This window comes from Pseudomonas sp. BNK-30 (assembly GCF_047456185.1).
GTDB classification, from domain to species: Bacteria; Pseudomonadota; Gammaproteobacteria; order Pseudomonadales; family Pseudomonadaceae; genus Aquipseudomonas; species Aquipseudomonas putida_E.
The window spans coordinates 395,343-453,013 of sequence record NZ_CP179904.1 but is presented as its reverse complement, the minus strand read 5'-3'; the positions used below and the strand labels follow the sequence as shown (position 1 = coordinate 453,013).

The window sequence follows — 57,671 nt, the reverse complement described above, 5'->3', positions numbered from 1 at the left end:
GGTTTTCTTGCGCCGGGCCTTTACCGCCGCGAGCGGCGCATCGCCCTGCCCTTGCTGGTGTCGAGCATCGTGCTGTTCTACGCCGGCATGGCGTTCGCCTTCTACCTGGTATTCCCGATGATGTTCGGCTTTTTTGCCAGCGTGACGCCGGACGGCGTGGCGATGATGACCGACATCAGCCAGTACCTGGACTTCATCATGGCGCTGTTCCTGGCGTTCGGCCTGGCCTTCGAGATCCCGGTGGCAACGTTCATCGTGGTCTGGGTGGGGCTGGCCGACGTGGCCACATTACGGCGCAGCAGGCCCTACGTAGTTGTCGGCTGCTTTGTGGTAGGGATGGTCCTGACGCCGCCGGATGTGTTCTCACAGACCATGCTGGCGGTGCCGATGTGGGTGCTGTTCGAGGTGGGGTTGCTGGCGTGTGCCGGGTTGCGGCGGGAGGGGCAAGCGCCGCAGAGCGTCGCTGAATGAACCGGGTTCATCGCCGGCAAGCCGGCGATGAACTCAGCTCGGCCTAGAAATCGGCGAGGCGCCAGACTTCGTAGGCCGGTGTTTCGTAAGGATGGCTCTGCCTGAGCGCAGCGACGACCTGGGCAATCAGGTCGTCGGCCACCACCAGCTCCACCTTCCACTCCTCCACCACCTCGACCTGGCCGGCTTGCCCAAGGAACGGCTGGCTGCCGTCCAAGGGGCGAAACTGGCCGTGGCCCAGGGTTTGCCAGGCGCAGTGGTCGTAGTCGCCGATACGCCCGCCACCGGCGGCGAACACGGCGGCCTTGACCACGTCGACGTGGCTGGCCGGGACGAAGAAGGCGAGCTTGTACACGCCTTAGTTCACCCAGACGCGCGCGTTACGGAACATACGCATCAGCGCGGCGTCTTCCTGCCACTCATCAGGGCGCCAGGAGTTCTGCACGGCGCGGAACACGCGCTCCGGGTGCGGCATCATGATGGTCACGCGGCCGTCGCGGCTGGTCAGGCCGGTGATACCACGCGGCGAGCCGTTCGGGTTGGCCGGGTAGGCTTCGGTGACCTTGCCGTGGTTGTCGACGTAGCGCAGGGCCACGCAACCGGACAGGTCGGCTTCCAGCAGTGCCTCTTCGCTGGCGAATTCGGCATGGCCTTCGCCGTGGGCGATGGCGATCGGCATGCGCGAACCGGCCATGCCCTGCAGGAAGATCGAGTTGGACTTCTGCACCTCGACCATGGCCACACGGGCTTCGAACTGCTCCGAGCGGTTGCGCACGAAGTGCGGCCAGTACTCGGTGCCCGGGATCAGCTCGTGAAGGTTGGACATCATCTGGCAACCGTTGCACACGCCCAGGGCGAAGCTGTCGGTACGCTCGAAGAAGGCCTGGAAGGCATCACGGGCACGGGCGTTGAACAAGGCCGACTTGGCCCAGCCTTCACCGGCACCGAGCACGTCACCGTAAGAGAAACCACCGCAGGCCACCAGGCCCTTGAAGGCTTCGAAGTCGACGCGGCCAGCGAGGATGTCGCTCATGTGCACGTCGATGGCGGCGAAGCCGGCGCGGTCGAAGGCGGCAGCCATCTCGACCTGGCCGTTGACGCCCTGCTCACGCAGGATCGCCACTTGCGGGCGCACGCCCTTCTTGATGTACGGCGCAGCGATGTCCTCGTTGACGTCGTAACCAACCTTGACCGACAGGCCCGGGTTGTCTTCTTCGAGCAGCGCGTCGAACTCCTGGTCGGCGCAGTCGGCGTTGTCACGCAGGCGCTGAACCTGGTAGCTGGTCTCGGCCCACTGGCGCTGCAGCATGCGACGGTCGTCGTCGAACAGCACCTGGCCGTTCAGGCTGATGGACACCTCGGCGTTGTTGACCGGTTTGCCGATCACCGCCACGCAACCTTCACCCAGGCCTGCGGCGCTGAACTGCGCCAGCACGTCCGGGGTAGCATCCTGGCGAACCTGGATGACTGCGCCCAGCTCTTCGTTGAAGAGGATGGCCGGCACGTCATTGCTGTTGTCGGTCAGCGGGTCCAGTTGCAGGTCGAGGCCGCAGTGGCCGGCGAAGGCCATTTCCAGCACGGTAGTCAGCAGGCCGCCGTCGGAACGGTCGTGGTAGGCCAGCAGGTGGCCGTCGGCGTTCAGGCCCTGGATCACGGCGAAGAATGCCTTGAGGTCTTCGGCGTCGTCGACGTCCGGAGCCTGGGCTGCGATCTTGCCGTAGGTCTGCGCCAGGATCGAAGCGCCCATGCGGTTCTTGCCGCGGCCCAGGTCGATCAGGATCAGGTCCGTCTCACCCTTGTCCATGCGCAGTTGCGGGGTCAGGGTCTTGCGGATGTCGGTGACCGGGGCGAAGCCGGTGATGATCAGCGACATTGGCGAAGTGACGCTCTTCTCGACGCCCTCTTCACTCCACTTGGTCTTCATCGACATGGAGTCCTTGCCGACCGGAATGGTCAGGCCCAGCTCCGGGCACAACTCCATACCGACAGCCTTGACGGTGTCGTACAGACGGGCGTCTTCGCCTGGGTGGCCGGCAGCGGACATCCAGTTGGCCGACAGTTTGATGTCGGACAGCTTTTCAATCTGCGCGGCAGCCAGGTTGGTCAGGGTTTCACCGATCGCCATGCGGCCGGACGCTGGCGCGTCGAGCACTGCCAGCGGCGTGCGCTCACCCATGGCCATGGCTTCACCGGTGTACACGTCGAAGCTGGTGGCCGTGACGGCGCAGTCGGCTACCGGTACCTGCCACGGGCCGACCATCTGGTCGCGGGCCACCAGGCCGGTGATGGTGCGGTCGCCGATGGTGATCAGGAAGCTCTTGCTGGCAACCGCCGGGTGGTTCAGGACACGCTGCACGGCGCTGTCCAGGTCTACCTTGCTCGGGTCGAAATCATCGCCCAGTTCGGCTTCGCGGGTTACCGAACGGTGCATGCGCGGCGGCTTGCCCAGCAGCACGTCAAGCGGCATGTCCACCGGCGTATTGCCGAAGTGGCTGTCGGTCACGGTCAGGTGCGGCTCTTCGGTCGCCTCGCCAACGACGGCGAACGGGCAGCGCTCGCGCTCACAGATGGCCTGGAAGCGTTCGAAGTCGACAGCGCTGACGGCCAGCACATAACGCTCCTGCGATTCGTTGCTCCAGATTTCGTGCGGGGCCATGCCCGGCTCGTCGTTGGGCACATTGCGCAGTTCGAAGCGGCCACCGCGGCCACCGTCGTTCACCAGTTCAGGGAAGGCGTTGGAAATGCCGCCGGCGCCAACGTCATGGATGAAGGCGATCGGGTTCTTGTCGCCCAGCTGCCAGCAACGGTCGATGACCTCCTGGCAACGGCGCTCCATTTCCGGGTTTTCGCGCTGCACCGAGGCGAAGTCCAGGTCCGCCGAGCTGGCACCGGTGGCGACCGACGAAGCGGCGCCGCCGCCCAGGCCGATCAGCATGGCCGGGCCACCGAGCACGATCAGCTTGGCGCCGACGGTGATTTCGGCCTTCTGTACGTGGTCTTCACGGATGTTGCCCATGCCGCCGGCCAGCATGATCGGCTTGTGGTAGCCGCGCACTTCTTCACCGTGCGGGGTGTTGATGGCCTGCTCGAAGGTACGGAAGTAGCCGGTCAGAGCCGGGCGACCGAATTCGTTGTTGAACGCTGCGCCACCCAGCGGGCCTTCGATCATGATGTCGAGGGCGTCAACGATACGCTCAGGTTTACCGTAGGCCTGCTCCCATGGCTGTTCGAAGCCCGGGATGCGCAGGTTGGACACGGTGAAGCCGGTCAGGCCGGCTTTTGGCTTGGCGCCACGGCCGGTAGCACCTTCGTCACGGATTTCGCCGCCCGAGCCGGTGGAGGCACCGGAGAACGGAGCGATGGCGGTCGGGTGGTTGTGCGTCTCGACCTTCATCAGGATGTGCACCGGCTCCTGCACCGCGCCGTACTGGCGGGTCTCAGGGTTCGGGAAGAAACGCCCGGCAACGTTGCCGACGATCACCGAGGCGTTGTCCTTGTACGCAGACAGCACGCCTTCGCTGTGCATCTGGTAGGTGTTCTTGATCATGCCGAACAGGCTCTTTTCCTGAGCCTGGCCGTCGATGTCCCAACTGGCGTTGAAGATCTTGTGGCGGCAGTGTTCGGAGTTGGCCTGGGCGAACATCATCAGCTCGATGTCGTTCGGGTTGCGTTTGAGCCCCTGGAAGGCGTTGACCAGGTAGTCGATCTCGTCTTCGGCCAGGGCCAGGCCCAGCTCGATGTTGGCCTTGGCCAGCGCGTCGCGGCCACCGGCCAGGATATCGACCGACGTCATCGGCTTGGGCTGGGCATGGCTGAACAGGTCGCTCGCCTGCTCCAGCTGGGCCAGCACGCGCTGGGTCATGCGGTCGTGCAGTTCAGCGGCGACAACGGCGGCGTCGGCGTCGCTCAGGTCACCGGCAACGTAGTAGGCGATGCCGCGCTCCAGGCGCTGGATCGACTGCAGGCCGCAGTTGTGGGCGATGTCGCTGGCCTTGCTGGCCCAGGGCGAGATGGTGCCCAGGCGCGGCACGACCAGGAACAGGCGGCCAGTCGGCTCCTGCACCGGCACGCTCGGGCCGTACTTGAGCAGACGGCCCAGCACCTGCTGCTGGTCGGCGGTCAGCTCGCCGTCGACATCGGCGAAGTGGGCAAATTCGGCATACAAACCAGTAACAGCGGGGACTTTCTGGCTCAGTTGCTCGAGTAATTTACCGTGGCGAAAGGCAGAAAGGGCAGGAGCGCCGCGCAGGATCAACATCGTCGGGACAGCCTCAGGAAGGGGTGTGCTTAGAGGCCGTGCATTCTAGCCTAATTCCGCGGCTTGCGGCACCCGCCAGAGGGCAATGCTGCCGGGCGGCGGAACCGGACTTCGGGGTCAAAAAAAGCGACAAGCCGCAAGCTGCATCACAGAACGCGCTACCAGACAACCTGGCAGTTGTCGAGATATGGCGCCCCCCGTCCTTTGCGTATACTGCAAGCTATGTTCGCCCATACTGCTTTGCGCCAGCGTTGCGCCAAATGGCTTTTCGCAACCGGTCTCTTTCTGTTGCTCGGTGCCTGCGTTGAAAAACCCAGCACCCTCGAGCGCGTGAAGGAGGACGGCGTGCTGCGCGTGATCACCCGCAACAGCCCGGCCACTTATTTCCAGGACCGCAACGGCGAAACCGGCTTCGAGTACGAGCTGGTCAAGCGTTTCGCCGACGATCTTGGCGTCAAGCTGGAGATCGAGACCGCCGACAACCTCGACGAACTGTTCGACGACCTGGGTAAACCGTCCGGTCCGGTGCTGGCAGCGGCCGGCCTGGTCAGCAGCGAGCGGCGCAAGACCCAGGCCAGGTTCTCCCATCCATACCTGGAAGTGACCCCTCAGGTCATCTATCGCAACGGCCGCTCGCGCCCAACAAACCCCAAGGGCCTGGTCGGCAAGAAGATCATGGTGCTAAAAGGCAGCAGCCACGCCGACCAGCTGGCCGAACTGAAAAGGCGCTACCCGGGCCTGGAATACGAAGAGTCCGACGCGGTGGAGGTGGTCGACCTGTTGCGCATGGTCGATGAAGGGCAGGTCGACCTGACGCTGGTCGACTCCAACGAACTGGCGATGAACCAGGTGTACTTCCCCAACGTGCGGGTGGCCTTCGACCTTGGCGAAACCCGCAACCAACGCTGGGCGGTCGCCCCGGGCGAAGACAACAGCCTGCTGAACGAAGTCAACGAATTCCTCGACAAATCGCAGAAAAACGGCACCCTGCAGCGTTTGAAAGACCGCTATTACGGCCACGTCGACGTGCTCGGTTACGTGGGCGCCTACACATTTGCGCAGCATTTGCAGCAGCGCCTGCCCAAATACGAAAAATACTTCAAGAGCTACGCCAAGGTCGAACAGGTGGACTGGCGCCTGCTGGCCGCGATCGGTTATCAGGAATCCTTGTGGCAACCGGAAGTCACCTCCAAGACCGGCGTACGCGGCTTGATGATGCTGACCCAGCGTACCGCCCAGGCAATGGGCGTGTCCAACCGCCTGGACCCGAGGCAGAGCATCAAAGGTGGTGCCAAATACTTCATGCTGGTCAAGCAGCAGCTCGACGACAGCATCAAGGAGCCAGACCGTACCTGGTTCGCCCTGGCGGCCTACAACGTCGGCAGCGGCCACCTTGAAGACGCGCGCACGCTGGCCAAACGAGAAAAGCTCAACCCGAACAAGTGGCTGGACGTGAAGAAGATGTTGCCGCGCCTGTCGCAGAAACAGTGGTACCGCCAGACCAAGTACGGTTACGCCCGTGGTGGCGAGCCGGTGCATTTCGTGGCCAACATCCGCCGCTACTACGACATCCTCACCTGGGTGACCCAGCCGCAGCTCGAGGGCCAGGTGGCCGAGGGCAACCTGCACGTGCCGGGGGTCAACAAGGACAAACCGGCGGAACAGTCGCCGCCGATGTAGGCGCTGCCTTGTGTTGCGAAAGGCCCGCACAGCTGTCCAGGGTTCAGTATTGAGGCATTAAAGGCGGGGCTGCCTTGCAGCCCTTTCGCGACACGAGGCCGCTCCTACACCTTGGCGCGCCGCGCCTTGAAGAATTCGCTCAAGATTGCGCCACATTCCTCGGCCAGCACCCCACCTTCGTACATTACCCGATGGTTCAAGAAGCCCTGGCTGAAAAATTGCCCCTGGCTCTGCACGATGCCGGCCTTGGGCTCCAGCGCGCCATACACCACCCGGGCCACCCGCGAATGCACGATCAGCCCCGCGCACATGCTGCAAGGCTCCAGGGTCACATAAAGGGTGCTGCCCGGTAGACGGTAATTGCTCGCAGACTTTGCCGCCGCGCGGATGGCGACCATCTCGGCATGGGCACTGGGGTCGCTGTCGATGATCGGCCGGTTGAAGCCCTGCCCGATCACCTGGCCGTGCTGCACCAGCACCGCGCCCACCGGCACCTCGCCCAGCGCGGCACCTTGTGCCGCCAGGTCCAGGGCCATGCGCATGAATTCCTGATCACGGCTGCGATCGATGATCTGTGGGCGCATCAGACCACCGCAATCGCGGCCATCAGGCCGGTTTCCATGTGGTCGATTACATGGCAGTGGAACATCCAGGTGCCTGGATTATCAGCCACCAGCGCCACCTGGGCCCGCTCGTTCTTGCCCAGCAGGTAGGTATCGGTGAACCACGGTTCGACGATCTTGTGCCTGTTGGAGGCAATGACCTTGAAGCTCATGCCATGCAGGTGGATCGGGTGCTGGTACTGGGTCATGTTCTTCAACTCGAAGATGTAGCTCTTGCCTTTTTGCAGCGTGGCGATCGGCCGGTCGGCGCAGGTCTTGTCGGTGATGTCCCAGGCTTGACCATTGATCTGCCAAAGGCTCGGCGGCCTGCCATTTTCGGTGTTGACCGAAACCTTGCCCACCCATTCGAAATTGAAGTTCAGCTTCTCGGCATTCTCCAGGTCCGGCTCGGCCACAGGGTTCGGCGGCAAGGCAGGCGGCCAGTCGCTGGGCGCATCGTTGCTGGCTACCGAGCGCAAGGTGCCCAAGCGCACGAAGCCGTCGCGCAGGGAAATCTCTTCACCTGCCTCGGGGATGCGGATCGCCAGGCAGATACGCATGCCTGGCCCCAGCCAGTACTCGTCATCGAGCACACGCGGGGTGACCGGGTTGCCATCGAGGGCGTAGATTCTGGCCTCGTGATTGCCACCTTTGAGGTTCAGGCGATAGGTCCAGGTGTTGTCCAGGTTGAGCAGACGCAGGCGCACCACCTGCCCGGCCGGTAATTCGGTGACCGAGTCAGCCTGGCCATTGATGGTGATCAGCCGACCGGCGGTACCATTGCGCGCCGCTTCGCGGGGGATACTGAATGGCAGCCAGGCACCCTGCTCGTCCACGTGCCAGTTCTTCAGGCTCAGCGTGCGCTCATGCAAAAACCCGGTTGGCTCACGCTCCTCGACGATCAGCGGGCCTACCAGGCCGCGGCCGAGTTCTTCAGAGCTGCTGACGTGCGGGTGGTACCAGTAGCTGCCGGCGTCAGGCACACGGAACTTGTAGTCGAAATACTCGCCCGGCTTGACCGGCAACTGCGACACATACGGCACACCGTCCATTTCCAGCGGCAGGCGGATGCCATGCCAGTGAATGGTGGTTTCCACCGGCAGATGGTTGATGAACCGTACCCGCAGCCAGGTGCCCTGGCGAACCCGCAACTCGGTACCTGGCGCCGACGGGCCGAACGCCCAGGCCTCGGTCTTGAAGCCGGGCACAAGCTCGACCTCCAGGGGCGCCGCGATCAGCTCGTAGTCGTGCCCGGCATTCTCGTCCTCGACCTTGCCCAGCCAGTACCGCGCTGCGCCTCCGGCGCCCAGGCCTACTACAACCAGGCCGGTCAGGCCCTTGAGCATTTGTCGACGGGTGAAGGACATCGGTGCGGGTACCTCGTTTAAGCACAATCAAGCTGCCAGCACGGCTGGCGATGAAGGGCGAATACGATACACCTGCAAATGGGAAAGATTAAGTGAAGTGTTGCATAGCGCTGCCCTGAGCACACCTGGCAGGCACTATATACCGCCACCACGGCACCGTTTCTGCCACTTTCCGGCCCTCACCCTCGACCCTTGAGAGCCCTTATGTTACTTGGCAAAACGCAACCAGATACCCTTGATTCGCTGACCAAGCTGGCCAGGCAAGTGAGTGAAACGTGCCCGGACATGCGCCAGATGGCGCGAGAGGTCGCGCAGCAGATCCTTGACCGGCATGGCTTGCAGGCACATGACCCCGACAGCGTCTATCTGCACCGGTTTCACACCGCCGTCAGCAGCCCCAGAACCTTCAACGGATGGCAACATCTGGACCCACCGTACGAGTCCCTGACATTGCCCCAGCTGGTCATGCACCGCTTCGATGCCAATGATCAGGACAATGCCGACTTGCTCGGCTACCTCGTCGGTTTCTACAGCGATGGCCCTGGCAAAGATGCCTACGACGAGCTCAACGAAGTGCGACTCGACGCGAGGAATGTCCTGGAGTACTTCTGGAGCATCGATTTCGCCAGTCACTTCAAAAGCCGGTTGAAGTCATTCTGGTCAACGCATTCCGAGAACTTTCGTACATTGGCCAAGGCCAACTTCCTGAGCAAAGTGCTAGAAGCCTGTGCACAGGACCCCACGTCAGGGCTTGCAAAGTGTTGCCGGGAAGTCACCCAAGCCTTGGTGGGAGACATCTCCTGGCCGCCTTCGATAGAAGCACTGCAACATCAGTCTGCAACGGGCAAGGGTATTCGTGCATGCACATTCGATATCGGCGGACATGTGGCTACGGATATCCTGCGCGTACAAATGCAAGATGGCAGGCAACTTGTCTACTTGCCCGGCGATGTCGATGCATTGCAGGTGTTCGACAATGATCAGGCGCTGTTCTGGTGGGTGCTCAACCACTGCAATCAGGCCGAAAACCGGGCCCGCTTCATGGCGCACTTCTCCCTCCAAGATCGTGACGAGGGCAATACCAGCATCGGGCTCAACCACCTTGTCGACCTGCTGTATCAAGGCTGGGGAAAAGATGATTACTCCGGCCTTAACACGCTCGATCAGCGAATCGATGGCGATGTTTTTAGCTGGCTGCGCGACAAAGCCCATCAGCGAATGCTCGATGATGCGCACGTTTCCCTGCGCTCGAATGACGATTTGCGCAAACAACTGTGGATCGGCTACCTGAGGGCGTCGCTGAGAGTCTTCGGCCCCATGGCTGCGGTGGACTGGCCCGTTGCGTTGGCCCTGGTGGGTGCCGGCATGGCAGAAACTGGCCTCAATATCGATCAAGCGATCAGTGGCCATACAACCTGCGAACGCAAGGCAGGCGTAACAGGCGCAATTCTTTCGGCCATCGAAACCCTGTTCAACGCCACGTTTCTCCTGAGTGCGCCGGGGCAACCCATTGCAGAACTGGCCGAGGTCACTGAAGCAGGCACAGGGAAAAACCTAGGTTCGGCAGAAGATCCAGCCACGGCCGGCGAAGTGGTCCAGGGCGAGGAGGAGGATGCCAGCGTGACGGATGCGGTGAAAGCCTGGGTCCCTGCGCCGTTCCAGCCCGCAGAAGGCTGGCCGTTGCTTAGCCCATTCGAAACCAACGTTCTACTGAGCGGCGAGCCCGGCACAGGAGCACTCCAAGGTATCTATACGCAGGATGGGCAGTTCTATGTACTGATCGACGAGCTACCCTATCAGGTGCGCTTTGCGCCCGAGCTGAAAACCTGGGCCATTGTGCCTCCCGAGACCCCCTTCTCTTTCTACAAAAGCCAGCCCATCCGGCTGGATGACGAGGGCCATTGGTATCCCGTCGACCGGGGCGGGCTCAAGGGTGGCATGCTCCCGAGGCTTAAAATCTGGGGGCGCCGCGCCACCGGGACAAGCCAGCCTGCGCTAGCCGCCACACCTTACGAAGTGCCTGCCGACTTGCGCGCCTCACTCAAAGACGTGGCAGACGAAGAGCTAACAGGGGTGCGAATCAATATTCATGACCCTGACAGGCTAGCGGCCGTCGCTCGCTTTCTCACGCTTCGCGAGCAACTGGCTACGGATGCCCGCGACTTCATGGCTACTGTGCAAGCGCCTGCGCGCCCTCGATTACCAGACATAATCCCCGGAACAACGCCAAAAAAGATCCTGCAAAACATCTATGAGAACAGCCAGGGCCTGGTGGTAGGCGAGGCGCATAGCAGCCTGGGTAGCAAGCGCTTCTTGATCGACAACATGGCTGTGCTACGCAAGCTGAAGGTCAAGACGTTGTACATGGAACATTTCACGACCGACTTCCAGCAGGCCGACCTGGACGCCTTCAACCGCAGCGGCCAACTGCCCACAGCGCTGGACCGCTATATCACCGCACAGGACTTTGGACACCAGACCGACCTGGCAGGCCGATACACCTTCCGCCGGGTATTGCTGGAGGCGCAGAAAAACGGCTTGCGTATCCAGTCCATCGACTGCATGGCAAGCTACCGCCAGGCGTGGGCAACGCCACCATCCCCCGTGGCACGCCAGGAGATGATGAATTTCTATGCTCACCTGATCATCGAAGCTGACCAGGCTGCCCGCGGGCCAGGCAAATGGGTCGCATTGGTCGGTAACACCCATGCCAATAACTTCCATGGCGTTACAGGCCTGGCAGAAACCGAAGGCGTGGTAGGGTTGCGCGTCGAGGATACTCCGGTCGGAGGCGTCGACAGCTATGCGGTCGACCCTGGTGTAGACGCGCCAGAAAAGGGGGGCAAAGTCTGGCACCTGAAAAGCGACATACGGCTGCGCGCCTCGATTGAGCCATTCACCACAGCGGCGACCGATTTTGAAACATTGCTGATCAGGCCGGGTGACTACACCTTTGAACATATCGACAGCGACACGTACCTGATCAATCGCAGCCGCGACCTTAGCCTGCGCCGTACCCCCGTCAAACGCGATGGACGCTTCTATTACATCGAGCGACCAGACTGGCCGACCATTCATGAGCGACGACTAGAGCATCTTTCCGATCTGGACATCTTCCTCAGGATGCGGGGCATGCGTCATGTAGCCCATTGAAGACCATCAACCACTTTGCGAACCGCAAACAACAAGGGCGCCTTGCGGCGCCCTCGTGGCTCAACTCATTCCCACTCTATTATCAACTGCCAATTTAAACCCTGTTAAATAGGATCTTTAATTCATACAGACTAACCAATACCATGATTAGTGCCATGCCAAAAAATCCGTCGGGGCGGTCAATGGATCGTCACTTCAACCTTCATAGCGCTTCACGCCTATGCTGCAGATAAGGCTCACCGGTTACTTGACGCAGGTCTACAGACAGCTCGAAGCGGTAGCGCGAGTATTTATCATTCCAATCAGGCGGAAGGTCGCAGTATGCGACGGCATAGCCAGCGGGATCGATCCAACTGAGTTGATTCGCTGTTGCCAGCGGCAGGACACTCAACTGCCGCCCAAGATAATCACCTGCCGGCCGCTCCAGCAGCACGTCAAGCACGATCTTATGCGTTGCCATTTGCGTCGCAACAGGCGGCTGGCGTGTCTCGACCCAATCCCTGATACGACGAGGATCGAGCTTCTCATTTGGCGCGGTGTCCGAAGCGAGCTGCGCGTAGTAAAATTGGGCCTCTGCCTCCGCCTGAGTACGGTCGCGGGCATTGCCGCGAGCCAGAAGAAAAGCGGCAACTGGGTCGAGCGTGCCCCAATTCACCAGTTCCTTGAGCCAAAAACCGATCCACGGCAGACCGCTGCGGGGCCAGTCATCCATTGAGAGCGCATCGACCGGGCCAGCGGCGTCGCCCTGATCCATTAGCACACCAATTAGGCTGCCCAACCCCCAATTGCCGCGATAGATAAAATTGTCGGAGACGAAGGCGAACCAAGGCCCGAGCTCTTTCGGCTTGGGCTGTTTTTTGAGAGTAGGTTTGAACAGCCACCAGCGGAGCAATTTTTCCCAATCTTCGAAGGGCTTGCGCATCCGTCCAAGTTTGGTCGAGATGCGGAACGCAGGCACTTCACTCAGCAGGGCAATGACCCCGCAAATGAACTGGAACTGTTGCTCTCCTGACCGATCGGCATAATCAATGCCGTCCAACAAAATTGTACGGATCTCGTCCATGCGGTCGAGGAGGATCGAGCCCGAGCGTGGCGGCAGGCTAGTCTTATAGAGCTGGCGACGCCGATTGGGGTCGGGATAGAGGCTGGTGATCGCCCGCCCTCGCTGGAGCCAAGTCTTCGCCAGGCGATCTTCCTCGTGCGCGGCGACATAAGCGTAGGTCCGCCGCCATAGTGCCGACAATTCGGTTTCGAGCTCGACTGCACTCATATCCGCGTCGCACGCCTGTTCGATCTCCTGCACCGCTGTTATTAGCAACCCATCGAGCGTATCTAGCAGTTTCTCACTGTCATCTTCATCACCGTCCCTCTCGACAACCGCGGTTTGCTCAAGCCATTTGGCAAATTCATTTTCATCGTCGCTGCCACACAAACTTCCCCACGCATCGCGGAGCCGCTCCAACAGCATGGCGAGCGCGCTATTTGCGGTGCTTTCGTCGACGGACAGTCCACCCGCGGCAGCTAGTTCGGTCGCTTCCTTCAACTCACCGACGAGTTTTTCATAACCCTCCCAAGTGCGGTTCCAGACATATCCGCGGTCGCGGCCGCGATGTACACGCTCAGGCAGCACGACGAGCGCATTGCCTTCGGTCGCGACGCCCGGCCGTCCAGCACGGCCGATGAGGTTCGAGAATTCATTAGCCGTGAACACCGCTTGAGATCGATGTACACCTGGGATCAGCAGCGTATTTATCGGGATATTTACCCCTTCAGAAAGGGTGGATGTTGCGATCACCACGCGGACATTTCCGCGATCGATCGCCACCTTTAGTCGCCGTGCTAATAGACTTGGCATCTGGCCGTGATGAACCGCGACTCCGTGGACCAGCAGGCGATACTCGAACGATGCTGTCGTAAAATAATCCTCGGCTGCGGCTAAGCAGTGATGCCAGTGCGGGTCTTCCTCGGCGACAGTCCAGTAATTGGGAAGTGCGACTCCGGCCGCGATCCAGCCTTCGAGCAAATCGGCGCAACTCTCAGCAAAAGAACTCACGTTCTGCGCTAGCGATATCATCACAGTCGGCCGAGTGCCGTCTGATCGCTCGGCAGCAAGGTGGAGCGCAGCCCAGAGCGTAGGCCCCCGCAAAGATTTCTCGACGCCTAGCGCGCTGTCAACACCGCCAGGGACCGATGGAAAGGGGTTAGGGATATAGGGGCGATCATCGGTACGCTCATCATCGAACTCGAGAGTGCGTCCGTCCATCAAGTCGTAGCGAATGTCGAACCGTCCGCTCCGCGTAACCTCAAGTCGACCGAGCATCTGCCTGGTGCTGCGATAGGACGAGCTAATTGGCCCGTCATCTTCGTCGCTCGACAGCCAGGATGCAATTGCCGGTGCGGCCTTGGCGGCGACTGCCGAGAGCGCGATGATCCGAAAGCCCTTATTCTCCTGGGCGCGCAACAAACGAGCGCTGAGCTGCTCAAGTCTGAGAGCGCGAGACGTGCCATCGGTGACCGCGTCCGACCGATTCGGGTCCTGCTCGACCATATGCGCTTCATCAATGACAACGAGGCGAACGCGATCAAGAAACAACGTTCCAAGATAGCGCAACAGAGCATCAGCTTTTTCGAAGGTACAGATGACGACGGTCGGTTGATTGACCTGGACCCAGGCGTCTGTGGGTCCCCAATCAGCGCCCCCATAAAGCCCGGTGACAACTACGGGCTCCGCCGCGATATCGCGCAGGTCTTCGGTGAATCGAGTTTCGACCTCAGCAGCTAGTGCCCGCGAGGGCACGAGATAAAGCACCAGATTTTCTGGCAGAAGCGGGTCTGGACGCGTTACGAACAAGCCTTGAACGGCGCCAAGTGTGGCGATTGTTGTCTTGCCGGATCCAGTTGGCGTGCAGAGAACGAAGCTATTGTTGTCCGCTAGCCGTTCAATTCCAGCCCGTTGCGCAGGCCATACCAAGGCGCGGCGGTTGACGAAGGCCGCGCGAGCAAATTGTATCAGCGCGACTCGGGTACGCAGATTTACCTCGTCAGCGAGCCGTTCAACATGCGGCCAGAGGCTTGAATCTATAAAGCGGTGAGCTGCACCCGCGCAGAGCCGCGCCAGCAGATAGGAATAGGGATCGCGGCTGTGCAGATAGCTTTGCGCCAATGCATCAAGCTTAGCCAAAGCACGGTCGACCAATGCGGCCTCGCCGGTGCGGAGATAGGAGCAGATGGTACCAATGCACATGATGACGTGGCGGACGGTCGAGACCTCGAGATCGACAAGTTGGACGTCATCGTCCTCTTCACCCTTATCGATAGCTTTGGCTTGCTGAGGACGGCTTTTGCCAAGTTCATGCTGCTCCCTCCAGAACCTCTGCACGGCAGTCAATGCGGCATCAAAATCCCCGCGTAAGAACTCGCGCAGAATGGTGGAAAAAGTCTCACCCGCAGGCATAACACGCAGATGGCCGAGCGCCATAGCGGGATAGCCGGCCACCTGATACGCAGCCGCCGACAGCAGGTGGATCGGAGCGTTTTCAGGCTTCAAGGCCGCGTGCGAAACCCATTCGAGAACTTCGGCAGCGCGCTTCACAGCAGCCGTCCAGGGACGGTCATCATCGGCTGATCGCTCAAGCCAGGCTGTATCCAGCAACAAGCAGGCTTCATCAATCCGTGAGGCTAGTTCTGCTGATGTGAACGATTGCAGGCCACCTGCACCCATGTCTCGACGGACACGCTGGCTGTAGAGTTTCGCTTGCAGCGGCGATAGTGCTAAGCCGGCCAGATCCGCCCTGACCCGTCCTGCAATATTGAGTACGGCGTCGCTTGGCATTAAGCCCCCCGATAAAGTTTGTCGACTAGAGTCCTGAGTTCCGAGATCTGGAACTCCATGGCATCGAGCGGGCGGTCGGCAGTATAGGACGCGTGTGGTGCATCAGCCTGCAGCCAGCTCAACCGTGTCTTTGGTTTTACCGGGGAGTTTCCAACAGTATAGGCAAGTCCGTCGCTCCGTTTAGCAGTTCTGAAGCCATCCCGATAAAGGTCGATTAACCTCGCGACCCAGGCCTGAGCTTCGGTGGTCTCATAGTCCGAGAGTAAAGTGATTAATTCGCGAATGCCGCTGGGGCGACGCGGTCCAGCGGACAGCTTGCCGTGGGCATCGGCAATGATCGCAGTATTACTGGCAACCAAGCACTTCGCCTCCAGCGCGAGAATGTGCGTGATCTTGCCCTCGCCGTCGAGCCGGAAGGCCAAAGCGTCATCACCAGTCCGACCCGGCCGCTTTTCGGACTCGGCATCGGGATCGTGCGGCTCGCCCATAAGAATGCGTTCGTTAATAAGATCGAGATGCTGGAACTCTTGGTCGTGGAAGCGGAACAGAAAGGCTGGTACCTGCCAGTCTGTCTCTCCGAAGGCTCCAAAATGTTCGACCGCGAGTCCAGCGAGCGTTTCGCCGAGATAGCCCTGCAACGTGATGCGATTGAGCATGGCCGGATAGTGTGCAGCAGGGTCGTCGACCGGATCTGAAAAAGGGGAGAGGTTGTCCTCAAACCCCTTGCGTATGCGAGTCCGAGCATCGTCGAGGGCTTCTTGAGCATAAGCGATCAATTCATCGCGCAGCCCCCCGAAGTTGGCATGGACCTCTCGCCACACACGCAATTGATAATTGCCATGTGCGCAGGTAGAAGGCTGGGCAACAAGCCAGGCATTAAGTGGCTGCAGTGTTACGCGACGGAAGCGAATCATTTTGCGAGCACTTTATCGCGAGATAAGTTACCGTCTATTTTCACGTACGACATCCTTTCAAAAATCCCTGCTGATTGTTTCCTGGATGACGGGATAATTACCATATTCCCGATATTTGCAAGCTATCTTGACACTAAACTCCTTAAAACCTTACAGGCCTATGTCAGGCCAAACCTCATTTTTTGCTCCCCCGCATTGAGTCATAGTCACAGGGCGTGGACGGCCGAACCGCAGAACTGTCCCATTCCACCGCAACGCATTAGTGAGCGAAGGGCGAGACGCTGACAGTAGCCCCCGACCGTCGATGCTCCGCTTTACCGGGAAGCGAGATGGCATGGGTGTAGGCTCTCGCTGAAATTGTATCTTCGATACCTAAAGGCCCGCTAGCACCCAGCAATTGCCAGCTCTTTAAGCAAACAACCGCCAACCCTAGGCCACCTGAGCCACGTCAAAGGCGAAGCATCATGGCAGATTCCAAGACCCTAGTGTAGAGAGGGTGGAGAAAAGGGCACGCTGTCCGAGGAGAAGTTCGAGCAACCTAGCAGCTTGGTTTGGGATACCGCATAGCATCGCAACACATCTGCGGCCTGCCTTCCTGTTTGCGGAGTGAGCCCGCGCACCTGTCATCCCAGGTCTCGGCTTATGGCCGCCTGCTTTTCGTCTCGCACGCCCAGTGATAAGCCCGCGCGAGGGTTTGGGTGAACTGCCCATGCGCGTCGCGCTGCAAATCCAAGGTCTTCCCCAGAAGCTCGTGCGTGATGGATGTGCTGCCTCATAGGCACAACTCAGACGTATCACCGATGGGGATTCAGTTGATTGTGAATACAAGTCATGAAACGCCAAAAGCCAGGACTGCACACGCTGAAACACGACGAGTCTACATAAAATTTCCGATTAACCACCAACACTTTCGAGGCGCGCACTCTACTTTGCCAAATATAATACGCACCCTTTACGCCACTCCATCAATCGCCGACGCATGGACCCATTAAGGACCTTAACTAAAGACGATCAGTTGGCGAATGATACTCGTAAGATAGCGACTCTAAAAGCTTTTCATCAAAAGAAAGTCGGAAATTCATATCTTTAATATCATTAAATTCCCTAACGGGATCTTGGTGAACAACCCCGGTATTTTTGTCACGCCAAGTGGCAACCAATGCATTGCCACCGGGGAAATTCTGAACCCGCAACCAGACGGAGTCAATTACATTATCACTAGATAGTCTGGAGCCATTCTGCATTTCGATACCAGATTTACCTCCAAATGCAACAGTCAGTGTAGACAATAAAACACCTTGATCGGAAACCTGAAAAAAATCTGTACTTTTTTTAACCCAGTCAACTGAATCATTCTTAGTAACAACCGCCTTCACCAAATCAGAACTTTTCAATAAACGTCCAGGCTTTACAAGGACCGAGGATGCACCATCAAGCTGAAGCGCTATCCGCTTAGGTCCGAATCTTTCATCTGAAATGCCGACCCTCCCTCCAAGACTGACAACCTCGACAAAAAAATCAGAAAGTTTCTCGGCATTAGGATTTAGTGTTGGCGGAAGTGTTTCACCGAGCCCAGATACAACTTTCAATACACCAGACTCCCAATATTCAGGTTTCTGAGAAATCAGATCACGCACATACCCTAATGCCAAATCGTACTGCGCCGACTCTTTCGCTAAAAATAGAAGCAGATCACTTTTCAAGTCAGGTTTAATCGTGCCTACATTTTTCACCGCAAAATCCAATGCCATTTCTTTATCGAAGAACTTCACATTCTCCCACGCAACCATACGCGTGAAGATATTTTGATCATCGTCATTCAATATACTTCTCGAATATGGCAATAGCGCGCCATCCCCTTTCAGCTTTTCGAGCACTAGCCACTTTTTATCAGACGATATTGCAGGCATAGTCAGAAGGGATGCTATTTTTCGACCCACATCATCTTCTGAGAGCGCAGGGCGGAAAGGCCCACGATTTTTTATAATGATTGTCAGAGCGTCTGAGAAATTAGAGTATTTACTTTCAGGAGCCAGTAACACACTGAGCAATCGCTTTTCCTCAGGACCGTTCAGCGGGAACAATGACTCACTTACCGAGGCATAATTTCTCGCTAGGCGAATCATATAAGCGTTAATTATCGCCTCGGTTCGGAGTTCATCCAAGGCTTGCCTGCCACCGCTTTGCTCGTCTTCAAATCGCATCCATCGATTAACCTTATCGTTAAATAATGCTATTAAAGTATTAGACAGATTATTATAACCAAGAATTACTCCCAGCCCAAAAATTGCGGAGATTACTAGAGCGGCAATGGCAAGCCAGTTTTTTACTTGACTTATTATTCCAAGCGTCTTATCGATAGCCTTCTCAGTGATTTTGTCCTCTGCATTGGAGATCTTGCCATTCACATCAGAAAGAACCTCTAAAGTTTCCGACTTTATCTTCTCAAGCTGCAGGCGTAGATCATAATTCTCTTTAAGCAACTCCGCACGAAGTTTCGAAGATTCATTCTCTAGGTAAAGCAAAATGTAGTCCTTACTTTCTTGCATAGTATTTCCTTAAAATTGATCCTCCTTAAGCCACTAAGAAGGCCATTTCTTCGATGATGAAAAACGGCTCAGTACACTTATTTTGCTCGTTGCTATGGCATTCATCCTGTCCCACGCAGCCATGGCAAAGGTTTTCGTCAACGTATCGTCCCCGAGCGTGCCGCCCTGCTTCGCTTCGGCCTGCTGGTCGCAAACTGCTTCCAGCCCGGCCAGTTCAGCCGCCTTGCCGCGGTGTGAGTGGACTCCTCACACCGCAGCAATCTAGGTATGCCACTTAGAATCAGCGCGACGGCTCTAACGATGCTCGGCCTGGCAGGCCAACTGGATTGCCATGTTCTGGGCTGTTCTTTTCGATACAGCTAAGCCGGTGGTCTCATGTCTTCGATCGCCTTAAGCTTCTCTATGTCCCGCCCAATAATTTTTTTCGCACAGTCCAAGCAATAGTGATCCCAACTCCGGCCGTTTCTGACCTTCAGGCGCACATCGCCCTTCTCGATACGGTGCTTGGCACTGGCCTGACAGTTATGGGCCTTGCCAGCGGTATCTATTTCGACATGGGTAACGAGCGACTTAATTGCCACCAAACACCTCCCTTACGGCTGCCGCGAGGATGCCGTCGAACCCTTGGTCAATCCGGTCGTGCATCTCGCGCGAGAACTCGTGCCGTTGTCCCGTTCCCATACCGACAAAGGTATTTACCTGACTGTTGATTGCAGCAATCATAACGATCAAGTTAGTCCTACCGAGATGTCGCGTATCGAGCTCGCGACCATTCGGGTTGATGTCCCGCTCTCCAAGAATCCGTCCAGCTGCCGTTCGAACTCGAATCGGAAGTCCGTCACGCATCGCCTGCCGCTCGCGTACACGAGTTGTCGGCAGTGGCTGCAGGGTCTGGTAAGCAGCCGCAACGTCGTTCGCGGTATATCCGCGCTCCTGCAGCACGCGAAGAGCCGCCAAGGCCTCATCGTCCAGCAGAAGTGGAATTTCCTCGAGGTGTACATCGGACTGACTGCGCACCTCCACGCCGTCCAAATCATGCGGCACCGGCTCCACCTGTCGCTCGACGGGGGCATGATCTGGATCGACCTCCTCCACCGGCAGCAACTGGTCGAAATAGTCCCGGTCGGCCTCGCTAAACTCCTGGAAGTCAGCCCAGCGTCTGGCGATGTTTGCACCAGCATGGAAAACGACGACGCCCTGGTTGAGGACGTCGCCGGGAGCGTTCTGCCGTATTACGCGCATGATACGTCCGACGAACTGAACGAACGGGGACAGGTTGCTAAAGATGCTGAACACGGCGGCCACGGACAGGTACGGATGGTCGAACCCTTCGCCGAGCTTGCGCACCTGGACGATCACATCGAGCTGGTGGCTTTCCAGCCGCTGCATCACACTCTGGTTCGCCGGCGCGTTCTCTCGCGAATGCACGTAACTAGCGCGCAGACCACGTGCGACGTAGGCTTCGACGACTTGCCGGCAGTGTTCGTAGTTTAGGGCCGAGGCGATAATCTTCAGTCGGGACTCGCCAGTCTCCTCGCGCAGCCGGCGCAGCTCTCGGATTGAAGCATCCACAATAGTGTTCAGCGTTTCGGTAGAAGTTACGATGCTGCGGCGGAAATCGGCGTCCTCCTCACCCAGCCTGCGCACCTCGTCAAGCCCTACCTCGATCTCCTGACCGTCTTCACGGCGCACGTACCGGAGCGTACGAGGGTTCAGCTGCACGGCCTTAAGGCGTTTGACATAGCCTTCGCGGATAGCTTCGAAAATAGGGTATGTATAGATGACGCGCCCCTCCATGAGCTGGCCATCGGCACGCATCGGCGTCGCGCTGAAGTTGACGATCTGCGCTTCGGGAAACTGCGCCTTGAGAGCCTGCCAACTGTCAGCTACACCGTGGTGACCCTCATCGACGAGAATCAGGTCGAAGTAGTCGGCCGGCAGTTGGCGCAGCCAGCGGTTTGAGTCGCCTCCTTGGAGCTGCTGAATATTAGTAATGACGATGTGCGCCTCGTCCAAATCAGCCCGGTTGGTCGTCGTCCCTCGGATTTCGACAGGCTCAGGATAGGGCGCGCCGACGAGCACCGCGCACTTCTGGTAGAACATGTTGGGATTGGACGGGTCGAAATCACTGGCCAACTGCTGAGCAATGGCCACGCCTGGGGCGACCACCAGCGTCCGCCGCGAGCGGAAGGCAAAAGGAGATATCGTGATGCTCCCGGACTTGCCACATCCGACCGGCAGTATTACTGCGAACTCACGCTCTTCGCCACCCGCCGCGAAAACCTCGTTCAGCGCAAGGAACACACCTTTCTGGGGCGTACGGATACGTTCGTTGTTCTCGATATGTGGCTCGCGGTCCTGGAATGGGTTTGTCATATGGGTCCTTCCGTAAGGGTTGAGGGCTTTGTCACAACGGAATTCGCTGACGATTGCAGTCTTATTCAACCGTTCAGGCGAAATCCGGGATCACAACTTCGAACAATAGCTCTACCGCGCCAGCGGCCTCAAATTTATGGCAGCTGCCATCGCGTTCTGTAACACGGAGTATCTAGGGCGTGCCACCCATACCTTCGCAGTCTCGGTCGCGGTCGGGCGGGGTAGGTGTTGGGTTCTCTATGCCGTCAGCATGTAGCGATCAAGCAGTCGGGAGCAATCCGACAGCTTGCAAAGACCACCTAAGGAAACTGCGTGCGATTACTCACCGGGATCGGGCATGCGAGGTCTGGTTCTGCGTTCCAAACGCGAGGGTCAGCTGTTGTAACAAAATAGCCAGCTCTGCTGGGTTGCCTTCGCGTAACACATCGGCAAGTAATTCAGCCGCATATGCAGGATCAGCACGAAGCTGCTCGGACATTGCCTCACTGTGCGGTCGATCCCTCATTCGATCCTCCCCCCTCTCGGCAAGAGACACTCGTTCTCAATCCCACCGTTAGCATACGCCGAAGAATTGAGCGACGGCATCAAGCTCAAGTCAGTCAGAGGGACAACCAACCGGCCATCGGTTTTTGTGGATTGCACAATCCAAAAACTGTTCAGAGCAGGGAGTTTACCTATGAGATTTAAAAATCGCTCCCATCTTCATTCCGATGGCCACCTGTAACCTCCGAAATTCCATCATTACGCTTTCCACATCAATGGCGCTTGCGCCTTCTCCATGCTTATCAGCAAGCCAAAGTTTCAACAGGCCAGCAACCCTTCCAAGGTCACCATTCACCTTCACCAAGTCGGACACTGCGCCGAAGTCAACGACCGACCGTATTGGCGTGTTCAGCCCGAGCGCCCGCAGGTAGCCCGAACGAGACATACCCGCTTCTTCGGCACACTCCGTGATGGTCGCCTTTTCCTCGTCAGTCACCCACACCTCTATCGGCTTTCCACGCCTTCGAGATTGGGCCTTCCCTTTGGTGCCCTCTGTCATACTTGTGCTCCTGTTGTTGCTTTTCAGCTTTTAGACGCGGCAGCGGCTGGGGCCTCGCAGAGCAAGATACCGTTGAGCCGCAGGCGAATAAGGGGCGGTGTTGGAAGGGTTCGGGCTAGTCCGTACCCGTACAACACACATCTTGCCGTCTACTCCTATGCGATTCTATGCAACTGGAGCAGAGATGCCATTTGCATTTCATCTAATCGCGTAGATTCGCGTAAGTTCGCATACATTCGCATAGCGTCGCATTACTAAATGGTTTCAATCGCATAGAGTCGCGCAGAATCGCATAAAACCGTCACACCGAACGAGGCCAATTGAATTGTCTAGCGTTGGACACCAAAACAGACTGATTGGTGGCGAGCACGGCTACTATTGAAAAGCTTGCACCTTGAAAATTACGTATCGCGAATGAGAGCATTCATATGCCAACGCCCCTTTACCGAAGAAAATCATCAGATATATCGGAGTAATCAATGGCACGCAAAACTCTCGCTGAGCGCCGTTCTGACGCCATTTCCGAACTGGAAACCGCAAAAGCACGACTGGCGAAACTCGACAATGAGGCCGCTGAAAGAATCGGCAGAATTGCAATAAAGTCAGGATTGGTTAATCTGAAGCTTACGGACGATCAAGTCCGAGAAGAATTCGACCGAATCGTGGAAAAGATCAGCAAGGGGAATTGACCATGAAGACAGCTCACCGCATCAGCGCATTTGCCAGTCGACTCGATGAATTGCAAGCCTGCCTCGGTCGAGCCAGTAACCGGGCTACGGAAAATGTTACCGAAGCCCAGCGCATCGCGGCTGAGCTGGCTCTATCCCTCGAAGACTGGCATCTCGACGCGCTGCGCATACCTAAGGCGGAGCGTGCGTCCTACCGAGCACAGAATCCGTATTATTCAACACATTGACTCTGCCGCTCTCGTTAAAAAGTCCACTCCGGTGGACTTTTTTGTGTCCGTAAAATGTATAAAACCGGACAAACCCAACCCCTCCCCTCCTCACAACTAACGCCTTATAAATCAGCCCGATAGTTATTATTTCTCGCCCAGATACCGGACAGTTTACGGACAGACCACGAGAACTTTATGCGGATAGCATAGTTATCCGCATATTTTAAACAGGCCAATATCGGTAAATAATCGAGCCACCAAGGTTAGAAATGAGGTATTCGGCATGGGAAGGGAATTACTCATAAAAGCGTCGTCCCGTGTACGCAAAGCCGGGCGTCATGCGGCTTTGAGCATTGCGATGGCCGGAACCAGCTTAGTTGGCGGGACCTTATACGTTGCACCTGCCACGGCTTACGCCATCTACTGCACAAATTGCTCCACGTTTTATCAGCAAATGTTTGAGTACGCTGAGGCGGTAAACACGGCTCTGAACACCGCAGAGCAACTGCAAACCCAGGTGCAGCAGTATCAAAGCATGATCACGCAGGGCACGGGCTTGCCTGATTCGATGTTCGGCAGTATCGCAGCTGATCTTAAAAACGTGATGAACATCTACGACCGCTCGCAGGCGTTGGGCCGTCAAATCCAAAACATGGATTCGCAGTTCAACACGGCTTTCCCCGGCTTTAATTCGTACCTGAATCAAGCTGCCAACTCGGCTGAGTCACCGGCACAAGATCGCTATCAGACGTGGTCAGAGCAAGGCCGCGATAACGTGAAAGCTGCGCTGGAAGCGGCGAACCTCAATACCAGCACCTTTGAGTCTGAGGGCGAGCAGCTTGACCGCATGATGACCCGTTCACAGTCGGCTGTGGGCCGGATGCAAGCACTTCAGGCGGGCAACGAAATAGCCTCACAGAACGTACAGCAGTTGCAAAAGCTGCGCGATCTGGTGGCTACGCAAATCAACATGCAGGGCAACTATCTGGCTCAGCTGGGTGACCGTACAGCAGCCAGCGAGGCTACCGAACAGCAGTTTGAAGCGCGCAAAAACACACGCGGCGGCGTGAAGGGGTACTGAGAATGACTATTTCGAAATGGCTAATCGCGTTGCTCTGCTCCGGCTCTGCACTAATCGGTTCTACGGTCACCGTGGCGCTTCAACACAACAGCGAATGTACATCGGCGGCGGAGCAGCAACAACGCGACGCTGATGCCTCGTTTGAAGCGCGCCCGAACACTCGCGGCGGCGTTAAGGGGTACTAGCTATGGATCGTCGCCTACTGTTTTTCCTCGTCTTGGCGAGTGTATTCGTGAGCAGAGATGCTATGGCCGCGACCGACCTTTCCCATGCCGACACTTCGGTCCAAGGCCTACTCGACCTCGTTTTACAGCAGTCGCACCAGTGGTCAGGAAAGCTGTATGACTACGCGATCAGATTATTCTGGCTGTTGGCCTCGATTCAGTTCATCTGGACGTTCATGCCTCTGGTCATGAAGCAAGCCGACTTCGGCGAGATTGTCGGAGAGCTGCTGCGCTTCGTCCTGGTGGTCGGTTTCTTCCTTGCCGTTATGAAGTATTCGGTGGAGTGGTCATCTGCCATTGTCGATAGTTTCCGCGATGCAGCGGCATCCGCTAGCGGCCTCGGGCGTGCGCTAGAACCCGGCGATATGCTGGCAGTTGCGCTGGATTTTGGCCGCACCATGGTGAAGGGCATATCAGTGTTTTCTCCGGCCAAAGGACTTCTGATCGCAGTATGCGCAATCCTTGTATTGGCATGTTTCGCCTTCATCGCTGCATTCATGTTCGTAACGCTCGTAGAGTCTTACGTCATCATCAATGCTTCGGTGCTGTTCTTTGGCTTTGGCGGGTCACAATGGACGCGTGATTTTGCAATCGCCCCAATGCGTTTCACCGTCGCAATCGGAGCCAAGCTGTTCGTCTTAACGCTGATCGTCGGCCTGATCGTTCAGTCGGCCAAGCAGTGGTTGGCCGCCTACACCAATGACGAAGCCTCATTGATGACGATGGTTGGTCTGGCCTTGGTGTGCTGCTATTTGACAAAGACCATTCCTGACCTCATCGGCGGCATGATAAGTGGCACCTCGATGGGTGGTGGATCAGCCATCGGTGGTATGGCGGCGGCTGGTGCTGCCGGTGCAGCGGCGGCAATTGCGACCATCGCCACCGCCGGGGCGGCCGCTCCTGCCGCTGCCGGTGCTCACGGCGCTGCTGGCAGCAGTGGTGCTGCCGGTGCAGCGGGTGCCGGTGGCATCAGCAGCGGCGGTCTGGCAGGAGCTATCAACTCCAGCTTTGCCGGTGCAAGCTCCGCCGGTGGTGCCGCTTCGTCTGTAGGTGGCGCAACGTCCTCCGGCGTGGGGGCCAGCACTGGCGGCGGCGCAGCAACCAAGGGGGCAAGCTCCACAGGTGCGAAGACTGGCGGTGGTACAGCTACCCCATCAGCTACCCCATCGGCTACGCCCAGCAACGGCGTCCAGCAGGCCGCTAAGCAGGCGGGGAAGGCCGCGCAGAGCGACGGAAACAATGATCAAAAAGCGACACCAAAAGGTGGTGCTGTCAGTTCCGGCAGCGCACTGTCCCAAGCGGCCAATGGTGGGGCAAAAGCACTCGGCGTGATCGCCTCGCTGTCAGTGCCCGGCATGGAGAATGCGCACTCAGCGTCTCTTGGTGCTGGTATTCCAACAGCATTGAGCGAAGCCAGATCGACCACAAGCACAGAACCGCCCGCGGAAACGGTAGGCGCGGAATCCAACGTCATCCGACCAGATGAGGACACCAGCTCGAACCTGGGTCGCCTCGACGTTTCGAGCATGGCCACGAGCAACGACCAACCGGAGAAAAAACCATGAATGAAATTCTGATGTTCGCAGGATTCATAGTACTCACCTCGACCTCGGCCGTCGGTCTATGGGCGCTCGGCCGATATCTGCGTAGCAAAGGTTATGGGCCGCAGCTGGATAAGCTGAATCGCCAATTCACGGCCATACAGCTCCGAGTCAGACCGCTTGCCTTGTCTGCCTCTTATCGCATGTTTGCGGGCACGCAGATCTTGAATCGTCTACCTCTCCTGGGAAGTAAGAGTAGCGCTGCTCTGAACCATCAAGTGTTGATTGCCATTCAGGCTGCGCAGGAAGCACAGAAGCGAGAGAAGCCCAACAATCGCTGATTGCTGACCAGCCTCCTAGACAACCCCGCCTCTGTGTGGGGTTCATTTCCAATCCAGCCTCTCCTGTCTCATAGCGAGCTCTAGGAGGATCGCAGGAGCACCTCCACCATCTACACGGATAAAGGCCATCCAAAGCTTAGGGCTTTGTCATTAGTAATACGCACGGACTTTGAACAGTCTGATACGCCCACCTTACAGGCTCTGAGCTGCGTCTTCAGCGACACTCGACCCTGACATCACCAGTCCCCTTGACGAGCGCAATGGAACGGCCGACGGCCACCTCTCCTCGTTTTGATGTCTATTCAGATTTTGCAGAGGGGGCTACATACCAGGCTCGAAGCGGTGAGTGTACGCCCGGACAGCTCTTTCTTTTGGTGCCCAACGGCCGTAGGCCGACTGACAAGGCCGGACCGCGCCTAAGCGCGGGCTGCGCCGCGCAGAACTGAATATCCTGAATATCCTGCCAACTCCGAGCGCGTGTGCGACGTTTCGGGCGGGTGTGCGACGCTATCGGGCGGATGTACAACGCTATCGGGCGGGTATGCGACGCTTCAAGCTTCACCAGTACCTTTTTTCTTTACCCTCACGCCGTCCAGAATCAGGCCTAACGCTTTCAATTCGGCGGCGTCTTCCCTCAACCTGTACCGCGCATCGCGCATCGCCTTACTCTGCACCGCACCGGCGACAGCCACGATGACGGTGTCAAGATACCAACCACCTGGCGGCTCGAACTTGTGGCTCAAAACGTGCCGCGCAACCGCTTGGCTGATGCCATGCTGGAGGCGGGCAACGGGGGCCGGGTCGTAGTACAAACTCAAATCATGCTCAAGTAGCATCACCAGTGCTACGCCAAGCCGCACCCGCCACAGATTTCGCTCTCCCCTTGTCAGCGGATCAAGCCGCGTCATTGGCGAAGGGATAACGTGATCAATCAATCCGCCGATTATTGGAAAATCGAATTGTGGGGTTTCGATTGTGATCGTCGCAGCTCGCAGTTCGGCCAACAGCTTTTCGATCTGTGTGAAGCTGTAGCGACTGTCGGACAGTGTTTTTCTCACCCGAGCGGGGTCTACCAGAAGCTCCACGCCGCCATCAGAAACATCGCGTCGCCGTTCCGCGCAATACAGTATCGCTTCCACTATATCGGCGTGTCTCTGGCCTAGCCTGCCTATCACACGGCAGCGACCAAATGACGTATCGGCCCAGTCACTATCCCGAAATCGGGGGCGCTGACTAGGTTGATAAAGCATTACCCGCGCCTGCGCGCACGTACTGGTGGGAGTCACAGCATTACCACCGCTCATCGTCGTCTCCATTGACGATGTGCAGAGCTCCTCCCTTCTTCGTCTCCAACAGTTCCACTGGCACAAGGACGCCGCCGTCATGGCGCTTGTACCATTGATCGACCGGGGTGGCGTCGTAGTTCTGTTTGCTAACGCCGAAGCGTACAAACAAGCCCCTTCGGTCATTGCCGATCGGCTGTCGATCATAGGCACGGTCGCTGAGTGTCTTCGCCTGTTCCTCAGTCATCTTGGCGACGAAGCCGCACCAACGTGCGTTGTCGACTAGAGCGGAGGCGCCCCGGGCTGCCTGCTGCTGGTCAGTCTGCCCCTCACGGGCACTACCCTTGCTGACGTGATGCAAGTAAAGGACGGATGCCCCTGTGCTCGTCGCCGCGCACTCCAGCGTGGCGACAAGTCGTGCCATATCGCCGTTGCTGTTCTCGTCCCTATCGTGAATCCGGCTTAGAGTATCCAGTACGATCAAGCGGGCACCTGCGCAGAATTCGATAACGCGGGTAAGATGCTGGTCATCCATCACGTTCATCCGTTTGCCCATGATGGGCTGGACGATCAGGTTCTCCGCGATGGCTTCACGTGCCTGCTGATTCAGGTGCTGGCCGATGGCATGGATTCGGCGGACCAGTGCGACTTCTGGGTCTTCTCCAGCAAAATACACCACGCGGCCAGCGCATGCGGGACCTAGCCCGACTAGATCGCCACCGGCAACGCTGCACGCGATGGCCATTGCGGCCTCCAGCGCCCAAAAGCTCTTTCCTGTAGCTCCCGGCGCCACCAATGCGCCTACCGTTCCAGCGAGGAAGCCCGGCCAAATAAAGTCTAGAGTGGGCGGTTCGTTCTCGAATGCAGCCCGCAAATCAATCGCCACAGCTCAGATCCCCATTCCGGGGCGAGGGGCCGAGCCGGAAAGCTTGCATGTATCAATCCACGCCTCCACCTCGGCCAAATCCCAAACAACCTTGCGACTACTCACCGCGATGCGCTGAGGGAATTTCCCCTGCTTCTCGAAGTTGTAAATCGTGCGCTCACATAGCGGGATCATTGCCAGGAGCTGCTTCTTGCTGATCAAGACCTTGTTCGTTTTTTGCGATTCTTTTTCCACAAGGAATACCCCTTCCGTCATCGTCCGAGGCCCAAGTATTGCCCCACGATTCCGGTATTTTCCAGCAAAAATAAGGGTATTTTTTTAGCATTTTCAATAAGTTAGCGTCCATTAACCTATCGTTTTACGGACAGCCCGGACGACATAAATAACTGATTTTGTTGAAGTAGATTTACGCTAGGTTTCCTCATTTTGTTTTTCCCGAAACTCATGTGTTTTCGGACAAAAAAAATCCCACCGAAGTGGGAGTATCGCGATGTAGCGTCAGCTGATAAGCCTCGAATCACCCTTTGGGTCTGGGCCTTTTGGTGGTCCACTCGTCGATCATATCCGCCCAGTCTTGGAGCATCGCGCGCCGCTGATCCCGGTACTCGGCTTTGTTGTACACGGCTCGCACGCCTTTCTGCTCGTGCGCCAGACATTTCTCGATCCAATCGGAGTTGTATCCCGCCTCATGCAACAGCGTGCTGGCCGTGCGGCGTAGATCGTGGGGACCGAATTTACCTAGAGGCACGCCCTCCTTTTCAGCAAGACGATAGGTCAGCGTCAGTACCTGGTTGATCGTGGCCGCACTCATTGGCAAATCAGAGTCGTAGCGTGACGGCAAAACGTAGTCCGAACCTCCTGCCAAGGTTTTCAACGCGATGAAGAAATCCAATGCCTGCTGGGACAGAAACACCAAATGAGGGTTACGACGCTTCATCCGCTCTTTGGGGATCGTCCACAGCGCCTCGCTGAAATTGATCTCACTCCACGTCGCGTTGGTCAGTTCGCTCTTGCGCACCATCGTCAGCAGGAGGAGTTTGGCCGCTGCGCGAACCGAGGTCGCTGTACCGATTCTATCCATGTACTGGTACATCAGCGCAATTTCATCGGGCGTCAACGCACGGTCGCGTGGCTCGAATTTCGCGATGCTGGCAGGCCGTACCAGATCGGCCGGGTTTTCAACCTTCTGGCCACGCTCAATGGCCCAACGGAAGACTTGCAGCACGATCTCCCGTGAGTGGACGGCGGTTGCAGGGGCACCCCGCTCCACTATGGCATCCGTCAGCGCACGCAGATCCTCATGGGTGATTTCGACCAGCTTCTGATTGCCAAATTTCGGCTTCAACTCACGCTCGTAGACTGATCGACGCATGTCTCGCGTCGAGTCCGCCATCTGGTAACCGCGCAGCCATTTTTCAGCCCAAGCGTCAAACGTCTCAGCACCCTTCGTGCGCGCCTTCGCACGCGCTTTTTCCTTAGCTGGAGACTTGCCAGCGGCGACCATCTTCTTCGCCTCCCCTAGCCGCTCGCGAGCCTCTGCCAGAGTGATCCCCCCTAAGCCATAACGACCGAAGGTGATGGTCTCTTGCCGGCCGTTGATGGAGTAGTTGTAGCGAAAGGAGATTGAGCCGGCTGGGGTGACGGCCACGTATAAGCCGTCACGGTCAATCACCTTGTAGAGCTTGTCCTGGGGCTTGAGATTTCGAAGCTTGGTATCGGTGAGCATGGCTTCCACTATTTCCATGAAAAAATACCATGCTCTGAAAAGCGCGGAAAATGGGGTCTATCCCCAGTAAAACCGGGCCTCTAGGCCAACTCGGTACCATGCCAACACTGAGGCAAAGGACATGGTATTGAGCGTCATGCATGGCATTAGATGCAGTCAATACCCCGTACCCTGCCACACAAACACCGTGCTTGGCGATGCAGAACGCTACCCGAATTTGCCAGACCCAAAAAGCCAAAAGCCCGCAATTACGCGGGCTTCAGGGCATTTTTTGCTAGATCGTGCCGGGCAGTGCCGGACGCGGGATCATTCCCACTCGATAGTGGCCGGCGGCTTGCTCGACACGTCGTAAGTCACGCGCGAGATACCGTCGATTTCGTTGATGATACGGCCGCTGACGGTTTCCAGCAGGTCGTAAGGCAGGTGCGCCCAGCGCGCGGTCATGAAGTCCACGGTCTCGACAGCACGCAGGGCCACGACCCAGGCGTAGCGACGGCCGTCGCCCACGACGCCAACCGATTTCACCGGCTGGAACACCACGAAGGCCTGGCTGGTCTTGTGGTACCAGTCGGCCTTGCGCAGCTCTTCGATGAAGATGTGGTCGGCGCGACGCAGGATGTCGGCGTACTCCTTCTTCACTTCACCGAGGATACGCACACCCAGGCCTGGGCCCGGGAACGGGTGGCGGTAGACCATGTCGTACGGCAGGCCCAGCTCCAGGCCGATCTTGCGCACTTCGTCCTTGAACAGTTCACGCAGCGGCTCGACCAGCTTGAGGTTCATTTCCTCCGGCAGGCCACCCACGTTGTGGTGCGACTTGATCACGTGGGCCTTGCCGCTCTTGGCGCCGGCCGACTCGATCACGTCCGGGTAGATGGTGCCCTGGGCGAGGAACTGGATGTTGTCCAGTTTGCTGGCTTCGGCATCGAACACGTCGATGAAAGTGCGGCCGATGATCTTGCGCTTCTTCTCCGGGTCGGCTTCGCCTTCCAGGTTGTCGAGGAACTGCTTCTCGGCATCGGCGCGGATCACTTTGACGCCCATGTTCTCCTTGAACATGGCCATCACCTGGTCGCCTTCGTGCAGGCGCAGCAGGCCGTTGTCGACAAAGACGCAGGTCAGCTGGTCGCCGATGGCGCGGTGCAGCAGCGCGGCTACCACGGAGGAGTCGACACCGCCAGACAGGCCCAGCAGGACGTTGGCCGAGCCGACTTGCTGACGCACCTGGGCTATGGCGTCTTCGACGATGTTCGAAGGCGTCCACAGGGCTTCACAGCCACAGATGTCCTGCACGAAGCGGGACAGGATGCGACCGCCTTGCTTGGTGTGGGTCACTTCCGGGTGGAACTGCACGCCGTAGTAGCCGCGCGCGTCGTCGAACATGCCGGCGATCGGGCAGCTCGGGGTGCTGGCCAGGATGTTGAAGTTGCCCGGCATCTGGGTGACCTTGTCGCCGTGGCTCATCCACACGTCCAGGCCCAATACGCCGTCGCCATCAACGTGGTCTTCGATGCCGTCGAGCAGACGGCTCTTGCCGACCACGTCAACGCGGGCATAACCGAACTCGCGCAGGTCCGAACCTTCGACCTTGCCGCCCAGCTGCTCGGCCATGGTCTGCATGCCGTAGCAGATGCCCAGCAACGGTACATTCAGGTCGAACACGGCCTGCGGTGCACGCGGGCTGTTGGCTTCGTGGACCGACTCGGGGCCGCCGGCGAGGATGATGCCGCGCGGGTTGAATTCGCGGATCGCTTCATCGTCCATGTCGAACGGGTGCAGTTCGCAGTACACGCCGATTTCGCGCACGCGGCGGGCGATCAGCTGGGTGTACTGGGAACCGAAATCGAGGATCAGGATGCGGTGAGCGTGAATGTCGAGGGCCATGACTCAATCTCTGGTGCAGCTGCAAGCGTCTAGCTGCGAGCTGCAAGTTGATCGGGGAAAACGCGGTAGCTGCTGCAACGCAACTACCGCTTGGAGCTTGAAGCTTGCTACTTACCGCTGGAGGCTTCAGCCGACCCGGTAGTTAGGGGCTTCTTTGGTGATCTGCACGTCATGCACGTGGGACTCGGCCATGCCGGCACCGGTGATGCGCACGAATTCCGGCTTGGTGCGCATCTCTTCGATGGTTGCGCTGCCGGTGTAACCCATGGACGAACGCAGGCCGCCCATCAGCTGGTGGATGATCGCGGCCAGGGCGCCCTTGTACGGTACGCGGCCTTCGATACCTTCCGGCACCAGCTTCTCGGCACCGGCCGAGGAGTCCTGGAAGTAACGGTCGGAGGAGCCTTGCGCCTGTGCCATGGCACCCAGCGAGCCCATGCCGCGGTAGGCCTTGTAGGAACGGCCCTGGAACAGCTCGACTTCACCCGGGGCTTCTTCGGTACCGGCGAACATCGAACCCATCATCACGCAGGAAGCACCGGCGACGATGGCCTTGGACAGGTCACCCGAGAAGCGGATGCCGCCGTCGGCGATCAGTGGCACGCCAGTGCCTTCCAGTGCCGCGGCAACGTTGGCGATGGCACTGATTTGCGGTACGCCGACACCAGCGACGATACGGGTGGTGCAGATCGAACCTGGGCCGATACCGACCTTGACGGCGTCAGCGCCGGCTTCTGCCAGGGCCTTGGCCGCAGCGCCGGTAGCGATGTTGCCGCCGATCACCTGAACTTGCGGGTAGGTTTCCTTGACCCAGCGAACGCGGTCGATCACACCTTTGGAGTGGCCGTGGGCAGTGTCGACGACAACCACGTCAACGCCAGCAGCTACCAGGGCGGCAACACGCTCGCCGGTGTCCTTGCCGGTGCCGACGGCAGCGCCGACGCGCAGGCGACCCTGGTCGTCCTTGCTGGCCAGCGGGTAGGCCTTGGCTTTTTCGATGTCCTTGACGGTCATCATGCCCTTGAGGCTGAACTTGTCGTCGACGATCAGGACTTTTTCCAGGCGGTGCTTGTGCAGCAGCTCGCGGACTTCGTTCTTGTCGGCGCCTTCGCGCACGGTGACCAGGCGCTCTTTGGGCGTCATCACGTCGCGCACCTTGGCATCCAGGCGGGTTTCGAAGCGTACGTCACGGGAAGTGACGATACCGACCAGGTCGCCGTTCTCCAGCACCGGAACACCCGAGATGTTGTTCAGGCGGGTCAGGTCGAACAGGTCGCGCACGGTGGCGTCGGCTTCGATGGTGATCGGGTCCTTGACCACGCCAGCCTCGAACTTCTTGACCTTGCGGACTTCGCCGGCCTGCTGTTCGATGGTCATGTTCTTGTGGATGATGCCGATGCCGCCTTCCTGAGCCATGGCAATGGCCAGGCGCGCTTCGGTCACGGTATCCATGGCGGCGGAAACCAGAGGGATGTTCAGCTCGATGCCACGAGTCAAACGGGTCTTGAGACTGACTTCATTGGGCAGTACCTCGGAGTAGCCAGGTACAAGGAGGATATCGTCGAAAGTCAGGGCTTCTTGGCTGATACGCAGCATCGCGGGGGCTCCCGGGCGGGAAAAATGGAAGCGCGCCATTATACTCATCCACGGCGCGCCGCTCAATGCAAAATAAGGGCCTTCGGTCAGCGTTCTGGCAGTTTTACCTGCACCACCGCCACCGGCTGGTCCAGCCAGTCGGCGAAGCTGTCGAGAAAGGCCTGGGTAAACCCGGCCTCGCCCCAGTTGTTGAAGATGAACCCCAGGTTGGAAAAGGCACATGGCTGCAGGTAAATGAAGCCATTGATGTCGTCCTCGAAGCCGCACAAGGGGCAGGTGAAGTTGTCACTCACCCCCGGCATCCACTCTTCCAGGCTTTCGAACAAGGGTTCGCCCACCTCGCGCCGGCACTCGGGGCAGCCGGCTTCTTCGAGGAAACCCTCGGTGGGGGTATAGATGCAGCGCTTGAGCATCACTTCCAGGCCGTTGACCGGCGCGCCAAACGGCAGCTTTTGCGGGTGCAGGGCGATTTTGCGCGCGCCTTCGGCCAGGGCATGGCCCATGCGGTTGCCGGTGCGACCGCAAGTGGTCAGTTGCTCCTCGACCACTTTTTCGCGTACCAGCCAGCGCAGGATGGCCCGGGCGCGGGCCTCGTGCACCGGCACGGTGGAGAGTTTCGGGACGATGATGCTCTGGGTGTTCATGGGCGAAACGGGCCTGGGGATTGCGGTAATCGCGCAATTCTACCGCTCACGCGCTCAGGTAGCGACCGATCAGCGCAAGGCCGCGGGCGGCGCTCGATTCATCAACGCTGCAACACTCAAGGCATCACCCGCCCCCACCCCGCTCCTCTATTATCCACCCCCAAAATCTCGCCCCTTGCACTTGGCGCTCCCCACCCACCCCCTTATCATGCCCCCATGATCAAAGACCCCTTCGAACGACTCGGCCTGGACCGCGAGGTTCTCACCGTCAGCCAGCTCAACGGCCGCGCCCGTGTGCTGCTGGAAGACGTGTTCCGCAGCGTCTGGGTGGAAGGCGAGATATCCAACCTCGCCCGCCCGGCCTCCGGCCACATGTACTTCACCCTCAAAGACAGCGGCGCCCAGGTGCGCTGCGCGCTGTTCCGGCAGAACGCCACACGTGTCCGCCAGGCCCTGCGCGATGGCCTGGCAGTGCGTGTGCGCGGCAAGGTCTCGCTGTTCGAAGGCCGTGGCGACTACCAGCTGATTCTCGACACCGTCGAACCGGCCGGTGACGGCGCTCTGCGCCTGGCCTTCGAGGCACTGAAGGAAAAGCTCGGCGCCGAGGGCCTGTTCAGCGCCGAACGCAAAAAGCCGCTGCCCGCCCACCCGCAGCGCATCGGCATCATCAGTTCGCCCACCGGCGCGGTCATCCGCGACATCATCAGCGTGTTCGGCCGCCGCGCCCCGCAGGTCGAACTGAACCTGATCCCAACAGCAGTACAGGGCCGCGAAGCCATTGCGCAGATCGTGCGCGCCATCCGCCTGGCCGACAGCCTCGGTTTCGATGCCCTGATCCTGGCCCGTGGCGGCGGGTCGCTGGAAGACCTGTGGTGCTTCAACGAAGAAGCCGTGGCGCGTGCAATAGCGGCCTGCGTCACGCCGATCGTCAGCGCCGTGGGCCATGAGACCGACGTGTCGATCAGCGACTTTGTCGCCGATGTGCGCGCCCCTACGCCCTCTGCCGCCGCCGAGCTGCTGGCACCCGACAGCAGCGGGCTGCAGCAGCGCCTTGAAGGGTTGCAGCGGCGCCTGCTGCTGCGCATGCAGAACCGCCTGGCCCACGACCGCCTGCGCCTGGAATCGCTGACCCGGCGCCTGCGCCACCCCGGCGAGCGCTTGCGCCAGCAGGCACAGCGCCTGGACGACCTGGACATGCGCATGCGCCGCGCCTTCCTGCAGAGCCTCAACCAGCGCCGCGAACGCCTGGCGCGCCTCGACACACGCCTGGCCGCGCAGCATCCGGGGCGTACGCTGAAACTGCTCAGCCAACGCCTGGACAGCCTCGCCGAGCGGCTGCCGCGGGCCATGCGCGAGGTGCTCAAGGACCGCCGCCAGCGCTTTCAGGCGCAGTTGCAGACGCTGCAGGTGGTCAGCCCGCTGGCGACCCTGGCACGCGGCTACAGCATCCTTCTCGATGAGCGTGGCCAGGCCATCCGCAGTGCCGAGCAAACCCGCAACGGCCAGCGCCTGACAGCCCGCCTGAATGAGGGCGAATTGCAGGTGCGGGTCGAGGACAACCACCTGACTCCGGTCACCCTTTCCCTACTGGACTGACACATGCCCCGCCTGTTTGCCCCTCTGCTTGCCCTATCCCTGTTGTTGCTGGCCGGCGGCGCCCAGGCCAGCTACATCACCCGCATCCTGAACAAGCCCGTCCCGGGCGGCGTTGCCGTGGTCGATCTGGGCCCGGCGGCCACGGCGCCGAGCGCACGCTTCGACGGCAAACCGGTGCTGGTGGTGAAAGAGCAGGACAACTGGCTGGCCATCGTCGGCATTCCGCTGACGCACAAGCCCGGCCCGGCCCTGCTGACCCAGGGCGGGCGCAGCCTGCCGTTCAGCGTGGGCAACAAGAAGTACCCCGAGCAGCACATCACCCTGAAGAACAAGCGCCAGGTCAACCCCCACCCCGCCGACCTCAAGCGCATCGACCGTGAACTGGCCGAGCAGATCAAGGCCTACCGCAGCTTCAGCCCGAACCTGCCGAGCAACCTGGTCCTCGACAAGCCGGTCAGCGGCCCGCTGTCGAGCAAGTTCGGCGTACGCCGCTTCTTCAACGGTGAAGAGCGCAACCCCCATGCGGGGCTCGATTTCGCGGTGCCTGCGGGCACGCCGATCAAGACACCGGCCAATGGCAAGGTGATTCTGGTGGGCGATTATTTCTTCAACGGCCGCACGGTGTTCGTCGACCATGGGCAGGGCTTCATCAGCATGTTCTGCCACATGTCGAAGGTTGATGTGAACGTGGGGCAGCAACTGCGTCGCGGCGATGTGGTGGGCAGGGTTGGCTCGACCGGGCGGGCGACCGGGCCGCACATGCACTGGAATGTCAGCCTGAATGATGCGCGGGTGGACCCGGCCATCTTCATTGGTGCGTTCCAGCCCTGACGCCGTGGCGCCTTCATCGCCGGCAAGCCGGCTCCCACGCCCTTCTGGGAGCCGGCTTGCCGGCGATGGGGCCAACACACTCGCACCCGTTAGCTTGATTTGCGCAATCAAAAAATACAGCGCAACAAGCTGAAAGCCACGAATGAATATCAGCCATAAAATCTCGCGATTAGGATTTTTTTAAGCATTTATCTCAATTTTTCGCCAGCGCTTGCCATCCCTCACCCCACTGGTTAGGGTTGAAGGCATGAAAACCTTCAGCACCCTCATCCTGCTCCGACAACATCGCAGCCTCTGCCTGGTCAGCGCCCGACTACCAGGCTGATCGCGTCGCCTCGCCTCTTCATCTCGTTATCGCTCGGCAGGCCCGATCTCGGCCGCACACAAAAGGATTGCTTCCATGACCATGCTCAAAGACCCTTCGAAGAAGTACCGCGCCTTCCCGACCATCGACCTGCCAGACCGTACCTGGCCGTCGAAGACCATCACCGAAGCGCCGATCTGGTGCAGCTCGGACCTGCGTGATGGCAACCAGTCGCTGATCGAGCCGATGGACTCGGAGAAGAAGCTGCGGTTCTGGAAGACCTTGGTGCAGGTTGGCGTGAAGGAAATCGAAGCCTCGTTCCCGTCCGCCTCGCAGACCGATTTCGACTTCGTGCGCACCCTGATCGAAGAGGGTCACATCCCGGATGACACCACCATCCAGGTGCTCACCCAGGCCCGTGAAGACCTGATCGCGCGTACTTTCGAATCGCTGCGCGGGGCCAAGAAGGCCATCGTCCACCTGTACAACGCCACCAGCCCGTCGTTCCGCCGCATCGTCTTCAACCAGGACAAGCAAGGCGTGAAGGACATCGCGGTGAACGCGGCCAAGCTGTTCGTCAAGTACGCCGCCCAGCAGCCGGAAACCCAGTGGACGTTCCAGTACTCGCCGGAAACCTTCAGCGCCACGGAGCTTGAGTTCGCCAAGGAAGTCTGCGACGCGGTCATCGAAGTGTGGAACCCGACGCCAGAGCACAAGGTCATCCTCAACCTGCCGGCCACCGTGGAAGTTGCCACGCCGAACATCTACGCCGACCAGATCGAGTGGTTCTGCCGCAACATCAGCCGCCGCGACAGCGTGATCATCAGCCTGCACTGCCACAACGACCGTGGCACCGGCATCGCCGCCACAGAACTGGGCCTGATGGCCGGTGCCGACCGTGCCGAAGGCTGCCTGTTCGGCAATGGCGAGCGTACCGGCAACGTCGACCTGGTGACCTTGGCGCTGAACCTCTACACCCAGGGCATCGACCCACAACTGGACTTCTCCGACATCGACGGCGTGCGCAAGGTGGTCGAAGAATGCAACCAGCTGCCGGTTCACCCGCGTCATCCGTATGTCGGTGACCTGGTACACACTGCGTTCTCCGGCTCGCACCAGGACGCCATCCGCAAGGGCTTCGCCAAGCAGCAGGAAGGCGAGCTGTGGGAAGTGCCGTACCTGCCGATCGACCCGGCCGACATCGGCCGCAGCTACGAGGCCGTGATCCGCGTCAACAGCCAGTCGGGCAAAGGCGGCATCACCTACCTGCTCGAGCAGGAGTACGGCATCAGCCTGCCGCGCCGCATGCAGATCGAGTTCAGCCAGGTGGTTCAGGGTGAAACCGACCGCCTTGGCCTGGAAATGACCGCGCAGCAGATCTACAGCCTGCTGCACAAGGAATACCTCCAGGCCAACAGCCCGTACGCACTGGTCAGCCACCGCCTGCAGGAAGAAAACGGCCACAGCGCAGTGGAAGTGGAAGTCGCCGGTGAAGGCGAAACTACCCTGCACTGGCGCGGCAAGGGCAATGGCGCCCTCGAAGCCCTGGTAGCCGGCCTGCCGGTTGCGGTGGAGATCATGGACTACAACGAGCACGCCATCGGTGCCGGCACCAATGCCAAGGCCGCGGCCTACATCGAACTGCGCGTGGCCGGTGGCCGCCCGGTGCACGGCGTGGGTATCGATGAGAACATCACCACGGCCAGCTTCAAGGCACTGTTCAGCGCGCTGAACCGCTCGCTGAGCCAGCAAGAGGCCAAGGCCGCGTAACTTGCCCCCCAAAAAAGCCCGCATCTTTGATGCGGGCTTTTTTTTACCCTGGATTCACCAGTTGGACTTGTCAGCCAGCTTAAACAACAGTTTAAGAAAAATCAGGCCCGTCAGTCAGTATGAGGACTACCCATTTTCACTTTCAACGAAGCGACTGCCATAGGTGCGAGCCCTAACCCTACGGGCACAATACCCGCAAGTATGGCTACAGCACTGCCAAAAGAACTGCTTATCAACCCTGCCAATGGGACAGAAAGCAGCATCGAAACTTTGAAGAGTGCACTGGTAATTCCGGTGACTCTGCCAAGCAAAGCCGCGGGTACCAGCGCCTGTCTCAATGTCCAAGCTGTAATGATCACATAGGCCCCAAAGAAGCCCACGAAAAAGGCTGACACATAGTAAGACTCAACCGTTCCTAGTCCAAGTGGCGACACCCCTGATGCAGCCATTCCAGCACTGCATGTACACACAGCAATGCGGGTATTTAATGCACGCATCATCCTCGGTGCGACTAATCCGGAAAAAATGGAACCCAAAGCATATGAAACCAAAAGGAATGGTGTTTCGCTGATATTGAATACCCCACTGTCCGCAGCACTCAGGAGCACGAAAAAAAGATAAATAGCTGTGAAGGCATTATTGCCCACGACGATATAAACAACATGCACCAGCGGCTTGTTTTGCACAAGCGCCCTATAGCTGGAGATAAAGGAAGTGGGGACAACCGGGGCGATGCGAGGCGGGAGTTCCAAAGAGGAGTAGCGATACAGAAAACTTGAAAGCAAAAAACAAATGGAAGCACCATAAAATACTACCACCGGATTTTTCAACATCAAAAAATATGAGACGGCGACGGGCGATAGGATGAGCGCACAGTGCTCGACGATAAGTAATCCTGCATTCATGCGCGGGAGTAAATCTTTATGGAGGATACGGGGTATCAGGCAAGCACGAAGATTGCTGAGTATATATATCCCGATGGAAATCACACTTAATAGAACAAACGTCTCTAACAACGTCCATCCCCCTCGCCGAATCGCATACAACGCCACATGACAGCATAGCCCCAGCGCGACCAAGAAACCTAAGGCTCGCGAGCGAACTCCATCCACAAGTCTCCCAGCCCAATAACCAAAGGCAACTGGACCTAAATAAACGGTCGCTCTTAGCAGCGCTGAGAAAACTTCATCCCCCGACCCACTTAGCATGCTTAGCGGTACGTAGATAAAAATCACCTGCGCTGCACACGCCTCGACAAAGAAAGCAAGAAGCAGACATGTTATTGCCTTTGATTGATTGTTCATAATTAACTAGTTACACATCAATCAACGAAGCGTAAATCGCGGCCAATCTACCGTCAACCAGCAGATTAGGTTGAATTGTCACCTGACAGTGACAATTTTATCTATGGAAGAGCAAATGTAAAAAAACCATACAGGGCATTGAGTTTTTCACCAAGTGCGACTAAGACTGAATCAGCAACTCATCCACAACAACAAAAAACGGAGTTTGTGATGTCAAGAAAAAAAACTGTAGGAAGTTTCCGAAAACTATTATTCAACGGCAGGCTCGACCTGATTCTGGAGGCCCACAATGGGCTCTCCGCTAGAATAGTCGAGGAGACGGGCTATCCAGCTATTTGGGCGTCGGGACTCGCTATTTCCTCAGCGATGGGGCTTCGCGATTGCAATGAGGCATCATGGAGTCAGGTCATGGAGGTCGCTCAATGCATAGCTGACGCAGTAAATATCCCTGTTCTTTTCGACGGAGATTCAGGCTTCGGGAATTTCAATAATGTAAGGCACATAGTTAAGCGCCTGTCGCACTATGGGATAGCTGGAGTTTCTTTAGAAGACAAACAGTTTCCTAAAATGAACTCGTTCGTCAGCCATGAGCACGCACTTAGTAGCGTGGATGAATTTTGCGGAAAGATTAAAGCTGCGCAGGATTCGAAACGGGACGATGACTTTATTGTTATTGCTCGTACAGAAGCATTGGTAGCCGGAATGAGTGTCCAGGCGGCTTTGAAACGAGCGGAGCAGTACTACGAAGCAGGTGCCGATGGAATTTTTATACACTCCAAAGAGACAGACGGATTCGACATATTGGAATTCAGTAAGTGCTGGGCAGGACGCTGCCCTTTGATAGTTGCCCCAACAACCTATAAAAACGTGTCGACGGAGCTACTACAGGAAGTTGGGGTCTCGGTGTATATATGTGCAAACCAAATGATGCGGGCCTCATTGCTTGCAATGCGAAATGCAGCAGCACAAATTCAGGCAGACAATAGCATCTGCAACATCGACAATAACATCTGTTCGCTCTCCGAAGTATTTCAACTTTTGAACTACGACGAACTAAAGGATGCGGAGCTGATTTATGCTCGACAAGAAAGCTAGCATGCGGGCTGCCTGCCACATGCTCAAAACAATCATGCTTGAATGTAAAGAAGTAAAGCTTAGCAACGGCGAGACACTCTTGGAGCACTCGCTTTGGAGTGCTCACCAAGCATTGACTGAGGGCTGTGCGGAAGAAGTGATTGTCGCAGCGTTGTTCCACGACATTGGCCATTTCCTATGCAACAGTGACCCGGAAATGACTCCATATGAAAAGGACTGCCAGCATGCTGATCTGGGTGCCCAATGGCTAAACCGATGGTTCCCTCAGTCAGTCTGCATCCCCATTCAACTCCATATCGATGCAAAGCGATACTTAATCACCGTTAATGAAAACTACAACGATCAACTGAGTTCGGGATCACTGTCAAGCTTACTTAACCAAGGGGGACGTATGACAAGCGAAGAAATCTTGGCGTTTCAAAACCAGCCATACCACCATGACGCGCTATCCATCCGAAAATTTGATGACACGCCGTATGACAATGGATTCGTGAATGCGTATTCAAGGTATGAAAAAATCATCATGGCCGTAATGAGGTGATGAATGAAAAGGACAATATTGGATGCTCATGTGCATCTGCTCATGTGGAAGCAGCAAGCAGAGCCGGATTGGAACTCAGTGAGCCAGACGCTGAAAGTAGCAAACTTTAATGAACTCGATGCAATCTGCATCACCGAACACATCGAAGCTGATGCTTACGAAAAACTGATGCTGGGTCTATTCTGCAGCAATCGCCTCGGTGGTAGCACGCAGGGAGATGGCTCAGTTATCTGTAACGGTGTCCTTGTGTTACCCGGTGCAGAGCTACATCTCGCGAACAATATGAACATTGGCGTGCATGCTGACCTGGAAACACTGCTGAGTCTTGATCGACGAGCGAGCGCGTATACCCTGGATACGCTTCATGGACTGCTAGAGAAGCGAGGCAGACCTTTTAAACTAGTAGCGGACCATATTTTTTGGCCAGGTAAGACATGCTCAGATCTTGAAGCTTTAAAACGCTGCATAAACGCGATCGAGGTCCCGGCCAAAGACCTCACTAACATACATAAATACTTGACATTAGCATCGACATTAAATCTCGACACTACAGGAGGGTCTGATTCTCACTCATTCATATCCATAGGCGCTTGTAAAACACTTATAAATGAAGATAACACGCACAGTCCACTCACCCTGAAAAAATGGCTGCACAGCCATCACACAACGCACGAACCGGATCGCGACTCATTGCGTTTAACTGCTTTGGCTAGGATCCATCGCCAAACCGACACAGAGAGAAGGGAACCATGAACAACAAAATAACTATTTGCAAAAACAACCTTGAGAGACTCCTTGCCTCGAGAAAGATGACCATGTCACACGTTTGTGATGTGGAGCTCGATGACAAATTCGCTTACTTCGAAAGTATTGAGCAATTGAGAGAGCTTGCTAGCTACTTGGCCTTGCCACTGAGCGATCTTTTTCTAGGTTTTACTATTACCGACTTGGATAATGGCGTAAAAATAGCTAGGCGAGGAACTGGCTTCAAGCGTGAAGAAATCAGAAATGGTACTCATTGCTACACTTATGAGCATTTGGTTACAACCAATCAAGACCCTCGATTAATGGCTCTACGACTGGATGTACGCGCCAACGACTTCCAATGCATGCCTTTGAATGACGGACACTCATCAAAGGAAGTTGTATACGTAACTAAAGGGAGCGTACGGGTTCGGTGGCTGGACTCTGACAATGAGTTTAAAGAAGGGATATTGAACGAGGGCGACTCCATCTTCATTCTCCCCGATGTACCTCACGGGTTTGTCAGCAATGTACCTGGTGAGAAATCAGAAATTATCGCCATCAACTATGGCTAGCATTGAAAACAACAGACCAGGTGGCATAGGATAATTTTCACACTAGCCACCTTCTAGAAAACTAGTCACTGACGCAAGCTCCACCGGCAGGCATCAAGCATGCCGTGCTGCACTCCTTTATCTACTTGAAATTGCAGGTATGCATGCCTTGTGAATTATAGAGGATCAAACCATGACTATCACCGTCGGATTAATTGGCCTAGGTCAAATGGGTCATGCCATATGCCATCGACTTCTAGACACTGGCGTCGAGGTATTAATCCACAACCGCACGTACGAAAAAGCTGAAAAACTGATACACCGAGGGGCACTTTGGAAAAACAACTTGAGAGAGCTCGCAGCTAACGCAAACATTATTCTTGTATGTGTTAGCGGAGAAAGTGCACTACGGGCAATCTATTACTCAGATACTGACGGACTGCTTTATTCGCTCCAAGAAGGAAAAGTCGTAATTGACTTCAGCACCTTATCAGCGGAGTCTGCGGTCAACCTACATGAAGCGTTCGGAAATATCGGTGTGAGTTATATCGAATGCCCGATCTCTGGGGGAGTAATGGGCGCTCTCCAGGGAAAATTATGCTCTATTGTCTCAGGCAATGAACAAGCCTACTCATTGGCACATCCCATACTCATAAAAATCTGCAAAACAATCAACTACGTTAAACAACCTGGAAAGGCACAGCAACTTAAAATCCTCAACAATCTGGCAGAGTCTATCAATCTAGCAGGGGCCCTGGAAGTTATTCATCAAGGGCAGGCGTTGGGCTTGGATCTCGAATCAATGGTGAAGGTATTCACTTCCTGCCGCGGTCGTTCTGCCTACATGCATGTATCGCTGAACTATATTCTCTCAGGGTTGACAACTAGTCATGTGACGCTGGCCGTCCGCTGTAAAGATTTGGAATTGGCGCAATCTCAATTACCAGACCTTAAGGCTTATCCAGCAACAGCGATGGCGATCCAATGCTTCATCGACGCCAGACACGCCTTTGGCGACGACGTTGACCAATGCCAATACTTTTCACTACTCGCTCAACGACGGAGTGTTACATCATGAATCCACGTCAAGATATTATCGTCGAAGACACGACATTACGAGATGGCGAGCAAGCACCTGGCATTTCGTTTGGAAGAGCAACTAAACTAAAGATATTCGATGCCCTTATCGACGCGGGCATACGCTGGATTGAAGGCGGTATATATGCGATGGGCGGCACTGAGAGCCGAACATTAAGTGAGATGCTAGAGCGCACACAGGGAACTGATATTCGACTGGTAGGCTGGAATAGAGGGATACGTGCAGACGTAGAAGCATCACTCGACGCAGGCTACCGATACATACATATCGGGTTACCCACCTCAGAGGTCCACCTGAAGCACAGCATAAACAAATCAAAGGACTGGCTTGTCAGACAGGCATGCGAATTAATAGACTGTGCAAAGCAACGCGATGTATTTGTCTCAATCAGCGCTGAAGATGTTGCCCGCTCAGACTTGTCATTTGTCGTTGATTATGCCGGCCACATCTGCGAAGCGGGAGCCGATAGGTTACGGCTCTCTGACACGATTGGAGTGCTTACGCCTGAACAGTACCACTCCATCATCCGTACAGTGGTATCCGCAGTGGAGATTGATACCCAGTGCCATGCTCATAACGACTTCGGCCTCGGTGTAAGCAATACATTATCCGGTTTGCAGGCAGGCGCAAAATATTTTCATGCCACTGTAAACGGTATTGGTGAACGAGCGGGAATGCCTGACCTGGCGCAAATGGTAATGTCCCTAAAAATTCAATACGGGATTGACCTTGGTGTTAAGCCGGAAAAGCTTCAAACACTCTCTGAGATTGTCGCCAATGCAACTGGCTCTCAAATCAATCCTTGGCAGCCCATCGTGGGCAGCAACATTTTTTCTCACGAGTCAGGTATTCACACAAAAGGTACTCTCAACAACGGCAAGTCATTCGAGCCTTACGACCCAAGCGTGATGGGGCGCGAACGTCACATTATCGTCGGTAAACATTCTGGACGCGCCTCAATAAAATACGCATTGGACCAATTGCAAATCACATGCTCAGATGATGAAGTCCAGCAATTGCTACAATTGGTAAGAGAGGTATCCATGATTAAATCAAGTGCCATAACTCTTACCGATGTGGCCATGCTTTGCTCCACTATAAAGAAAGGAAGGCAACATGGAGTTTAACATCACAGCAAGACTCGATGACCTTCAGAAATTAATACAAAAACGAAAAATGACTTTAGATAATATTCGAGGCCTCTATGATAGAACCATCGACGGCATTACAATTAACTCTACGCAGCTTAAAAATATTGCCCAACATCTTAACGTCACAGCAGCCTATGTGATTGACGAATTAGGCGGCGAGTACGATAAATCTCAAAGCTGCGTTTTCGGCGGACTCATCCGATTCGATCGCCTACGGCACGTGCAGGGTGAGCCTGCCTATTTTTACCGCCACTTACTCAAGACAACTTCAGATAAAAATCTGCTGGTACTCAGGACTACCCCTCTATTCCCATCGGCCGAGAAGGCAATACTAAACGCCGGACATAAGGCTAGAGAATTCGTATACATTCTCTCTGGGACAGTAGGGGTTAAATGGGGAAGTCATCCACATCTTCACAACGAGGTACTAAATGAGGGAGATTCCATTTTCATTGAAGAATGGACTCCTCATTGTTTCTATAAACTTGAACCGGATTCACAAATTCTCGCGATTGACTACCTTTAACTACTGTCACAGTCGCTGAGCCGGGAGAAAGCCAAGTCGACTTAAGCGGTGCCGCGATGAACGAGAAAGTCCGCATATTTGATGCGGGCTTTTTTAACCTATACCGGCCTTTCGCGGGTCAACCCGCTCCCATAGAGACTTCACAGAATTCGAACGCTGTGCAATGCCTGTGAAAGCGGGTTTACCCGCGAAAGGGTCGGCACTGGCAATTCAAAAACGCCGGGCAAAAAAAGGGGCGCCGACCAAGCGCCCCATAAGCCGTAAAGCACACAACAAATTCAGTATCAGTCCAGCAAAGCCATCGCCTCGGCGCTACACGCTTCGATCCGCGCCCAGTCGCCGTTCTTGATCCAGCTGCTGTCGAGCATCCAGGTTCCGCCCACGCACATCACATTGGGCAGCGCCATGTAGTTGCGCACGTTGGCCGGGTTGACCCCACCGGTAGGGCAGAATCGAATATCACCGAACGGGCCACCAAAGGCCTTGATCGCTGCCACGCCACCGCTGATTTCCGCCGGGAACAGCTTGAAGCGGCGATAACCCAAGGCATAACCCATCATGATTTCCGAAGGCGTGCTGATGCCCGGCAGCAATGGGATATCGCTGTCCACCCCAGCCTCGAGGATGTCCTGGGTGATCCCCGGGGTAACGACAAACTGCGCGCCAGCGGCTTCAACCGCTGCAAACATGCTGCGATCGAGCACGGTGCCGGCGCCGACACACAGTTCCGGACGCTGCTCACGCAGCACCTGGATAGCCTTCAGGCCATACTGCGAGCGCAGGGTTACTTCCAAGGTGCGGATACCACCAGCGGCCAGGGCATCGGCCAGCGGCAGGATGTCTTCCTCACGGGCGATGGTGATCACCGGCAGGATGCGCGCCGCCCCACAGATCGCATCGATCCGGGCGGCTTTCTCGGCCATCGAGAGCAGAGGCTGGGGGCGTTCAAGGGTGGTCATGACAGTGGATCCTTTGCTCATGGGCACCAGTAGATGTCCAGGGGGTCGTGAAGAAAGGCGCGAATCGGCATTTCATTGAAGTCGTTGCCCGCCAGCGCGGCGCGCAGGGTAGCGAGTTTGCCCGTGCCCTGCACGGACAGCGCGATGAACGCGGCGCTGGCCAGCAGGGAACGGGTTAGCGAAAGGCGCTGGTGCGGCACGCTCGGCGCCAGCAACGGCAGGCAGCGGCGCGTGCTGTTCAGGTCCAGGCCTTCGGCCAGATTCGGGCTGCCGGGGAACAGCGAAGCGGTATGACCATCGTCGCCCATGCCCAGTACCAGCACGTCGATGGCCGGCAGATCGGCCAATGCCTGGTCGGCTTGGGCGGCCGCCGCGTCGAGGTTCTCGGCCTGCTGATACAGCCCGACAAAACGAGCCTTGGCAGCGCCCCCCTGGAACAGATGGCGGGCCAGCAAACCGGCATTGCTGTCGGCGTGCTCCACCGGCACCCAACGCTCGTCGGCCAGGCTGACGGTGACCTTGGACCAGTCCAGGGCCTCGGTCGCCAGCTTCTCCAGGAACGGCACCGGGCTGCGGCCACCGGACAACACCAGGCAAGCCCGCCCTTTCGCGGCGATGGCTGCGCGCAAGCGCTCGGCCACATCAGCCGCCAATGTTGCCGAAAGTACGCGGGCATCATTCAGCTGATGCGCCTTGACCGATGTCGGCAAATTCAATTCAGATATCCCCATACCACGCCCTCCCATCCCGTGTAATCAGTGCGATCGAGCTCATCGGCCCCCAGGACCCAGCCGCATACGGCTTGGGCGCATCGCCGGCGCTTTGCCAGCCCGCGATCAACTGGTCGCACCACTTCCAGGCATATTCGATTTCATCCTTGCGCACGAACAGGTTCTGGTTGCCGCGCATCACCTCGAGCAGCAGGCGTTCGTAGGCATCCGGAATCCGCGCGGTGCGCCAGGTGTCGGAAAAATTCAATTGCAAGGGGCCGCTGCGCAGTTGCATGCCTTTGTCCAGGCCCTGCTCCTTGGTCATCACACGTAGAGAGATGCCTTCACTCGGCTGCAGGCGGATGATCAGTTTGTTGCCGACCTGCAAGCGCTGCTCCGGGGCGAAGATGTAGTGCGGCGTCTCCTTGAAGTGGATGACGATCTGCGACAGCTTCTGCGGCATGCGCTTACCGGTACGCAGGTAGAACGGTACGCCCGACCAGCGCCAGTTACGAATGTCGGCACGCAGGGCGACGAAGGTTTCCGTGTCGCTCTGGGCGTTGGCGTTGTCTTCTTCCAGGTAACCCGGCACCGGCTTGCCGTCGCTGTAGCCGGCAATGTACTGGCCGCGCACCACGCGGGTACTCAAGCCCTCGCCGGTGATCGGCGCAAGGGCTTTGAGCACCTTGACCTTCTCATCGCGGATGCTGTCAGCCGACAGCTCGCTGGGCGGGTCCATGGCAATCAGGCACAACAGCTGCAGCAGGTGATTCTGAATCATGTCGCGCAGCTGCCCGGCCTTGTCGAAATAGCCCCAGCGGCCTTCGATGCCGACCTTCTCGGCCACGGTGATTTCCACGTGGGAGATGGAGTTCTGGTTCCACTGGGTTTCGAACAGGCTGTTGGCGAAGCGCAGGGCGATCAGGTTCTGCACCGTCTCCTTGCCCAGGTAATGGTCGATGCGGTAAACACGGCTTTCCGGGAAGAACCGCGCCACGGCGTCGTTCACCCGGCGCGACGACTCAAGATCGTGCCCGATGGGCTTTTCCAGCACCACACGGGTGCGCGCGGCGAGGCCCGCCTTGTCGAGGTTTTCGCAGATCGCGCCATACACGGCAGCTGCGGTGGCGAAATAGGCAATCAACGGCAGCTCGGCAGGTGCCTGCTCGGCCAGGGCCTGGTAGCCCTCCGGCTGCAGGAAGTCCAGGTGCTGGTAGCTCAGACGCCCCAGAAAACGCCCCAGCGCCGCAGGTTCCAGATCGGCCTCCGCCACATGTTTGCGCAGATGTGCATCGATGGTATTCAGGTGCTCCTGCACGCTGCCAGGCTCGCGGGCCAGCGCCAGCAAGCGAGTATCGGCGTGCAGCAAATTGGCGCGGTCGAGCTGGTAGAGCGCAGGAAACAGCTTGCGCAATGCCAGGTCGCCCAGGGCGCCGAACAGGGCAAAGGTGCAAGGTTCAACACTGATCGCAGCCATGATGTTGGTTCTTTCCTAAAGTTGGCCTAGGAATACCGCTTTCACATACGGTTTTCAAGAGAAAATGTAGTAAAAACCACAACATTACACACAAGTGTTACAGATAAGTGGTGCGCCACCCGTACCGACAGTACGATAGACGACCGTGCAAAAAGCCTGCTGCTTCGCCAGCCGGCTGTCTTCCCGACCCAAGGACACACCCATGGACCGCGTGCGAAACCTCCTGGAGCAGATCCAGGGACGCCTCGACGAGCTGAACAAGGCCGAACGCAAAGTCGCCGAAGTCATCCTGCTCAACCCGCAACAAGCCACCCGTTTCAGCATTGCCGCACTGGCCCAGGCGGCCAAGGTCAGCGAACCGACCGTCAACCGTTTCTGCCGTTCGTTCGGCGTCAGCGGTTACCCCGAGCTCAAGCTGCAGCTGGCGCAAAGCCTGGCCAGTGGCGCGGCCTATGTCAGCCGCGCCGTCGAGGCCGATGACGATCCTGCAGCCTACACCCAGAAGATCTTTGCCAGTGCCATCGCCTCGCTCGACAGTGCCTGCCAGCAGCTTGACCCGCAGCAGGTCAGCCGCGCCGTGGACATGATGATCCAGGCCCGGCAGATCCACTTCTTCGGCCTGGGCGCTTCTGCCCCGGTAGCCCTGGACGCCCAGCACAAGTTCTTCCGTTTCAACCTCGCCGTCTCGGCCCACGCCGACGTGCTGATGCAGCGCATGCTGGCTTCTGTGGCCCACACGGGCGACTTGTTCGTGATCATCTCCTACACCGGGCGCACCCGCGAATTGGTGGAGGTGGCGCGCCTGGCCCGGGAAAACGGCGCCTCGGTGCTCGGCCTGACCGCCGCTGGCTCACCCCTGGCCCAAGCGTGCAGCCTGAGCCTGCACATCCCGCTGCCGGAAGACACCGACATCTACATGCCGATGACGTCGCGGATCATCCAGCTGACCGTGCTCGACGTACTCGCCACCGGGATGACCCTGCGCCGCGGCGTGGACTTCCAGCCGCACCTGCGCAAGATCAAGGAAAGCCTCAACGCCAGCCGCTACCCGATCGAGGACGACGAACTCAGCTGAGCCGGTGCGCCTGCAGCCGCAAATGAGCGCGCTGCCCCGGCGCCAGGCTCAAGCCTTCGCCACTGCCGCTGGCCGCCTCGACACAGACGAAACCCTGGCTCTCGCGCCCGCTCACACCCATCAACGGGCGGTTGCCTGGGTGCCACACCACAGTATCGTCGCTGTCACCCGTATCGATACACAGTTCACGCTGCCAGGCGGGGTCCTGCAACTGCACGCGTGGCGTGCCGGGGTAGACCTTCTGGCAGCCGCCCTTGAGCTTCAATGCGCCCTCCTCGCGGCAGGCTTGCCGGCTCAGACGGTCATAGCCTTCGATATCTTCAAGCCCGGACAGCGCTATCTCGGAAACGTCACTGATACGCCAGTAGGCCAGCAGTGCATGGCTCAACTGGCAGGGTTCGCTGTCCTGGTGCTCGGTACTCAGGCTCAGTTCCATGCGGCTGCCCAGGCGGGCATGCAGGTCGACCTGCCAGTCGCACAAGTCCAGCCGCCACTTCAGGCTCACGCCCTCCTCGTCCTCCCGGCTGTCCACCAGCTTCCAGTCCAGCAGGCGCGCCCAGCCATGGGCCGGCCACAGGTCCTCGCTGGGGTGGCGGCCATACCACGGCCAGCACACCGGCACGCCGCCACGGATTGCCCCCACCTGCGGCCACTGTTCGGCGCACCATAGCCATGGCCGCTCGCCGGCCGGCTGGAAGTGCAGCAACTGTGCGCCCTGGCGGCTGAAAACCGCCTGGCAGCAGGGGTGATCGATGATCAGCACATCGCGCTGCTGGTAACGCTCCCACTCGAATGTCGGCCTCGGCCTCTGTACGGAAAAGAAGCGATGTAGCGGATGTTCAGGCATGGTTCCAAGCTCTTGTTGTTTGAGATAGCGCTGTCTCGGCCTATCCCCGACAACCACTGCAAGCCAGTGGATGCCGGGAGCCGTTTTTGGATTGGCGTAAATTTACAACAAATGTGCTCAGAATGACGACTGAATCTTCAACCCTGCGACCAGCGCGTTGTCCACCTCATCCACGCCACCCGGGCTCTTGATGTACTGAAGGTTCGGGCGCACGGTCAGCCAGTTGGTCACATGGAAGCCGTAATAGAGCTCGGCGTTGTACTCGGTACGCTGCAGCGGCACGAAGCCCGGGTTGTCGTAGTCATTGATGCCGCTCTGGGCGTTAAGCTGTTCGGCGCGCTTCTTCACATCATCGTTGACGTGGATGCGGGCGACACCAAAGCCGATATCATCCTTGGGCCGGGCATCGAAGGCACCTTTGTACACCAACCCCACCTGCTGGTAGTTGTCGACCACGTTGGTGGCCTTGTCGTGCACGGTGAAGTTGGCGAACAGGCTGAGACCGCGGCTGACGTCGCCGCCGTGGGCGGTGACCTGCTGCTGCGCAACCACCCACCAGCCGTGCTTGCTGGAGTGTGATTTGAAACCGGCGCCGCTGATCCCTTGCGGGTTGCCATTGACGTCTTCGTAGACGTCTTCGGCGTCAGCCGTGCTGTAGTAATAGCCCAGGCGGTACTCGCCCGGCAGGCCGTTGACCTTGGGCGACCAGACGGCCTCCACCGGCAGGATCGCACCCTTGGTGCCGCTGCCGCTGAGCTTGAAGCCGTTGCCGGTTTCCAGGTTGGAGGGGTTCTGCTCGAACGCGCCGACCTGCACGAAGAACTCCGGCGTGATGTTGTACTTGACCCGCAGCGCCCACTGGCTGACCGGCCAGTTGTACCAGATGCCGCCGACCCAGTTGCCCACCTGCGATCCACAGAAGGCCAGGTTCTGGAAGTCGCAGGGGAAGCTGTTGAAGTCCTCGCCCTCGCCGAAACGGCCGAATTTCACATCCAGGGCACCGTCGAAGTACTTCTGCTTGATCCACATCTGGGTCAGGCGCCAGGTCTGGCCGCGGCCCCACACCTCCTGCACCGAACTGAACTGGCCAGCACGCGGGTCGCTGATGCGATCATTGGAGAGGTTGCGGCCACTGCGCTCGGTGATCGCCAGCTTGAACTCGGCATCGTGCCAGCCAAGGATCTTCTGCAGGTCCAGGTGCGCGCCGAGGGCGAACTGGTCACTGTAGCGTGCGGTCTTGTCGTCGTTGTAGCCGCCATTGAGGTTGCCGGCGACCTCGCCCACATAGTCGAGGGTGAAGTCATAGCCTTTTTCCAGCAGTTCGGTGCGGGTACCGCCCCAGTCGCCGGTCATCCATTTCGATTCGCTGGAGAAGGCCTCGGCGGCCTGCACCCCGCTACTCCCAACCATGGCCAGAAGGGCCAGCGAGCCCAAGGTCCTTATGCGATTGCGCTGTTCCATCCCTTTGCGTCCTCTTTTTCTTATTGATGGTATCGACGATTCAACGGCTCTTGAGGTGAGTCACGTTGCCCTTCAGTGAAGCGTTGGCAGTATTCAAGTCCAGGCGTTCGCCGCTGGCGGCGTCGAACAGCAGCACCCGTGCCGGGTCGAACTGCAGGTTCAGGCTGTCACCGACCCGGCACGCCACATCCGGCGCCAGGCGGCAGCACACTTTGGTCTGGTTGAGGGTAACGAAGACCAACAGGTCAGGGCCGGTAGGTTCGGTTACCTGCACCTCGGCGCGAATGCCCGGCAGGCCGTTGCCCTCCCCCGTACCCAGGCTGATTTGCTCCGGGCGGATGCCGAGGATGATCTCGCGCCCGTCCAGCTCGTCGCCGGCCACGCCCAACGGCAGCTCGCAACGTGCCTGGCCGCTGTCGAGCAGGGCCAGCAGGCGCCCGTCCTGCCTGGCCAGGCGTACCGGTATGAAGTTCATCGGCGGCGAGCCGATGAAGCTGGCAACGAACTGATTGGCCGGGTCGTTGTAGATCTGCTGCGGGGTACCGAACTGCTGAATGATGCCGTCCTTCATCACCGCAACCTTGTCGCCCAGGGTCATGGCCTCGATCTGGTCGTGGGTGACATACACCGTGGTGGTCTTGAGCCGCTGATGCATCAGTTTCATTTCCGTGCGCATCTCGACGCGCAGCTTGGCGTCAAGGTTGGACAACGGCTCGTCGAACAGGTAGATCTTCGGCCGCCGCGCCAAGGCGCGGCCCATCGCCACCCGCTGCTGCTGGCCACCGGACAACTGCGCCGGCTTGCGTGAAAGCAGGTGTTCGATCTGCAACAGCTTGGCCACACGCGCCACTTCCTCGTCGATGGCAGCCTGCGGCATCTTGCGGATCTTCAGGCCGAACTCGATGTTCTCGCGCACGCTCATGGTCGGGTACAGCGCGTAGGACTGGAACACCATGGCGATATCACGATCCTTGGGGCTCATGCCGCTGACATCCTGGTCATCGATGAGAATCGCGCCACCGGTGATGTTCTCAAGGCCTGCGATGCAGTTCATCAAGGTCGACTTACCGCACCCCGAAGGGCCGACCAATATCAGGAACTCGCCGTCTTTGATCGACAGCTGGATGTCCTTGAGCGTATCCGGCAGGCCGCTGCCGTAGGTCTTGTTCACATTACGAAGTTCAAGCGTTGCCATGACTTACCCCTTGACGGCGCCGGCTGTGAGCCCGCGAACGAAATACTTGCCTGCCACCACATAGACCAGCAGGGTTGGCAGGCCGGCGATCATCGCCGCCGCCATGTCGACGTTGTATTCCTTGGCCCCGGTACTGGTGTTGACCAGGTTGTTCAGGGCTACGGTGATCGGTTGCGAGTCGCCGCTGGAGAACACCACGCCGAACAGGAAGTCGTTCCAGATCTGGGTGAACTGCCAGATCAGGCAGACCATGATGATCGGTGTCGACATCGGCAGGATGATGCGGCGAAAAATGGTGAAGAACCCGGCACCGTCCAGGCGTGCGGCCTTGACCAGCGCATCGGGAATGCTCACGTAGAAGTTGCGGAAGAACAGCGTGGTGAAGGCCAGGCCATAGACCACATGCACCAGCACCAGGCCACTGGTGGTGCTGGCCAGGCCCAACTTGCCGAGGGTGAACGAGGCTGGCAGCAGCACGGTCTGGAACGGCAGGAAGCAACCGAACAACAGCAAGCCGAAAAACAGCTGCGACCCGCGGAAGCGCCACATCGACAGCACATAACCGTTGAGCGCACCGATGGTGGTCGAAATCAGCACCGCCGGTACGGTGATCATGATCGAGTTCCAGAAGTACCCGCTGACCGTGCTCCAGGCCTTGACCCAGCCGATGCCGCTGACCACGGTCGGCCAGCTCAGCAGGTTGCCGGTACTGATGTCCTCCGGGGTCTTGAAGCTGGTCAGCAGCATCACCACCAGCGGCACCAGGTAAAGCAGCACGGCCATCAGCAATACAGTGTAAATCGCGATGCGGCTGATGCTCGGCACCGCTTTATCGACAGGGCTATGCATGGCGTTTGCTCCGCAGCTCCGAGTACAGGTAAGGCACGAGGATCGCCAGGATCGCCCCGAGCATGAGGATGGCGCTGGCCGAGCCCATGCCCATCTGGCCGCGGCTGAAGGTGAACGAGTACATGAACATCGCCGGCAGGTCGGATGAGTAGCCCGGGCCACCGGCGGTCATTGCGGCCACCAGGTCGAAGCTCTTGATCGCAATGTGCGAGAGGATCATCAGCGAACTGAAGAACACCGGGCGCAGGCTCGGCAGCACGACGGTCCAGTAGATGCGTGGCAGGCTTGCGCCATCCATCTGCGCAGCACGGATGATCGACTGGTCGACCCCGCGCAGGCCGGCCAGGAACATCGCCATGATGAAGCCCGAGGCTTGCCACACGGCAGCGATCACCAGGCAGTACACCACCCGGTCGGGGTCGATCAGCCAGTCCAGGCGAAACCCTTCCCAGCCCCAGTCACGCAACAGCTTGTCCAGGCCCATGCCAGGGTTGAGCAGCCACTTCCAGGCGGTACCGGTGACGATCATCGATAAAGCCATTGGGTACAGGTAGACCGTGCGGATGAAACCTTCGCGGCGGATGCGCTGATCGAGCAGCACCGCCAGCAGTACGCCGATGGCCAGGCTGATACCGATGAACAGCCCGCCGAACACCAGCAGGTTCTTGCTGGCCACCCACCAGCGATCGTTGTCGAACAGCCTGGCGTATTGCGCAAGGCCCGCCCACTTGTAAGTCGGCAGGAAGGTCGAGGTGGTGAAAGACAGGACGAACGTCCACAGGATGTAGCCGTAAAAACCCACCAGGACGATGAACATGCTGGGTGCCAGCACCAGCTTGGGTAGCCAGCGCTGCAGAGCGTCCAGGGGAGAGGCCCGCAGTCGGGCGGTTGCTGTAGTCATGATTCACCTTGAAGGCACTGCCCATCTGCTGTAGGAGCGGCCTTGCGTCGCGAAAGGGCTGCGCAGCAGCCCCAGGGGCTCGAGAACAAAGACAGACCGTCGAACCTGGCTTGCAGGCTTGGGGACCGCTTCGCGGTCCTTTCGCGACACAAGGCCGCTCCTACAAGAGCGATCGTGCCTGCCTTGAGCTTGGTTACTTGGCCGATCTGATCGCCGCCGCCAGCTTCTTCGCAGCATCGGCAGGGTCGGCCTTGGGGTCGTTGATGTAGTTGGTCACCACATCGAAGAAGGCGCCCTGCACGGCCAACGTGGTGGCCATGTTGTGCGCCATGCTCGGCTGCAGGCCGCCGGTTTTGGCGTCGGCCATGAAGTCCTTGGCAGAAGTCTGGGCGCAAGCGTCGAAGCCGTAGGTGCCCATGTCGGCGAGCATGTCGTTACGCACGGGAATGGAGCCTTTGTTGATGCTGAAGACCTTCTGGAAGTCCTGGCCAAGCACCTTCTTGGCGATGTCCTGCTGGCCAGCGGCCGTGCCCTCGTCGTTCTGCTTGAACACCACCAGTGAGTCGATGTTGTACAGGAAAGCCTTGTCGGTACCAGGGAACGCGACGCACTGATAGTCCTTGCCGGCGGTCTTCTTGGCCAGGGTCCACTCGCTCTTGGCCCAGTCACCCATGATCTGCATGCCGGCCTTGCCATTGATGACTTTGGCTGCTTCCAGGTTCCAGTCCTGGCCTTTGCCGTCGGGGTCCATGTAGGTGGCGACCTTTTTCAGCTCGGTCAGCGACTTGACCATCTGCGGCCCGGTCAGCGTGGCTTCATCGAGGTCGACCAGCGCTTTCTTGTAACCGTCCGCCCCCATCACCGACAGCACCACACTCTCGAACACCGTGCTGTCCTGCCATGGCTGGCCGCCGTGGGCGAGCGGGATGAAGCCGGCGGCCTTGAGTTTGTCGGCGGCGGCGTAGAATTCGTCGAGGGTGGTCGGCGCCTTGTCGATGCCGGCCTTCTTGAACACTTCGGGGTTGATCCACAGCCAGTTGATGCGATGGATGTTCACCGGCACGGCCACGTAGTCACCTTCGTACTTGACGGTGTCGGCGACCTTCTTGTCGAGCAGCGAGTCCCACTTTTCTTGCTTGGCCACATCCTTGAGCACATCCGGGTCCAGCAGGCCGGTGGCAGCCCAGTCCTGGATGTCCGGCCCCTTGATCTGGGCAACGCCGGGCGGGTTGCCGGCCACGGCGCGGCTCTTGAGCACGGTCATGGCCGTGGCGCCACCACCGCCGGCAACCGCACCATCCTTCCAGGTGAAGCCATCCTTCTCGACCTGGGCCTTGAGCACATCGACTGCCGCTTTTTCACCACCGGATGTCCACCAGTGAACCACTTCGACACTGCCTTTGGTGTCGGCGGCGAGAGCACTGAGCGGGAACAGGGAGGCGAAGGAAATCGCGGCAGCGAGGCGGAGAGTCGAATTCATCGGAGTACCTTTCTTGTTGTTATGCCGGGCAAGTCGAGCGCTTGCATTGCATGGAGTCTAATCAGAGTGCCCGCTGCGCCAGGTAACGAAGCGATGCGTGAATGTCATCGTTTGGTTACATTGCGCGCCAGTGCGCTCGCCAGGCTGGGTGCCAGGGGCAGCGTTGGCAGCATTACAGCCTGGTAGGCGTGATAAAGGTCTGGCTTGCCTGCCCAGATCGTCGCCGCTGGCTGGTTGTCCGGGCCGAGTTCGTGGTGCCAGCTTCCGGCTGCGCGGTCGATGAAATGAGTGTCGATGAACGTCCAGAAGCGCCGGTACCATTGCTCGTACTGCTGCTCGCCGGTTCGCCGCAGCAGCGCTGCGGCACTGGCGCACGCTTCGGCATGCACCCAGTGCAGGCGCTCGCGCACCCTGGGCTGATTGTCCCAGCCCAAGGTGTAGACGATGCCCTCGGCACCATCGACGCTCCAGGCATGCTGACAGGCATTGGCGAACAGGCCCCGCGCGCAGGCCAGCAGCCATGCCGGGGCAGGAAGCCCGGCCTGACGCCGCGCAGCCTCAAGGTGCAGGACCAGACGGGACCACTCGAACGCATGGCCAGGCGTTGTGCCGTATGGGCGGAAGTGATCTGCGGGATTGTCCCGGTTGTATTCGGGCAGCGGTTGCCAGTGCACATCGAAATGTTCGATCACTCGGTAGTCACTGGCGCCAGCATGGCCGTGAATGATGCGCTCGACGATACGCAGGGCGCGCTCCAGCCAAAGTACATCGCCCGTCACATCGGCCAGGGCGAGGAAGGCCTCAGTGGCGTGCATGTTGCTGTTGGCACCACGATAGGCTTCAGGCTGCTGCCA

47 protein-coding genes (2 of these 47 cut by a window edge) are annotated in these 57,671 nt (G+C 58.3%); 19 read left to right on the top strand and 28 right to left on the bottom strand.

The annotated features are described in order from the left end of the window. Positions 1 to 471, top strand: partial view of a twin-arginine translocase subunit TatC gene (gene tatC, locus ACMGGN_RS02075; RefSeq protein WP_115273984.1) — the 3' portion only. It extends 288 nt beyond the left edge of the window; 471 of the gene's 759 nt are visible here — the last part of the coding sequence; its start codon lies off the left edge, out of view; the stop codon is at positions 469 to 471. Positions 472 to 514: 43 nt separating this feature from the next. Here tatC and ACMGGN_RS02070 read toward each other — a convergent pair whose 3' ends face one another. Further along, positions 515 to 826, bottom strand: a complete 312-nt coding sequence (locus tag ACMGGN_RS02070) for an NGG1p interacting factor NIF3 (RefSeq protein WP_281870097.1) — start codon at positions 824 to 826, stop codon at positions 515 to 517. 3 nt (positions 827 to 829) lie between these two features. After that, a complete protein-coding gene (purL, locus tag ACMGGN_RS02065; protein WP_115273983.1) occupies positions 830 to 4,729 on the bottom strand; it encodes a phosphoribosylformylglycinamidine synthase in 3,900 nt (1,299 codons plus the stop codon). A 222-nt stretch (positions 4,730 to 4,951) separates the two neighbouring features. Here purL and mltF point away from each other — a divergent pair, with 222 nt between their 5' ends. Further along, complete coding sequence (gene mltF, locus ACMGGN_RS02060; RefSeq protein WP_115273982.1) at positions 4,952 to 6,409, top strand: membrane-bound lytic murein transglycosylase MltF; 1,458 nt, start codon at positions 4,952 to 4,954, stop codon at positions 6,407 to 6,409. 104 nt (positions 6,410 to 6,513) lie between these two features. Here mltF and tadA read toward each other — a convergent pair whose 3' ends face one another. Both tadA and ACMGGN_RS02050 read right to left on the bottom strand, forming a co-directional pair. After that, positions 6,514 to 6,993, bottom strand: coding sequence for a tRNA adenosine(34) deaminase TadA (tadA, locus tag ACMGGN_RS02055; protein WP_046784397.1), 480 nt, complete (start codon positions 6,991 to 6,993; stop codon positions 6,514 to 6,516). Next, entirely contained in the window at positions 6,993 to 8,378 is a 1,386-nt protein-coding gene (locus tag ACMGGN_RS02050) for a multicopper oxidase family protein (protein ID WP_115273980.1), read from the bottom strand. Before ACMGGN_RS02050 ends, tadA begins: the two co-directional genes overlap by 1 nt. 204 nt (positions 8,379 to 8,582) lie before the next feature. Between ACMGGN_RS02050 and ACMGGN_RS02045 the strand changes: the two genes are divergently transcribed. Beyond that, the gene (locus tag ACMGGN_RS02045; protein ID WP_414156428.1) at positions 8,583 to 11,531 is read left to right on the top strand and encodes a dermonecrotic toxin domain-containing protein; all 2,949 of its coding nucleotides are present in this window, start codon (positions 8,583 to 8,585) and stop codon (positions 11,529 to 11,531) included. 202 nt (positions 11,532 to 11,733) lie between these two features. On the opposite strand, the gene ACMGGN_RS02040 is transcribed toward ACMGGN_RS02045, so the two are convergent. The 6 genes from ACMGGN_RS02040 to ACMGGN_RS02015 form a co-directional block, all read right to left on the bottom strand. Next, positions 11,734 to 15,363: a DEAD/DEAH box helicase gene (locus tag ACMGGN_RS02040; RefSeq protein WP_414156427.1), complete on the bottom strand. Its 3,630-nt coding sequence runs from the start codon at positions 15,361 to 15,363 to the stop codon at positions 11,734 to 11,736. Then, positions 15,363 to 16,277 (bottom strand): hypothetical protein, encoded by a 915-nt coding sequence (locus ACMGGN_RS02035; protein ID WP_414156426.1) that lies wholly within the window; start codon positions 16,275 to 16,277, stop codon positions 15,363 to 15,365. The genes ACMGGN_RS02040 and ACMGGN_RS02035 overlap by 1 nt, the downstream gene beginning before the upstream one ends. Positions 16,278 to 17,278: 1,001 nt before the next feature. Beyond that, complete coding sequence (locus ACMGGN_RS02030) at positions 17,279 to 18,826, bottom strand: hypothetical protein (RefSeq protein ID WP_414156425.1); 1,548 nt, start codon at positions 18,824 to 18,826, stop codon at positions 17,279 to 17,281. Between the two features lie 570 nt (positions 18,827 to 19,396). Then, positions 19,397 to 21,202, bottom strand: a complete 1,806-nt coding sequence (locus tag ACMGGN_RS02025; RefSeq protein WP_414156424.1) for a DEAD/DEAH box helicase — start codon at positions 21,200 to 21,202, stop codon at positions 19,397 to 19,399. A gap of 322 nt (positions 21,203 to 21,524) precedes the next feature. Further along, a complete protein-coding gene (locus tag ACMGGN_RS02020; RefSeq protein ID WP_414156423.1) occupies positions 21,525 to 21,680 on the bottom strand; it encodes a hypothetical protein in 156 nt (51 codons plus the stop codon). Positions 21,681 to 21,872: 192 nt separating this feature from the next. Beyond that, entirely contained in the window at positions 21,873 to 22,244 is a 372-nt protein-coding gene (locus ACMGGN_RS02015; RefSeq protein ID WP_414156422.1) for a plasmid mobilization protein, read from the bottom strand. Positions 22,245 to 22,723: 479 nt separating this feature from the next. On the opposite strand from ACMGGN_RS02015, the gene ACMGGN_RS02010 reads away from it, so the two are divergent. The 5 genes from ACMGGN_RS02010 to ACMGGN_RS01990 all read left to right on the top strand — a co-directional run bounded on the left by ACMGGN_RS02010 (position 22,724) and on the right by ACMGGN_RS01990 (position 26,329). Then, the gene (locus ACMGGN_RS02010) at positions 22,724 to 22,933 is read left to right on the top strand and encodes a TraC family protein (RefSeq protein WP_133326217.1); all 210 of its coding nucleotides are present in this window, start codon (positions 22,724 to 22,726) and stop codon (positions 22,931 to 22,933) included. A gap of 2 nt (positions 22,934 to 22,935) precedes the next feature. After that, positions 22,936 to 23,160: a hypothetical protein gene (locus ACMGGN_RS02005; protein WP_414156421.1), complete on the top strand. Its 225-nt coding sequence runs from the start codon at positions 22,936 to 22,938 to the stop codon at positions 23,158 to 23,160. Positions 23,161 to 23,425: 265 nt separating this feature from the next. After that, positions 23,426 to 24,223 (top strand): P-type conjugative transfer protein TrbJ, encoded by a 798-nt coding sequence (gene trbJ / locus ACMGGN_RS02000; RefSeq protein ID WP_414156420.1) that lies wholly within the window; start codon positions 23,426 to 23,428, stop codon positions 24,221 to 24,223. Positions 24,224 to 24,410: 187 nt separating this feature from the next. Next, a complete protein-coding gene (gene trbL / locus ACMGGN_RS01995) occupies positions 24,411 to 26,012 on the top strand; it encodes a P-type conjugative transfer protein TrbL (protein WP_414156419.1) in 1,602 nt (533 codons plus the stop codon). After that, positions 26,009 to 26,329: a hypothetical protein gene (locus tag ACMGGN_RS01990; RefSeq protein WP_414156418.1), complete on the top strand. Its 321-nt coding sequence runs from the start codon at positions 26,009 to 26,011 to the stop codon at positions 26,327 to 26,329. The genes trbL and ACMGGN_RS01990 overlap by 4 nt, the downstream gene beginning before the upstream one ends. A 551-nt stretch (positions 26,330 to 26,880) precedes the next feature. On the opposite strand, the gene ACMGGN_RS01985 is transcribed toward ACMGGN_RS01990, so the two are convergent. The 7 genes from ACMGGN_RS01985 to ACMGGN_RS01955 form a co-directional block, all read right to left on the bottom strand. Then, positions 26,881 to 27,468, bottom strand: coding sequence for an ABC transporter ATPase (locus tag ACMGGN_RS01985; RefSeq protein WP_414156417.1), 588 nt, complete (start codon positions 27,466 to 27,468; stop codon positions 26,881 to 26,883). Between the two features lie 151 nt (positions 27,469 to 27,619). Then, positions 27,620 to 28,498, bottom strand: coding sequence for a helicase RepA family protein (locus ACMGGN_RS01980; RefSeq protein WP_414156416.1), 879 nt, complete (start codon positions 28,496 to 28,498; stop codon positions 27,620 to 27,622). A gap of 3 nt (positions 28,499 to 28,501) precedes the next feature. After that, a complete protein-coding gene (locus tag ACMGGN_RS01975) occupies positions 28,502 to 28,732 on the bottom strand; it encodes a helix-turn-helix transcriptional regulator (protein ID WP_414156415.1) in 231 nt (76 codons plus the stop codon). 283 nt (positions 28,733 to 29,015) lie between these two features. After that, a complete protein-coding gene (locus ACMGGN_RS01970) occupies positions 29,016 to 30,224 on the bottom strand; it encodes a tyrosine-type recombinase/integrase (protein ID WP_414156819.1) in 1,209 nt (402 codons plus the stop codon). Positions 30,225 to 30,530: 306 nt separating this feature from the next. After that, complete coding sequence (guaA, locus tag ACMGGN_RS01965) at positions 30,531 to 32,108, bottom strand: glutamine-hydrolyzing GMP synthase (protein WP_012316007.1); 1,578 nt, start codon at positions 32,106 to 32,108, stop codon at positions 30,531 to 30,533. Between the two features lie 126 nt (positions 32,109 to 32,234). Next, on the bottom strand, positions 32,235 to 33,704 hold the full coding sequence (gene guaB / locus ACMGGN_RS01960; RefSeq protein ID WP_008094438.1) for an IMP dehydrogenase: 1,470 nt from the start codon (positions 33,702 to 33,704) through the stop codon (positions 32,235 to 32,237). 86 nt (positions 33,705 to 33,790) lie between these two features. Continuing rightward, positions 33,791 to 34,348, bottom strand: coding sequence for a hypothetical protein (locus ACMGGN_RS01955; RefSeq protein ID WP_046784400.1), 558 nt, complete (start codon positions 34,346 to 34,348; stop codon positions 33,791 to 33,793). A 216-nt stretch (positions 34,349 to 34,564) separates the two neighbouring features. Between ACMGGN_RS01955 and xseA the strand changes: the two genes are divergently transcribed. From xseA to leuA, 3 genes are all read left to right on the top strand, one after another. Next, a complete protein-coding gene (xseA, locus tag ACMGGN_RS01950; RefSeq protein WP_046784402.1) occupies positions 34,565 to 35,944 on the top strand; it encodes an exodeoxyribonuclease VII large subunit in 1,380 nt (459 codons plus the stop codon). Positions 35,945 to 35,947: 3 nt separating this feature from the next. Continuing rightward, positions 35,948 to 36,775, top strand: coding sequence for a peptidoglycan DD-metalloendopeptidase family protein (locus tag ACMGGN_RS01945; protein WP_174141541.1), 828 nt, complete (start codon positions 35,948 to 35,950; stop codon positions 36,773 to 36,775). 400 nt (positions 36,776 to 37,175) lie between these two features. Next, entirely contained in the window at positions 37,176 to 38,849 is a 1,674-nt protein-coding gene (gene leuA / locus ACMGGN_RS01940; RefSeq protein WP_125924466.1) for a 2-isopropylmalate synthase, read from the top strand. 110 nt (positions 38,850 to 38,959) lie between these two features. On the opposite strand, the gene ACMGGN_RS01935 is transcribed toward leuA, so the two are convergent. Next, positions 38,960 to 40,153, bottom strand: coding sequence for an MFS transporter (locus tag ACMGGN_RS01935; protein WP_174141542.1), 1,194 nt, complete (start codon positions 40,151 to 40,153; stop codon positions 38,960 to 38,962). A 210-nt stretch (positions 40,154 to 40,363) separates the two neighbouring features. Here ACMGGN_RS01935 and aepX point away from each other — a divergent pair, with 210 nt between their 5' ends. From aepX to ACMGGN_RS01900, 7 genes are all read left to right on the top strand, one after another. Beyond that, positions 40,364 to 41,248, top strand: coding sequence for a phosphoenolpyruvate mutase (aepX, locus tag ACMGGN_RS01930; protein ID WP_161872947.1), 885 nt, complete (start codon positions 40,364 to 40,366; stop codon positions 41,246 to 41,248). Further along, positions 41,229 to 41,789 carry an HD domain-containing protein gene (locus tag ACMGGN_RS01925; protein WP_125924463.1) on the top strand — a complete coding sequence of 187 codons (561 nt, stop codon included), beginning with the start codon at positions 41,229 to 41,231 and terminating at the stop codon, positions 41,787 to 41,789. The genes aepX and ACMGGN_RS01925 overlap by 20 nt, the downstream gene beginning before the upstream one ends. A gap of 3 nt (positions 41,790 to 41,792) precedes the next feature. After that, positions 41,793 to 42,542, top strand: coding sequence for a PHP-associated domain-containing protein (locus ACMGGN_RS01920; protein WP_414156414.1), 750 nt, complete (start codon positions 41,793 to 41,795; stop codon positions 42,540 to 42,542). Next, entirely contained in the window at positions 42,539 to 43,108 is a 570-nt protein-coding gene (locus tag ACMGGN_RS01915; protein WP_125924461.1) for a cupin domain-containing protein, read from the top strand. Before ACMGGN_RS01920 ends, ACMGGN_RS01915 begins: the two co-directional genes overlap by 4 nt. A 172-nt stretch (positions 43,109 to 43,280) precedes the next feature. After that, positions 43,281 to 44,165: an NAD(P)-dependent oxidoreductase gene (locus tag ACMGGN_RS01910; RefSeq protein WP_174141543.1), complete on the top strand. Its 885-nt coding sequence runs from the start codon at positions 43,281 to 43,283 to the stop codon at positions 44,163 to 44,165. Further along, positions 44,162 to 45,313 (top strand): hypothetical protein, encoded by a 1,152-nt coding sequence (locus ACMGGN_RS01905; protein WP_125924459.1) that lies wholly within the window; start codon positions 44,162 to 44,164, stop codon positions 45,311 to 45,313. The genes ACMGGN_RS01910 and ACMGGN_RS01905 overlap by 4 nt, the downstream gene beginning before the upstream one ends. Next, positions 45,303 to 45,863 (top strand): cupin domain-containing protein, encoded by a 561-nt coding sequence (locus tag ACMGGN_RS01900; protein WP_161871655.1) that lies wholly within the window; start codon positions 45,303 to 45,305, stop codon positions 45,861 to 45,863. Before ACMGGN_RS01905 ends, ACMGGN_RS01900 begins: the two co-directional genes overlap by 11 nt. 284 nt (positions 45,864 to 46,147) lie before the next feature. On the opposite strand, the gene ACMGGN_RS01895 is transcribed toward ACMGGN_RS01900, so the two are convergent. From ACMGGN_RS01895 to zwf, 3 genes are read right to left on the bottom strand one after another with little or no spacing between them, the layout of a single operon-like run. After that, positions 46,148 to 46,822: a bifunctional 4-hydroxy-2-oxoglutarate aldolase/2-dehydro-3-deoxy-phosphogluconate aldolase gene (locus ACMGGN_RS01895; RefSeq protein ID WP_012316013.1), complete on the bottom strand. Its 675-nt coding sequence runs from the start codon at positions 46,820 to 46,822 to the stop codon at positions 46,148 to 46,150. A gap of 17 nt (positions 46,823 to 46,839) precedes the next feature. Beyond that, a complete protein-coding gene (gene pgl / locus ACMGGN_RS01890; protein WP_414156413.1) occupies positions 46,840 to 47,553 on the bottom strand; it encodes a 6-phosphogluconolactonase in 714 nt (237 codons plus the stop codon). Next, positions 47,540 to 49,009 carry a glucose-6-phosphate dehydrogenase gene (gene zwf, locus ACMGGN_RS01885; RefSeq protein ID WP_119687711.1) on the bottom strand — a complete coding sequence of 490 codons (1,470 nt, stop codon included), beginning with the start codon at positions 49,007 to 49,009 and terminating at the stop codon, positions 47,540 to 47,542. The genes pgl and zwf overlap by 14 nt, the downstream gene beginning before the upstream one ends. 211 nt (positions 49,010 to 49,220) lie before the next feature. Between zwf and hexR the strand changes: the two genes are divergently transcribed. Next, positions 49,221 to 50,084, top strand: a complete 864-nt coding sequence (hexR, locus tag ACMGGN_RS01880) for a DNA-binding transcriptional regulator HexR (protein WP_174141604.1) — start codon at positions 49,221 to 49,223, stop codon at positions 50,082 to 50,084. Here hexR and ACMGGN_RS01875 read toward each other — a convergent pair. From ACMGGN_RS01875 to ACMGGN_RS01845, 7 genes are all read right to left on the bottom strand, one after another. After that, on the bottom strand, positions 50,077 to 50,931 hold the full coding sequence (locus tag ACMGGN_RS01875) for a D-hexose-6-phosphate mutarotase (protein WP_115273973.1): 855 nt from the start codon (positions 50,929 to 50,931) through the stop codon (positions 50,077 to 50,079). The genes hexR and ACMGGN_RS01875 overlap by 8 nt on opposite strands. A 117-nt stretch (positions 50,932 to 51,048) precedes the next feature. Further along, complete coding sequence (locus tag ACMGGN_RS01870; protein WP_223255080.1) at positions 51,049 to 52,341, bottom strand: carbohydrate porin; 1,293 nt, start codon at positions 52,339 to 52,341, stop codon at positions 51,049 to 51,051. Positions 52,342 to 52,432: 91 nt separating this feature from the next. Further along, a complete protein-coding gene (locus ACMGGN_RS01865; RefSeq protein WP_119687713.1) occupies positions 52,433 to 53,587 on the bottom strand; it encodes an ABC transporter ATP-binding protein in 1,155 nt (384 codons plus the stop codon). Positions 53,588 to 53,590: 3 nt separating this feature from the next. Then, positions 53,591 to 54,370 (bottom strand): carbohydrate ABC transporter permease, encoded by a 780-nt coding sequence (locus tag ACMGGN_RS01860; protein ID WP_371316861.1) that lies wholly within the window; start codon positions 54,368 to 54,370, stop codon positions 53,591 to 53,593. Positions 54,371 to 54,428: 58 nt separating this feature from the next. Next, on the bottom strand, positions 54,429 to 55,337 hold the full coding sequence (locus ACMGGN_RS01855; RefSeq protein ID WP_012316021.1) for a carbohydrate ABC transporter permease: 909 nt from the start codon (positions 55,335 to 55,337) through the stop codon (positions 54,429 to 54,431). Positions 55,338 to 55,530: 193 nt separating this feature from the next. Next, entirely contained in the window at positions 55,531 to 56,817 is a 1,287-nt protein-coding gene (locus ACMGGN_RS01850; RefSeq protein WP_046784411.1) for an ABC transporter substrate-binding protein, read from the bottom strand. 104 nt (positions 56,818 to 56,921) lie between these two features. Continuing rightward, on the bottom strand, positions 56,922 to 57,671 hold the 3' portion of the coding sequence (locus ACMGGN_RS01845; RefSeq protein ID WP_414156412.1) for an AGE family epimerase/isomerase. Its footprint extends 477 nt past the window's final position; the window shows 750 of its 1,227 coding nt (coding positions 478–1,227); its start codon lies beyond the right edge, outside the window; the stop codon is at positions 56,922 to 56,924.

Excerpts from the sequence above, each read along its gene's own strand:
- trbL (WP_414156419.1), top strand. The coding sequence starts at position 24,411 with ATGGATCGTCGCCTACTGTTTTTCCTCGTCTTGGCGAGTGTATTCGTG.
- ACMGGN_RS02015 (WP_414156422.1), bottom strand. The coding sequence starts at position 22,244 with ATGACAGAGGGCACCAAAGGGAAGGCCCAATCTCGAAGGCGTGGAAAG.
- ACMGGN_RS01850 (WP_046784411.1), bottom strand. The coding sequence starts at position 56,817 with ATGAATTCGACTCTCCGCCTCGCTGCCGCGATTTCCTTCGCCTCCCTG.
- guaB (WP_008094438.1), bottom strand. The coding sequence starts at position 33,704 with ATGCTGCGTATCAGCCAAGAAGCCCTGACTTTCGACGATATCCTCCTT.
- ACMGGN_RS01915 (WP_125924461.1), top strand. The coding sequence starts at position 42,539 with ATGAACAACAAAATAACTATTTGCAAAAACAACCTTGAGAGACTCCTT.
- ACMGGN_RS01905 (WP_125924459.1), top strand. The coding sequence starts at position 44,162 with ATGAATCCACGTCAAGATATTATCGTCGAAGACACGACATTACGAGAT.
- ACMGGN_RS01990 (WP_414156418.1), top strand. The coding sequence starts at position 26,009 with ATGAATGAAATTCTGATGTTCGCAGGATTCATAGTACTCACCTCGACC.
- ACMGGN_RS02010 (WP_133326217.1), top strand. The coding sequence starts at position 22,724 with ATGGCACGCAAAACTCTCGCTGAGCGCCGTTCTGACGCCATTTCCGAA.
- ACMGGN_RS02040 (WP_414156427.1), bottom strand. The coding sequence starts at position 15,363 with ATGCCAAGCGACGCCGTACTCAATATTGCAGGACGGGTCAGGGCGGAT.
- ACMGGN_RS01920 (WP_414156414.1), top strand. The coding sequence starts at position 41,793 with ATGAAAAGGACAATATTGGATGCTCATGTGCATCTGCTCATGTGGAAG.
- ACMGGN_RS01925 (WP_125924463.1), top strand. The coding sequence starts at position 41,229 with ATGCTCGACAAGAAAGCTAGCATGCGGGCTGCCTGCCACATGCTCAAA.
- pgl (WP_414156413.1), bottom strand. The coding sequence starts at position 47,553 with ATGGGGATATCTGAATTGAATTTGCCGACATCGGTCAAGGCGCATCAG.
- ACMGGN_RS01900 (WP_161871655.1), top strand. The coding sequence starts at position 45,303 with ATGGAGTTTAACATCACAGCAAGACTCGATGACCTTCAGAAATTAATA.
- ACMGGN_RS01910 (WP_174141543.1), top strand. The coding sequence starts at position 43,281 with ATGACTATCACCGTCGGATTAATTGGCCTAGGTCAAATGGGTCATGCC.
- purL (WP_115273983.1), bottom strand. The coding sequence starts at position 4,729 with ATGTTGATCCTGCGCGGCGCTCCTGCCCTTTCTGCCTTTCGCCACGGT.
- ACMGGN_RS01970 (WP_414156819.1), bottom strand. The coding sequence starts at position 30,224 with ATGCTCACCGATACCAAGCTTCGAAATCTCAAGCCCCAGGACAAGCTC.
- ACMGGN_RS02030 (WP_414156425.1), bottom strand. The coding sequence starts at position 18,826 with ATGCAAGAAAGTAAGGACTACATTTTGCTTTACCTAGAGAATGAATCT.
- ACMGGN_RS01865 (WP_119687713.1), bottom strand. The coding sequence starts at position 53,587 with ATGGCAACGCTTGAACTTCGTAATGTGAACAAGACCTACGGCAGCGGC.
- ACMGGN_RS01945 (WP_174141541.1), top strand. The coding sequence starts at position 35,948 with ATGCCCCGCCTGTTTGCCCCTCTGCTTGCCCTATCCCTGTTGTTGCTG.
- ACMGGN_RS02020 (WP_414156423.1), bottom strand. The coding sequence starts at position 21,680 with ATGTCCGAGCAGCTTCGTGCTGATCCTGCATATGCGGCTGAATTACTT.
- ACMGGN_RS02005 (WP_414156421.1), top strand. The coding sequence starts at position 22,936 with ATGAAGACAGCTCACCGCATCAGCGCATTTGCCAGTCGACTCGATGAA.
- tadA (WP_046784397.1), bottom strand. The coding sequence starts at position 6,993 with ATGCGCCCACAGATCATCGATCGCAGCCGTGATCAGGAATTCATGCGC.
- xseA (WP_046784402.1), top strand. The coding sequence starts at position 34,565 with ATGATCAAAGACCCCTTCGAACGACTCGGCCTGGACCGCGAGGTTCTC.
- guaA (WP_012316007.1), bottom strand. The coding sequence starts at position 32,108 with ATGGCCCTCGACATTCACGCTCACCGCATCCTGATCCTCGATTTCGGT.
- trbJ (WP_414156420.1), top strand. The coding sequence starts at position 23,426 with ATGGGAAGGGAATTACTCATAAAAGCGTCGTCCCGTGTACGCAAAGCC.
- leuA (WP_125924466.1), top strand. The coding sequence starts at position 37,176 with ATGACCATGCTCAAAGACCCTTCGAAGAAGTACCGCGCCTTCCCGACC.
- ACMGGN_RS02045 (WP_414156428.1), top strand. The coding sequence starts at position 8,583 with ATGTTACTTGGCAAAACGCAACCAGATACCCTTGATTCGCTGACCAAG.
- ACMGGN_RS01855 (WP_012316021.1), bottom strand. The coding sequence starts at position 55,337 with ATGACTACAGCAACCGCCCGACTGCGGGCCTCTCCCCTGGACGCTCTG.
- ACMGGN_RS01860 (WP_371316861.1), bottom strand. The coding sequence starts at position 54,370 with ATGGCCGTGCTGCTTTACCTGGTGCCGCTGGTGGTGATGCTGCTGACC.
- ACMGGN_RS02025 (WP_414156424.1), bottom strand. The coding sequence starts at position 21,202 with ATGACAAACCCATTCCAGGACCGCGAGCCACATATCGAGAACAACGAA.
- ACMGGN_RS01870 (WP_223255080.1), bottom strand. The coding sequence starts at position 52,341 with ATGGTTGGGAGTAGCGGGGTGCAGGCCGCCGAGGCCTTCTCCAGCGAA.
- ACMGGN_RS01895 (WP_012316013.1), bottom strand. The coding sequence starts at position 46,822 with ATGACCACCCTTGAACGCCCCCAGCCTCTGCTCTCGATGGCCGAGAAA.
- mltF (WP_115273982.1), top strand. The coding sequence starts at position 4,952 with ATGTTCGCCCATACTGCTTTGCGCCAGCGTTGCGCCAAATGGCTTTTC.
- ACMGGN_RS02035 (WP_414156426.1), bottom strand. The coding sequence starts at position 16,277 with ATGATTCGCTTCCGTCGCGTAACACTGCAGCCACTTAATGCCTGGCTT.
- ACMGGN_RS02050 (WP_115273980.1), bottom strand. The coding sequence starts at position 8,378 with ATGTCCTTCACCCGTCGACAAATGCTCAAGGGCCTGACCGGCCTGGTT.
- ACMGGN_RS01875 (WP_115273973.1), bottom strand. The coding sequence starts at position 50,931 with ATGCCTGAACATCCGCTACATCGCTTCTTTTCCGTACAGAGGCCGAGG.
- ACMGGN_RS01935 (WP_174141542.1), bottom strand. The coding sequence starts at position 40,153 with ATGAACAATCAATCAAAGGCAATAACATGTCTGCTTCTTGCTTTCTTT.
- zwf (WP_119687711.1), bottom strand. The coding sequence starts at position 49,009 with ATGGCTGCGATCAGTGTTGAACCTTGCACCTTTGCCCTGTTCGGCGCC.
- ACMGGN_RS01955 (WP_046784400.1), bottom strand. The coding sequence starts at position 34,348 with ATGAACACCCAGAGCATCATCGTCCCGAAACTCTCCACCGTGCCGGTG.
- aepX (WP_161872947.1), top strand. The coding sequence starts at position 40,364 with ATGTCAAGAAAAAAAACTGTAGGAAGTTTCCGAAAACTATTATTCAAC.